The sequence below is a fragment of the Micromonospora sp. BL1 genome (assembly GCF_003667485.1).
GTDB lineage: Bacteria > Actinomycetota > Actinomycetes > Mycobacteriales > Micromonosporaceae > Micromonospora > Micromonospora tulbaghiae.
Genome location: NZ_RCVK01000336.1, coordinates 1 through 45,367, shown reverse-complemented (window position 1 = coordinate 45,367; position 45,367 = coordinate 1). Strand labels below are relative to the sequence as shown.

The window sequence follows — 45,367 nt, the reverse complement described above, 5'->3', positions numbered from 1 at the left end:
GGCCCGCCTCGCGGAGCGAGACGGGCCGTTCGTGGATGTAGCCCCGACCGGATTCGAACCGGCGCTACCGCCTTGAGAGGGCGGCGTCCTGGGCCGCTAGACGACGGGGCCAGGCACTTTTTCGTGCTTCACCACCCTGCCGGGCGGTGTGGCAGTAGTCTAGCGGCATCCCGTGCGGCGCCGCCGAGGGGGGTCATCCCCTGCGCATGGGGCCGGACAGCAGAAAGCCCGCCCCGGAGAACGGGACGGGCTGTCGGTGCTGTAGCCCCGACCGGATTCGAACCGGCGCTACCGCCTTGAGAGGGCGGCGTCCTGGGCCGCTAGACGACGGGGCCAGAACCTTCATTGCACTCCGCCAGCGTGAGCTGCCGGATTCCAGCGTCCGAGGGTTCTCGCGAACCCGCGGCTGCGCTGGGGTACCAGGACTCGAACCTAGACTAACTGAACCAGAATCAGTCGGGCTGCCAATTACCCCATACCCCATTGGCCCCTTGCGGCGCCGGGAATGAACTTTACCCTCCCGGTGCCGACAGGCCAAATCCAACCCCTCGAAACCCACCTGACCAGCGGAAACGAGGCATCGGAGCGATCAGGCGACAGGGACCACCGGGTTGCTCAGCTCCCCGATCCCCTGGATCCGCACGGTGACCGTATCCCCCTCGGTGAGCGGGCTAACCCCCGCCGGCGTGCCGGTGAGGACCACGTCGCCGGGCAGCAGCGTCATCACGTGCGAGATGTACGACACCAGGCCGGCAACGTCGAACACCATGTCCTTCGTCCGGCCGAGCTGGCGTACCTCCATCTCCTCCGGGTTGCGACCCACCTCACACCGGATCTCCAGGTCGCTGACGTCGAGCCCGGTGGTGATCCACGGCCCGATCGGGCAGAACGAGTCGAAGCCCTTGGCGCGGGTCCACTGCCCGTCGGAGCGCTGGAGGTCCCGCGCGGTGACGTCGTTGGCGCAGGTGTAGCCGAAGATGGCCCGCTCGGCGGCGGCCCGGTCGGCCCGGCGGGCGCCCGGGGCGCCGATCACCACGGCGAGTTCCGCCTCGTGCTCGACCTGCTTGGAGAAGATCGGCAGCCGGATGGCGTCACGCGGGCCGATCACCGAGGTGGACGGCTTGAGGAAGAGCAGCGGCTCCTTCGGCACCTCGCTGCCGTGCTCGGCGGCGTGCTCGGCGTAGTTACGGCCGACACACACCACCTTGCTGGGCAGGATCGGCGACAGCAGCCGCACGTCGGAGAGCGCCCAGCGGGCGCCGGAGAACTGGATCTGCCCGAACGGGTGGCCTTCGATCTCGGCGATGGTCAGGCCCTGCGGCCCGGCCTCCGGCTCGCCCTCGACGACCCCGAACGACATTCCCTTGGCATGAGCGAAACGAGCGATACGCACCCGGCCAATCTATCCCCGCCCGCGGGCCGCCCGGCGGACACCGGCAGGCGGCACGCCCCGGCGGTCGCGCACCACACCCTCGCGGGCCGCCGGCGGCCCCGGACCGGCGGGAGCCGCACAGGGTACGCGCGATCGCGCCGGACGGGGCGGGAATGGCGGCTTCGTACCCGCCCGGCGGGCCCCGGACCATAGCTTCGGGTCCGGAGGTTCGTTGGTATGCCTGCATCGAGACGACACCACAGGGCCCTGGCAGTGTTCGTGAACTGCCTCGGCGTCATCGCCGCCGTACCGGCGCTGTCCCCGGCGACGCCAGGCGCGGCCGCCGCCCCCGCCCATCCGGCTCCGGCACCGGCGGTCTTCCCCGGTGCCGCGGCCACCCCGATCCCGACCGGCGTGCCGGCGGTGCCCCCGGCGGTGCCGACCACCGGCCCGGCCCCGGTCCGGCCGTCGATGCCCCCGGTGAGCGTGGCGGTGGGCGCGTCGGGCACCCCGGCGCCGGGCTACCGGATCGAGGTCCGCAACGCCGGCTCGGCACCCGTCGACACGATGGTCCGGCAGGAGTTGCCGAACGGGTCACGGGCCACCACGGTGACCGGCGGCGGCCGGGCCAGCCGGCCCGCCGGGATGAGCGCCGGTGAGGTGACCTGGCGGCTGCGGCTGCCGGCGAAGAGCACCACCACGCTGCACACCGCGCTGTCGGTCCCCGGTCCGGGCCGCTCGGTGACCGCTCCCACCTGCGTGTACGGCACGGACGGCACCCGCCCGTTCGACTGCGCCACGGCGACCTGGGTGGGTGCCGCGACGGCCCCGGCGGCGCAGGTCACCGCCGCCCCGGCCTGGCGGCGCCCGCCGGTGCTGCTCGCCGCGTTCACCGCGCTGCTGGTGGTCACCGCCGGTGTGGTGTGGTGGGCGGTGTGGCGCCGCCGCCGGCGCACGGCCGCGCGGAGCGCCGCGACGCCCACCGGTACGCCCGGAGGCGGCGCCATGCACACCGGCGCCCCCGAAGGCGGCGTGCCCGGCCTGGACATGCCGGGCGGAGCCGGACCCGGCCAGGGCGGACCGGGCAACGGCATGCCGGGCCACAGCGGGCCGGCCGAGCGGGGCACCGTCTATCCGCGTACGGCAGTGCCGTCGCCCGCGAGCCGTCGTCGCCGGCCGCCGGTCTGGCTCGTGGTCGGCGTGGCGGCGGCGGTGCTCGCCGGTGTGGTCGGCGCGGCGGCCTGGTCGGCCACACAGCGGGTGGCCGCGATGGACACCACCAAGCAGCCGACGAGCGGCGCGTGGGTGGGCAGCAGCGTCACCGGCGCGCTGGGCCAGCCGCTGCGCGAGACCGCGTTCGAGTTCACCGTCTACCGGGTGAGCTGCGGCGCCGACGTCCTGCCACCGGCGCCCGGCGGGGGCCGGCCGTGCCTGGCCACGGTCGGGGTGCGCAACCTCACCAACGAGGACCAGACCTGGCACGGGCAGTTGCAGCGGGCGTACCTGCCGAGCGGCAACTGGGTGGCGGCGGACGAGGACGCGACCCGGGTGGCGAACCTGGGCCGGGACGTCTTCTCCCAGCCGGTGGCCGCCGGGCGGCGGGTGCTGCTGCCGCTGGTGTTCACCATGCGCGGCGACGAGCCGCCGAAGCGGCTGGAGCTGCGCAGCGGCGTCTTCTCCGCGGGCGTGCGGGTGGACGTGGCGTGATCGGGGCACGGGCGGCGGTCGTACCCTGGGGTGTGTGACCGCCGCCCTCGCCCCCGCGCTCGACCTGGCCGACTGGCAGGCGCGCCGGCACGCCCACGAGGCTCGGGTGGACGCCTGGCTGACGCCGCACCTGGCCCGCCGCCGCACCGGGGTGAAGCACCCGGTCGAGGACTTCCTGTTCACCTACTACTCGCACCGCCCGGCGCAGTTGCGCCGCTGGCACCCGGGTGCCGGCGTGGTGCTGCGCGACGCCGACCCGGCCGGTTTCGGCCCGGACTACACAGCGGCCTCCGCCGGGCTCACTCTCGACACCGATCGGGTACGCGCGCGGCGCGCCGAGTCGATCGCCTGGATCCGTACGCTGCTCGCGGCGACCGCCGGGCGCCCGGCGCAGTTCGGCTGTTTCGGCATGCACGAGTGGGCGATGGTCTACCGGCAGACGCAGGAGCAGGTACGGCACAACGCCTGGCCGTTGCGGCTGAGCCCGGCGGAGACGGCGGCTGTGGTCGAGGAGCGCGGCGTGCGGTGCAGCCACTTCGACGCGTTCCGCTTCTTCACCGCGCCGGCCCGGCCGCTCAACGTGCTCCAGCCGACCCGGGAGGGTCAGCACGCGCTGGAGCAGCCGGGCTGCCTGCACGCCAACATGGATCTGTACAAGTGGGCGTACAAGCTGTCGCCACTGGTGCCGTCGGAGCTGGTGGCGGACTGTTTCGCGCTGGCCCGGGAGATCCGGGCGCTGGACATGCGGGCCAGCCCGTACGACCTGGCCGACCTGGGCTACCCGCCGGTGCGGGTGGAGACGCCGGAGGGCCGGGCCGAGTACGCCGCCGCCCAGCGCGGGTTCGCCGAGCGGGCCGCCGGGTTGCGGACCCGGCTGCTGGCCGCGCTGGACCGGGCCACACCGGCCGACCGCCGCTGAGCGCGGGGCCGGCCGGCGCGGGGATCAGTTCGCGGCGCAGGTCACTGCCGGCGGCGGGCTCGGGACCGCACCGTCGGCCAGGAACCCGAACGTGGTCTGGGCAGCCGGGGCCAGCGCGCCGTTCCAGCTCGCGTTCCGGGCGGTCACCGTGGTTCCGCTCTGTGTCACGTCCGCGCTCCACGCCTGGCTGATCCGCTGTCCGGTGGCGAGCGGGAAGCGTACGGTCCAGCCGCCGATCGGGGCGGTGCCGTCGTTGCGGACGGTCACCTCGCCCTGGAAGCCGCCCGGCCACTGACCGGCGAGGCGCCAGGTGGCGGTGCAACCGCCGGGCGCCGCCGTCGGGCCGCCGGTGGGCGACGGACTGGTCGTCGGTGACGGGCTGGTCGTCGGTGAGGGGCTGACGGTGGGCGACGAGGTGGGGCCGCCGGTCGGGGACGTGGTCGGGCCGGGCGTGGTGCGGTCGAGCGCGGCGACCAGCGCCGGGTACCACCGGTCGGACATCTTCTGGTCCCCGGCGGCGTTCGGGTGCACGCCGTCGTACGTGTCGGTGGCGGTGCTGAACCCGGTCCACTGGTCGACCACCACGATCGGGGAGGCGGCTGTGGTCTTCCCGGCCGCCCAGCCGTCGACGAGCGCATTGAGCGCCACCGTCCGCGAGCCGCACTCGGGGCAGCTCGCCGGGTTCATCGGGATGATCTTCGCGACCAGCACTGTGGTGGCCGGGTTGGCGGCCCGCATCTGGTCCACCAGCTTCGAGTACGCGGCCAGGATGGTGGCGGGCGCGATGTTGCTCCACACGTCGTTGGTGCCGAAGTGCATGAGCACGACGTCCGGCCGTGCGGCGGCGAGCCAGCCGGGCAGCAGGTTCTGGTTCGCCACGTTCGTCGCGAGGTAGCCGCCGTGCCCCTCGTTGTCGCCGTCGTACGGCACACCGCAGCCCTGCGGCCCGAGCGTGCCGACGAAGTCGACGTCGGTGTGGCCGGTGGACTGGAGGCGGTTCCAGAGCAGTGCCCGCCAGCAGCCGGGCGAGCCGGTGATGGAGTCGCCGAGCGGCATGACGCGGACCGGGGTGGCCGCCGCGGCGGCCGGGGGCGTGGTGGTGGTGAGGGTGAGGCCGAGGGCGAGGACCGGTAGCAGCGCGGCGAGCGCGGTCAGCGCGGCGCGCAGCGGGTTTCGGGACATGCGGAAGGGACTCCTGTCACTGTGACGTGGTGGTCGGTGACGGCCCTGAAGCTCCCGTACGCATTGAAGCGCTTCGACGCCTCCGGCTCAAGCCTCCGGGTGCCCCCGATGCCGGTTCCACTCCGGGGCGAGGATCGACATGACTGTGGCGTCCACCCAGTCGTCGCCGTCGCGCAGCACCTGCCGCAGCGTCCCCTCGGCGACGAAGCCCACCTTCTCGTAGGCGCGCCGGGCACGCGGGTTGAACGCGAACACCTCCAGGCCGATGCGGTGCAGGCCGAGCTGCTCGAAGCCGTACCCGACGATGAGCCGGACCGCCTCGGTGCCGAGGCCGCGGTCGCGCCCGCCGGGGCCGATGAGCGTGCGGAAGTTGCAGCTCGCGTTGGTCCGGTCCCATTCGTTGAGGACCACCTCACCGACGCAGACACCACCGGCCCGGTCCACCACCGCGAGGTCGAGCCGGTCGTCCTGGCTGTTGCGGGTGCCGTACCAGGCGCGCAGGCGGGACGGCTCGAACGTCTCGCCGGCCGGGCTGCCGGTCAGCCGGGCCACCTCCGGGTCGGCCAGGATCTCGGCGAGCGCCGGCAGGTCGTCGTCGTGGAACGGGCGCAGCACGACGAGCTCGCCGGTGAGCGTGGGCTTGACGGAGAAGTCGATCACGTGGCGGAATTCTCCGCGCGGCGCGTGTGGCGGCTCAACGGATTTTCGGTCAGTCGCCGTCCACCCGGCGGTCGCGTTTGCGCTGGGACTGGCGCTTCTTCTCGGCCAGACGGCGCTCCTTCGCGCCACGGGAGGGGCGGGTCGGACGGCGTGCCTTCGGCGGCGGGGCGACGGCCTCGCGCAGCAGCGCGGCCATCCGCTCGCGGGCCGCCTCCCGGTTGGCCAGCTGGGCGCGGTGCTCGCTGGCGGTGACGGTGAGCACGCCGCCGACCAGGCGGCCGGCGAGCCGGGCCAGCGCGCGTTCCCGCAGCGCCTCCGGCACGCTCGGCGAACCGCCCAGGTCGAAGCTCAGCTCGACCCGGGAGTCGGTGGTGTTCACTCCTTGCCCACCCGGGCCGGAGGAGCGGGAGAACCGCTCGCGCAGCTCGGCGGCGGGCACCACGAGCCGATCGGTGACCCGCAGTCCGTCGTCCACTCCCCGAGGCTAGCGCCCGGCGCGGTGACTCGGGGTGGGGGTGGCGCTCGGCGTGGGACCGGCCCGTTCCTCGCCGCCGCCGGACGCCGCGTACGCGGCCGCGCCGACGAGCAGCAGGGCGATCACCGCGAGCTTGACGACCACGCCCCGGATCGCGAGCCAGGCGTTGCGCCGGGCGCCGGGGACGCTGGTCCGGATCGTCTGGTAGTCCGTCCAGCCGCGTTTCGCACGCGCGTAGGAGGCGCCGACACCGGCGCCGATGATCAGGCCCACCACGAGGAGGGCCGCAATGACAGCTTGCTCCACCTCCGCCAGTATCCATACTCAGCGTAATATTTCTATGCCCCAATGATCCCACGCCGGATATCCGACACTTCGCACCGATCTTGCGGCGCCTGTGCAGGTCAGCGCCGCGCGGGGCGCCGGAGCAACCCCGCGCGGGTGGCCGCGCCGGCGGCTCAGCCGCCCCGGCCGATGATGGTGTCGGCGGTCTGCTGGACCTGGTCGATCGGGATGGCGAAGCCGATGCCGATCGACCCGTTGCCGTCGATGGTGGCGATCGCGGTGTTCACGCCGACGACCTCACCGCGCGCGTTCACCAGTGGCCCACCGGAGTTGCCCGGGTTGATGGAGGCGTCGGTCTGCACCGCCGTGTGCCGGCCGTTGCCGATGCGTACCTGCCGGTTGAGCGCGCTGACGATGCCCGCGGTGACCGTCCCGGCGAGCCCGAGCGGCGACCCGACCGCGAGCACCGGCTCCCCCACCCTGGTCGAGTTCGCCTTGGCCAGCGGCAACGGCGGCAACCCGGCCGACGCGGGCACCTTCAGCACGGCCAGGTCGCTGGCCGGTTCCCGGCCCACCACCTCGGCCGGGAAACGCCGCCCGTCCGAGGTCTCCACGGTGACCGCGCCGGCACCGCCCCGGGCCAGGATGTGGTCGTTGGTGACGATGTGCTGCTCGTTGTCGATGGCGAACCCGGAGCCGGACGCGGACGCGCCGGAACGGCCCCCGACCATCACCGACACCACCCCGGGCACCGTCTTGCCGGCGGCGGTGACCAGCTCGGCCGGCACCGGCGCGGCGGAGGCCGCCGTCGGTCCCGGCGCGCCCCGGTCGGCCGCCCAGGTGCCGGCCGCCGCGCCGGAGACGGTGGACAGCGCCACCACCGCCGCCACACTCAGCAGCCGGTGCCGCAGGCTGCGCCGCCCGGCCTCCGGCCCACCCCCGGGTACGTCCCGGTGGCCGCGCCCGTCCGGGTCCAGCTCCGGCGAGACGAACCACGGTCCGCGTGGCTCGCCGAGTCCGGTCTGCACTGCCATGCCTGGCTCCTCACATGTCGTGCGGTAGTGGTGTGCGGGTCAGGGCAGCCGGGAGAACCACCGCAGCGAGCCGGCCGCGGCGCCCATCGCCAGGACCAGCCCGAGGCCGATGAAGCGGGCCGAGATGTCCTGCCGCTCGGTGCGGTAGCCGACCGAGGTGCCGATGTCCTCGTAGACGTCCTTCAGCTCGGCGGTGGTGGACGCCTCGTGGAAGCCGCCGCCGGTCTGCTCGGCGACCGCCCGCAGCGTCTGGCCGTCCACCGGCACCTGGATCGCCCGGCCGCCCCTGTCGACCGAGCCGCCGGGCGTGCCGAAGGAGATGGTGTGCACCGGCACCTTCGCCGCGACCGCCTGGTCGGCGGCCTCCATCGGGTCCATGCCGGAGGTGTTCGCGCCGTCGGAGAGGATGATGATCCGGGCCGGCGGCGGGTCCTTGGCGGCGGTGGCGTCCAGGCTCTTGACCGCGCCGAGCGAGGTGCTGATCGCCTCGCCGATGGCGGTGCCCTGCACGCCGGTGATGCCCTCGGCCAGCCGCCCGATGCCGTCGTGCAGCGCCTCCCGGTCGGTGCTCGGCGGCACCAGCACCGCCGCGCTGCCGGCGAACGCGACGAGGCCGACGTTGAACTCGTCCGGCAGCCCGTCGGCGAACCGCCGGCCCGCCTCCTTGGCCGCGGTCAACCGGTCCGGGTCCACGTCACCGGCGAGCATCGAGGTGGAGACGTCCACCGCGACCATCACCGTGGCCCGTTCCCGGGGCACCCGCACCTCCGCCTCGGGCCGGGCGAACCCGACCACCAGCAGCGCGAGCATGGCGAGGAACAGGCCCGCCGGGACGTGCCGCCGCCAGGCCGGGCGGCGCGGGGCGACCCGGTCGAGCAGGCGCAGGTTGGTGAAGCGCACCGCGTACCTGCTCTGCCGCCGTTGCAGCACCAGATAGCCGGCGACCAGCGCGACGACGGCGAGCAGCAGCCAGAGGCGGGCGGGTGACTGCCAGGTCATGCGACACCTCCGCGGGCGGCGGCCGGCACCATGGCCAGCCGGCGCTGCTCGTGCACGTACCGGACGACGTCCGCGCACCAGTCCCGGTCGGTGCGCAGCGCCAGGTGGGTGGCGCCGGCCCGGCGCAGCGTGCGGCGTACCTGGTCGCGCTGCTCGGCGGCGGCGCGCGCGTACCGCTCGCGCAGGCCCGGGTCGCCGGTCCACACCTCGCGGTGCCGGCCGCTCTCCGGGTCGACGAGCGTGATCAGGCCGACGTCGGGCAGTTCCAGCTCGCGCGGGTCGGTCACCTCGACCGCGAGCACCTGGTGGCGGACCGCCAGGCGGCGCAGCGCCGCGGCCCACGGCGGCGGCGCGGTGTCCGGGTCGTCGGGCAGTTCGTCGAGGAAGTCGGAGACGATCACCACGAGCCCGCGCCGGGTGGCGACGCGCTGGAGGCCGTCCAGCCCGTCGACCAGGCCCGGCACCGCGTCCCGAGGGCCCGCGCCGGCCGCGCCCGCGCCGCCGGAGTCCGGCAGGCCGCCGGTACGCGGGGCGCCGAGCAGCGCGCGGAGCAGCCCGAGCAGATGGGTACGCCCGCTGCGGGCCGGGAACCGGCGCAGCCCGTCCGGCGTGAGCACCTGGGCGCCGAGCCGGTTGCCGACTCCGGCGGTGAGGAAGCCGACCGCCGCCACAGCCGCCACCGCCAGCTCCCGTTTGTCCAGCGTGGACGTGCCGTACTCCATGCTGGGGCTGGCGTCGACGAGCAGCCAGGTGGTCAGTTCCCGGTCCGCGTCGACCTCGCGGACGTGCGGAACGGTGGTCCGGGCGGTGACCGCCCAGTCCATCCGGCGTACCTCGTCCTCGCCGGGGCGGTACTCCCGGCTGCCGGCCGCCTCGCTGCCGGGTCCGGGGAGCAGGCCGCGGTACCGGCCGTGCAGCAGGCCGTCGAGCCGCCGGGTCACCGTCAGCTCCAGCCGGCGCAGCCGCTGGTCCGGGGCGAGATCGGCGAGCCCGGGTTCGGCTGCGCCGGTCATGCCGCCGCCAGGTCGTTCACCGTCTCCGTGGGCCCGTTGACCAGCCGGGGCGGCGGCACCGCCTCGATCACGCGGCGCACCACGTCCTCGCCGGAGATCCCGTCGGCGATCGCGTCGAAGGAGAGCACGAGCCGGTGCGCCAGCACGTCCACCGCCAGTTCCCGGATGTCCTCGGGGAGCACGTAGTCCCGGCCGTGGATGAGCGCCTGGGCGCGGGCGGCGGCCACCAGGCCGAGCGTGGCCCGGGGGCTGGCCCCGTACGCCAGCAGGGGCGCGACGTCGGGCAGGCCGAAGCGCTCCGGGTCGCGGGTGGCGAGGATGAGGCGGACCACGTACTCGGCGAGCGCGTGGTGGACGAAGACGTCGGTGGCGCGGCGCTGGAGATCGCGCAGCCGGTTCGGGTCGAGCACGGTACGCGCGGTGGGCCGCTCGGTGCTCATCCGGTAGAGGATGGCCAGCTCGTCGGCGTCGCTCGGGTAGTCGACCACGACCTTCATCAGGAAGCGGTCGCGTTGCGCCTCGGGGAGCTGGTAGACGCCCTCGGACTCGATCGGGTTCTGGGTGGCCAGGACCAGGAACGGGTCCGGCACCGGCCAGCTCCGGCCGGCGATGGAGACCTGCCGCTCGGCCATCGCCTCGAGCAGCGCCGACTGCACCTTGGCCGGGGCCCGGTTGATCTCGTCGGCGAGCACCAGGTTCGCCATGATCGGCCCCAGCTCCACGTCGAACTGTTCGGTGGAGGCGCGGTAGATGCGGGTGCCGACGATGTCGGAGGGGACCAGGTCGGGGGTGAACTGGATCCGGGAGAACGTGCCACCGACCACTGTGGCGAGCGTCTGCGCCGCCAGCGTCTTGGCCACCCCCGGTACGCCCTCCAGCAGGCAGTGCCCGTCCGCGATCAGGGCGGTGAGCAGGCGGTCGACGAGCCGATCCTGCCCGACGATCACGCGTTTGACCTCGACGAGGGTCTGTTCCAGCTCGACGCCGCTCGCGTCGGCGTCGACCGGGCTGAGCACGCTGGCCGGGGTGTCCGAGATGTCCGTCACGGTGCTTGCTTCCCGTGCCGGACCGGCGACAAACGTCGGATTATCGGCCCCTGGACGGTGGTCTGCGGGCCGGACCGGCAGGATCTCCCCAGTCGGGCGGGAACGGCACGAAGCGGCGCGGCACCGGCCGGACCGGCACGGAACACGACACCGGCCCCCGCCGGAGCGGGGGCCGGTGCGGGGCCGGACGGGTCAGTTGGCGATGACCAGGTGGAACGGCCGGTCGGCGGCGCCGCCGGTGGAGTTGCGGGTCTGCACGAAGACCGCGTTCGGGGTCAGCGTGCGGGGCGCGACCGACACCTCACCGGCGGGCGGCACGTTCGCCGGGTCGTTCGTGCCGATGGTCGCCACGTACGCCTTGGCCGAGACGTTGTAGTCCAGCAGCACCTGGTACTGCCCGGCGGTGACGCCGGTGCCCGGGGTGAACCGGAACGAGGACACCACGTTGCCGGAGTGCTGCAACAGCGTCCCGTTGGCCGCCACGACGGCCCAGGCGACCTGGCCGGCGGCCGGCGGGGCCAGGGTGGCCCGCATCGCGGTCCGGGCGGCCTGCCGCTCGACGGCGGTCACCGGCGGCTGCGCCGTGGAGTGCCGGGCGCCGGGCTGCGGCTTCGCCTCCGGCTGGGCGGCCGCGGCGATCCCGCCACCGGCCAGGCTGAGGGACAGCGCGGCGAGCGCCACCACCGTCGCCTTTCGCTTGAAGAATGTGGCCATGAGTTCTCCCTTGGTAGACCGTGGTGATACGGCGACTGCGCGCGTCAAAATTGCGGATCATCGGGTATCCGCTCGGGAGCGCACCGCTCGTGAGCTGGCCTTACTACAGAGAGTCGCGACGTCTCAACCAGGTGGAACCTAGCACCGTAAAATGCGGGCGGTCAATAGTGTTATTGCGTGTCCGACCGATCCGCAAAGATGCCCCAAAATTGCGAGGAACAATTCACGAAATTGTTTCGGAGGGCGTCGCGCCGGCCCGGATCGGGGTAGCCTCACCGTCATGATCACCCTGCCGCGCCTGCCCCGGGCCGGTACCCGGGGCGGCCGCCCGGCCACCGTCGCGTGCTGGCTCGCGGTCGCGCCGGTCGCCGCGTGGGCGCTGGTGCGCCTGACCGGACTGGAACGCGGTCCGATGGTGCTGGCGATCGCGTTCACGCCGTACGCCGCCGCCGTGGCCCCGGTCGTGGCGGTGGCGGCGCTCGCCCTGCGGCGCCGCGCCCCGGCGGTGGTCGCGGCCCTCGCCGCGCTGGCGCTGGCCGGCGCGGTGGCGCCCCGCGCGGTCCCCGGCGACCGGCCCGCCGCCGACGGGCCGGCGCTGCGGCTGCTCACCGCCAACCTGCGTCTCGGCTCGGCCGATCCGGCGGCGCTGGTGGACCTGGTCCGGACGCGCCGGGTGGACGTGCTCACGGTGCAGGAGCTCACCCCGCCGCTGGCCGCCGAGCTGGACCGGTTCGGCCTGGCCGCGCTGCTGCCGTACCGGTCGCTGACCCCCGAGGTCGGCTCGACCGGCTCCGGCGTGTACGCCCGGCACCCGCTGCGCGACACCGGCCACCGGCGCAACCAGGGCTTCTTCTTCACCCAGGCGTACGCGACGGTGACGGTGCCCGGGGCGCCGCCGCTGCGGGTGGAGTCGGCGCACCCGGCCGCGCCGTACGCCCCGGACGTGGTGCCGGACTGGTGGACCGACCAGCGCGCCCAGCCGCCGGCCACCCCGGACGGCGGGCTGAGCGTGCTGGCCGGCGACTTCAACGCCACGCTCGACCACGCGGCGCTGCGGGACCTGATCGCCACCGGCTACACCGACGCGGCGGACGCGGCCGGAGCCGGGTTCGGCGGCACCTGGGGCCCGTACGACGGCGACCCGATCCCGCCGGTCGCCATCGACCACGTGCTGGTGGACCGGCGCATCGCGGTCCGCGCCGCCGGCACCCGTCCGGTGCCTGGGAGCGACCACCGCGCGCTGCTGGTCGAGCTGCGCCTGCCGGCCGGGTGAGTCAGGCCGCCGTCGCGCCCGGCACCCGGGCCCGGTCCAGGCCGTAGGTGAGCGCGTCGACCAGGGCGTGCCAGCTCGCCTCGACCACGTTCGGGTGTACGCCCACAGTGGTCCAGTCGCGGCCGGCGCCGGCGGTCTCCACGAGCACGCGCGTCACCGCGCCGGTGCCGTGGCTGCCCTCCAGGATGCGGACCTTGTAGTCGGCCAGCTCGAACTCGCGCAGCTCCGGGTAGTGCCGGGCCAGACCCACCCGCAGCGCCTCGTCCAGCGCGTTGACCGGGCCGTTGCCCTCGGCGGTGGCGATCACCCGCTCGCCGCGTACCCGGATCTTCACCGTCGCCTCGGAGACCACGGCGCCGTCCTCGCGGTGCTCGACGATCACCCGGTACGACTCCAGCGCGAACGGCCGGGCCGGCGCGGCGTCCGGCAGCTCGGAGCGGACCAGCAGCTCGAACGAGGCGTCGGCGGCCTCGAACGACCAGCCGTCGGCCTCCAGCTCCTTGACCCGCCCGGTGACCCGGGACAGGGCGTCCGGATGGCCGGCCAGGTCCAGACCGAGCTCGCGGCTCTTGAGCTCGATGCTGGCCCGGCCGGCCATCTCGGTCACCAGGATCCGCATGTCGTTGCCCACCACAGTGGGTTCCACGTGGTTGTAGAGCAACGGGTCGACCTTGATCGCGCTCGCGTGCAGCCCCGCCTTGTGAGCGAAGGCGGCGGCCCCGACGTAGGCCTGGTGGGTGTCGGGGGCGATGTTGGCGATCTCGGCGATGGCGTGCGAGACCCGCACCATCTGTTCCAGGCAGCCCTCCGGTAGGACGGGCATGCCCAGCTTGAGCTGGAGGTTGGCGACGATCGCGAAGATGTCGGCGTTGCCGGGGCGCTCGCCGTACCCGTTGGCGGTGCCCTGCACGTGCCGGACGCCCGCCTCGACCGCGGCGATCGTGTTCGCCACCGCGCAGGCGGTGTCGTTCTGGGCGTGCATGCCGAGTCGTTCCGGCGCGATCCCGGTCCGCGCCACCAGTCCCTCGATCACGGCGGTGACCTGGGAGGGCAGCATGCCGCCGTTGGTGTCGCAGAGCACGAAGCGCTCGGCGCCCGCGGCCAGCGCGGTCTCCGCGACGGCGGCGGTGTAGCCCGGGTCGAACCGGAACCCGTCGTAGCAGTGCTCCCCGTCGACGAAGACGCGCCGCCCCTGCGCCACCAGGTAGGAGACGGTGTCCCGGACCATGGCGAGGTTCTCCTCGGCGGTGGTGCGCAGTGCCCGCTCCACGTGCCGCAGGTCCGCCTTGGCGACCAGGGCCACGGCCGGGGTCTGCGCGTCGAGCAGGCCGCGCACCTGCGGGTCGTCCTCGACGGCGAGGCCGGCCTTGCGGGTGGCGCCGAAGGCGACCAGGATCGCGTGCCGCAGCTCCAGCTCGGTGCGGGCGCGGCGGAAGAACTCGGTGTCCTTGGGCACCGCGCCCGGCCAGCCGCCCTCGATGAAGCCGACTCCGAGGTCGTCCAGCAGGCGGGCCACCGCCAGCTTGTCGACCACCGAGTACGTGAGCCCTTCGCGCTGCGCGCCGTCGCGCAGCGTCGTGTCGTACACCTGGAACGTCATCGGAGTCCTCTTCTCGTGCCCTGGGGGAGCAAACAAAAAGACCCCCCGCGGATGCGGGAGGTCTGCGCGCTCGGCGAGGGAAGGGCCGGCGCGCTAGCTGCTAATGATCAGGACGAAGCTGGTCACGACCCGTACTCTGCCACCCCGCCCCCGGTTTTGGGAGGCGAAACCCATATTCCGGGACGGGGATCGGCCCGGTGATCGTCTTCACACGCGGGCACGCCCGCCACGAGCGCAAACGGGGCTACGGAAGAATCTTGAACAGATCCAGTTACTGACCCGGCGGTGCTGCCGGGTCACGCTCAAGGAGGACCCGTGCTCACTGTCGGTGACCACTTCCCCGAGTACGAACTCACCGCCTGCGTGTCGCTCGACGCCGACAAGGCGTTCGAGACGATCAACCACAAGTCCCACGAGGGCCAGTGGCGCGTCGTGTTCTTCTGGCCGAAGGACTTCACCTTCATCTGCCCGACCGAGATCGCCGAGTTCGGTCGCCTCAACGGCGAGTTCGCCGACCGGGACGCCCAGGTGCTCGGCGTCTCCGTCGACAACGAGTTCGTCCACTACGCCTGGCGCAAGGACCACCCGGACCTGCGCGAGCTGCCCTTCCCGATGCTCAGCGACATCAAGCGTGAGCTGACCTCCGCCTGCGGCGTGCTCGGCGAGGACGGTGTCGCGCAGCGGGCCACCTTCATCGTGGACCCGAACAACGAGATCCAGTTCGCCATGGTGACCGCCGGTTCGGTCGGCCGCAACGTCTCCGAGGTGCTGCGGGTGCTCGACGCGCTCCAGACCGACGAGCTGTGCCCGTGCAACTGGAACAAGGGCGGGGCGACGCTCGACGCCAACGCGCTCCTCGCCGGCGCCGGGGCCTGACCATGGGCCTGGACGTGATCAAGGCGGGTCTGCCCGAGTACGCCAAGGACATCCGACTCAACCTCGGCTCCACCATCACCACCTCGACGCTGAAGCCGGAGCAGGCGTGGGGCACCGCCCTGGCCTGCGCGGTGGCGGCCCGCAACCCGGTGGTGCTGCGGGAGATCGCCGCCGAGGCGGCCGGTCACCTCACGCCCGAGGCGGTCGAGGCGGCCAAGGGCGCGGCGGCGGTCATGGCGATGAACAACGTCTACTACCGGGCCAAGCACCTGATCGGCGACGAGCAGTACGCGTCGCTGCCGGCCCGGCTGCGGATGCAGATCATCGCCCGCCCCGGCGTGGAGAAGACCGACTTCGAGCTGTGGTGCCTCGCCGTCTCGGCGATCACCGGCTGCGGCGTCTGCCTGGAGTCGCACGAGAAGACGCTGCGCGCCGCCGGGTTCAGCCGTGAGCAGGTGCACGAGGGACTGCGGATCGCCGCCGTCGTACACGCCGCCGCGGTGACCCTGGACGCGGAGGCCGCACTGGCCTGACCCACCGGCCCGTGCGCGCCCGACCGGCACCGCGCGGGCCGACGACCCGAGGGGCCGGCGTCACCACCGTGGCGCCGGCCCCTCGGCGTCGGCGGGCCGGCCGCCGGCGGGTTGGTGCCCGGACAGGGTGGGTAACCCTTCCGACTGACGACGGCGCCGCGACGGCCGCGGCCCTGGGGACGGGAGGCGGCACATGGACGGACTGGACCCGCGCGCCACGCACGGCGGCACCGAGCCGATCCTCGACGACGGCCGGGGCACGGTCGCCGGGGGCGCTCCGGCGGGCGCCTTCGACCCGTGGCGCTACCGCGACGAGGCGGGCGTGGCGAGCGCCGACCTGACCGGCTACAAGGTCGAGGCCACCGACGGCGCCATCGGCAAGATCGACCGGGCGAGCCACGAGGTGGACGACAGCTACCTGGTCGTGGACACCGGGCCGTGGATCTTCGGCAAGAAGGTGATGCTCCCGGCCGGCACCGTGAACCACGTCGACCACGACGCCCGCACCGTGCACGTCGACCGGGAGAAGGACCAGATCAAGGCCGCCCCGGAGTACGACGAGTCCAGCCACGCCGACCCGGGTTACCGGGACCGGCTGGGCGGCTACTACGGCGAGAACCACTCGGCGTTGCCGCCGGACGTGCCGCCGCGCATCTGACACCTCGGCGACGGCCGGCGGGGACGCGCGAGCGCCCCGCCGGCCGTTACCGTGTCGGATGTGGACGCCCCGGAGAGCCCCTTCCCCGCCCTGTTCAACTTCCGCGACGTCGGCGGATACGCCGCTCGCGACGGGCGCACCGTCCGCCGCGGCCGGCTCTACCGCTCCGACTCGCTGCACCGCATCGACGACACCGACCGGAGCGCGTTCACCGCGCTCGGCATCCGTACCGTGATCGACCTGCGCCGCCCCACCGAGGTGGAACGCGACGGGCGGGTGCCCGACTACGACGGCCTGACCTACCGGCACATCCACCCCGAGCATGCCGACTGGGGCGCGAACCGGTTCGACTCCTCCGGCGTCAGCCTGGCCCGCTACCTGGCCGACCGCTACGCCGACCTGGCGCGCACCGGCACGGCCGGCCTCGCCGAGGCGGTCGGGCTGATCGCGGACAGCGCCAACGCCCCGGTGGTGGTGCACTGCGTCGCCGGCAAGGACCGCACCGGCATCGTCTGCGCGCTGACGCTCGCGGTGCTCGGGGTGCCCGACGAGGACGTGGTCGCCGACTACGCGCTCAGCAGCGCCGCGTCGCAGCGCTTCGCCGAGTGGGTCCGCGCCACGCTGCCGGACGCGGAGGAACCGCCGCCGCCGTTCCTGGCCTCCCCGGCCGAGGCGATGGAGCTGTTCCTCGCCGAGCTGCGCGGCGGCTACGGCTCGATCGAGGGCTACCTGACCCACGCCGGCGTCACCGAGGCGCAGCTGGAGTCCCTCCGCACCCACCTCCTGGACTGACCGCCGCCCCGCCCCGGCCCTGCCCAGCGGTGATCAAGGAGTTGGTGTCCTCGTCCGCGCCGGAACCGGACGCAAACTCCTTGATCACCGCGGGAGGACCGTCAGAGGACCCGGGTGACCCAGCCGTGGGGGTCTTCGGCGCGGCCGCGCTGGATGTCCACCAGCTTCTGGCGCAGGGCCATGGTGACCCGGCCCGGCTCACCGCCGCCGATCAGGAACTCGCCGTCCGGGAAGCGCACACCGCCGATCGGGGTGATCACGGCGGCCGTGCCGCACGCGAACACCTCGCGCAGCCGCCCGCTCGCCGCGTCCGCCTGCCAGTCGTCGAAGGCGACCGGCGCCTCCCGCACCTCGTGCCCGGCCTCGGCGGCCAGCGCGAGGATCGCGTCGCGGGTGATGCCCGGCAGGATCGTGCCTCCCAGCGGCGGGGTGACGATGCTGCCGTCGTCGTAGACGAAGAAGACGTTCATGCCGCCCAGCTCGTCGACGTACCGCCGCTGCACCGCGTCCAGGAACACCACCTGGTCGCATCCGGCCTCGATCGCCTCCGCCTGGGCCGCCAGCGAGGCGGCGTAGTTGCCGCCGCACTTGGCCGCGCCGGTGCCGCCGGGAGCGGCCCGGGTGTAGTCCGGCGAGACCCACACCGTCACCGGCTTCACGCCACCGGCGAAGTACGCGCCGGCCGGCGAGGCGATCACGCAGTAGAGGTATTCGTTGGCCGGGCGGACACCGAGGAAGACCTCGCTGGCGAACATGAACGGCCGCAGGTAGAGGCTGGCGTCCTCGTGCTCGGGAATCCACGCCTGGTCGATCTCGACCAGCCGGCGCAGCGACTCCACGAACGTCTCCTCCGGCAGCTCCGGCATGGCCAGCCGGCGGGCGGACGCGTTGAACCGGGCCGCGTTGGCCTCCGGGCGGAACATCGTCACCGCGTCACCGGTGCGGTACGCCTTCAGCCCCTCGAAGATCTCCTGCGCGTAGTGCAGCACCGCAGCGGCCGGATCCATCGGGATCGGCGCGCGCGCCTCCAGGCGGGCGTCGTACCAGCCCTTGCCCTCGGCGTACCGGATGGTGACCATGTGATCGGTGAAGACCCGGCCGAAGCCCGGGTTCGCCAGCAGGGCGGCCCGGTCGGCGGCGGATACCGGCGCGGGATTCGGACGGATCTCGAAATCGAGCATGTCACCACCGCTCATCGCGCTGACCTCCCTGCGGGTTGACGGCATGCGGGATCGCACGCCGACGTCACTGGTGCCAGAAAACTTACCCCGAACGGTCGTTCAGCGGATAGCTCCGCCCCGGCGGAGACGACGCGCCGGACGGTCGGGGTGGGCCCGGTGACGGGTCTGGCGGCCCGGTACCGGGCCGCCAGCAGGGTCGGCCCGGTCAGGCTACGGAGAGCGCGGCGAGCCGGTCGCCGACCTCCTCGGTGCGCAGCGGCGTCCCGGGCGTACGGGCGGCCAGCTCGGTGCCGACCGCGGCGGTGACCCGGGCGGCGGCGTCGGCGTGGCCGAGCTGGTCCAGCAGCAGCGCGGCGGACAGCACCGCGGCGACCGGGTCGGCGACGCCCTGGCCGGCGATGTCCGGCGCCGAGCCGTGCACCGGCTCGAACATCGACGGGTAGCGCCCCTCGGGGTTGATGCAGCCGCTGGCCGCCAGCCCGATGCCACCGGTCACGGCCGCGGCGATGTCGGTGAGGATGTCGCCGAAGAGGTTGTCGGTGACCACCACGTCGTACCGCGACGGGTTCGTCACCAGGAACATCGCGGCGGCGTCGATGTGCTGGTATTCGGTGGTCACGTCCGGGTGCTCGGCGGCCACCGCGGCGAAGGCGCGCGCCCAGAGCGACCCGGCGTGGGTGAGCACGTTGGTCTTGTGCACGAGCGTGACCTTGCGCCGCTCCCGGCGGGCGGCGCGGGCGAACGCGTCGCGGATCACCCGCTCGACACCGTGCCGGGTGTTCAGGCTCTCCTCGGTGGCCACCTCGGCCGGGGTGTCCCGGTGCAGCGCGCCGCCGGCACCCGCGTACAGCCCCTCGGTGCCCTCGCGGACCACCACGAGGTCGACCTCGCCGGGCTTGACCGCGGCGAGCGGACCGGCGACGCCGGGCCAGAGCCGGGACGGGCGGAGGTTGACGTACTGGTCGAAGGCGAACCGGAGCTTGAGCAGCAGACCGCGCTCCAGCACACCCGGCGGCACGGTCGGGTCGCCCACCGCGCCGAGCAGGATGGCGTCGTGACCGGCCAGCTCGTCGAGGACGGAGTCGGGCAGCACCTCACCGGTGCGGTGATAGCGCGCCGCGCCCAGGTCGTACTCGGTGGCCTCGATACCGGGCACCACCGCGTCGAGGACCTTGCGGGCCTGCGCGACCACCTCGGGTCCGATGCCGTCGCCGGCCACCACCGCGATGTGTGCCACCTGACGCTCCTCGTCTTGTCGTTAGGCGCAACCGTACGTCGCCGTCCCGCCCCCCGGTACGAATCTTCCATCATCCGGGACGGCGAATCACAGGAGGCTCCCAGCCGGCACTCATGGTGCGGTCATCTCCACTGCTTAGGGTCGGGGTCACGGGCCGACGGGGGCCCGGAATCCGGCACCGCCGCGACGCGGCGGCGACCACCGAGGGGGCAGGTGTCATGCGGATCGAGCACCGGCGGGCCCGCTGGGCGGACGAACAGCCACGCACCCGCTGGGTCGACCAGTCCGCGTTCCGCCCGGCCCGCCCGGACCTGCACCTGGGCGCCACGAACCACCGCGCCGAGCGGTCCGGCGCCGCCGCGTCCGGCCGGATCAGCGTCCGCCACACCGTCGCCACCTCGACCGCCGACTACACCATGCTGCTCAATGCGCCGGAGTGGTTCGGCCACCGGGCGGTCAGCGAGGCGCTGCGCGACGCCGTCGCCGAACTGCGCGCCGTCGACCTCACCTACGGCCCGAACCGGCCGGACAGCCTCGTCTCCCGGCTGCGCCGCGACGAGATCAGCCCCGACTCGTACCCGCCGCTGGCCGACCTGATCGACCTCTGCGCCGCGATGCGGGCGGCCACCGACGGCTGGTTCGACGCCTGGGCGGTGCCCGGCGGCTTCGACCCGGGCGGCCTGCTCGGCGGCTGGGCGGTGGAGCGGGCCGCGGCCCGGTTGCGCGCCGCCGGCATCCACGACTACGCCGTGCTCAGCGGCGCCGACCTGACGGTACGCGGACACGCGGCGCACGGCGGGCCGTGGCGCGTCGCGGTGCACCACCCCACCGACACCCGCCGGACACCTGTCGTACTGGAGATGACGACGGGCGCGGTCGGCACGTCCGGCGTCACCGGCAGGCGCGGCCACGTCGTCGACCCGCACAACGGCGAGCCGACCGACCGGCTGGTGGCCGCCACCGTGCTCGGCCCGAACCTCGCCGTCGCCGACGCCTACGCCACCGCCCTGTACGCCGCCGGACCGGCCGGGCTGGCCTGGTTCCGTCACGACTCGGACTACCGGCCGCTGTTCGCGCACCACCGGCGCTGATCCGCTGCCCGGCGCGGAGCGCGATCGGCCCCCACGGTCTCGGCAACGACCGTGAGGGCCGGTCAGCGACGAGTGCGCGTGGCTCGCGCAATCGAGGGGTGCGGGCCGAGGGGCCGGGCGCCCGACCACGCCACCCGAAGACGGGCCGGGGATCGACTCAGCGGAAACCGCATCGGTACGCTAGCGAATCGACGCAACTCGACGCAAGAGTCTCCACAGCGGACGCCGGGTGAACGGTGTCGGCAATCAGCGGTGAACGCACGGTGGGGCAGAGGTGACGGGCCGGGCCCGGGATGGCACGCTGTCCGCCGTGAGTTTCGATCTGAGCGTGTGGGCCCTGCCGAACGGGGCGACACCGGAGCAGGTGCGCGCGGCGGTGCAGCAGTGCCGCGACGGCTGGCACGGCAAGCAGCACCCCGACCCGCGACTCGTCGCCTTCTACCGGGCGATCACGGCGAGCTACCCGGACCGCCCGGCCCGGCCCGGTACGCCGTGGGAGGTGGCGCCACTGCACACGGCCGCCGACCACATCGAGATGAACCTGCATCCGACCTGCCCGGACCAGGTCCTGCTGGACATCGAGCGGCTGGCCGGCGAGCACGACCTGATGCTCTTCGACGCGCAGGACGGCTCGGTCTACCCGCCACCGGCCCGCGTCCGTTCCTGACCCACCGGGACGACGAAGGGCCCGGCCGATCCGGCCGGGCCCCGCTGTGTCCTGTTCGGACTACACGTCGCGCAGGTCGGCCGCGCTGGCCGCGACCGCGCCGATCGAGTCGGCGGCGGAGGTCAGCAGGTCGGCGCCGAGCGCCTGGTCGACGGTGAGCGTCATCAGCGTCTCACCACCGGCCTCGCGGCGGGCCACCTGCATGGCGGCGATGTTCACGCCGGCCTCGCCGAGCAGCGTGCCGACGGTGCCGACCACGCCGGGCCGGTCGGCGTAGCGCAGGAAGACCAGGATGCCCTCCGCGCCGATCTCCACGTCGAAGCCGTCCACCTCGGTCAGCTTGAACACGTCGCGGGTGCCGGTGTGCGCCACGGTGCCGGAGACGCGGACGGTGCGCCCGTCCGGCAGCGCGCCGCGCACGGTCACCAGGTTCGGGTGGTCGACGGTCTCGCCCGGCGTGGCGAGCGTGACCTCGACGCCCCGCTCGGCGGCCAGGTGCGGCGCGTTGACGTAGGTGACCTGCTCCTCCACCACGGAGCTGAACAGGCCCTTGGTGGCGGCGAGCTTGAGCACCGACACGTCGTGGGCGGCGATCTCGCCGCGCACCTCGACGGTGACGCTGGCGGCCACCCCGCCGGCCAGGGCGGTGAACGCCCGGCCCAGCCGCTCGGCCAGCGGCAGCAGCGGGCGGACGTCCTCGGCGACCACGCCGCCGGCCTGCACGTTGACCGCGTCCGGGACGAACTCGCCCTGGAGCGCGAGCTTGACGCTCTTGGCCACCGCGAGGCCGGCCTTGTCCTGCGCCTCGTTGGTGGAGGCGCCCAGGTGCGGGGTGGCCACCACGTTGTCGAAGGCGAACAGCGGCGAGGAGGTGCACGGCTCCTTGGCGTACACGTCGACGCCGGCGCCGGCGACCCGGCCCTCCGCGATCGCGTCGGCGAGCGCCTGCTCGTCGACCAGACCGCCGCGGGCGGCGTTGACGATCCGGACACCCGGCTTGACGATCGCCAGCTCCTTCTCGCCGATCAGGCCGACCGTCTCCGGCGTCTTCGGCAGGTGGATCGAGATGAAGTCGCTCTCCCGCAGCAGCTCCTCCAGCCCGACCAGGCGGACGCCGAGCTGCGCGGCACGGGCCGGCTGGATGTACGGGTCGTACGCGATCAGCCGGGTGCCGAACGCGGCGATCCGCTGCGCGAAGAGCACCCCGATGCGGCCGAGGCCGACCACGCCCACGGTCTTGCCCTGGATCTCGACGCCGGTGTACTTGGACCGCTTCCACTCCCCCGCCTTGAGCGCGGCGCTGGCGCTGGCGGTGTTGCGGGCCACCGCGAGCAGCAGCGCGACGGCCTGCTCGGCGGCGGAGACGATGTTCGAGGTGGGCGCGTTGACGACCATGACGCCCCGCGCGGTGGCGGCCGGCACCTCGACGTTGTCCAGGCCGACACCGGCCCGGGCGACCACCTTCAGCCGCGGCGCGGCGGCGATGGCCTCGGCGTCGATCTGGGTGGCGCTGCGTACGATCACCGCGTCGGCCTCGGAGAGGGCGGAGAGCAGAGCGGGGCGGTCGGTGCCGTCCACGTGGCGCACGTCGAAGTCGTGCGCGAGCACCTCGATGGCGGCGGGGGCGAGTTCTTCGGCGATCAGTACGACAGGATTCATCGGTCCTCGTAGACGCTCGGTAATGGTTCGGCCTGGGGCGCCGGGACGCCGCGCTGCGCCCTGCGCCGATCCGTGCCACGGCCGTCGGGTGCGCTCGGGCACCACACCAAGGATGGTAGGGGGCCGCCCGCCCGGCGTGTCCCGGACTGCGGGGTGAGGGCCCTCACACAGGCCCGTCGCACGCCTGTCATCCCCCGTTCACCGGGGGCGGTACGGGACGAGGCGTTACTCACCGTGTCCCAGGACGTGAACGGACGGCGGCCCGCGGCCCGACGCCGGGGAGAGCGTCGGGTCGCGGGCCGCATGTGGGGAGGGTTCAGGCGGTCTCGGTGATCGGCCGGTCGACCCAGCTCATCATGGCCCGCAGCTTCTGCCCGGTCTCCTCGATCGGGTGCGCCGCGCCCTCGGCCCGCCACTTGGCGAAGTTCGGCCGGCCGGCCTCGTCCTCGGCCACCCACTCGCGGGCGAACTCGCCGGACTGGATCTCGCCGAGGATCTTGCGCATCTCGTCCTTGACCCGGGAGTCGATGACGCGCGGGCCGCGGGACAGGTCGCCGTACTCGGCGGTGTCGGAGATGCTGTAGCGCATCCGGGCGATGCCGCCCTCGTACATCAGGTCGACGATGAGCTTCAGCTCGTGCAGGCACTCGAAGTAGGCCACCTCGGGCGCGTAGCCGGCCTCGGTGAGCACCTCGAAACCGGTCTGCACCAGCGCCGCCGCGCCACCGCACAGCACCGCCTGCTCGCCGAACAGGTCGGTCTCGGTCTCCTCGGTGAAGGTGGTCCGGATCGCGCCGGCCCGGGTGCCGCCGATCGCCTTGGCGTACGCCAGGGCCAGGCCGAACGCGTTGCCGCTGGCGTCCTGCTCGACGGCGACCAGGCAGGGCACGCCCTTGCCGTCGACGTACTGGCGGCGGACCAGGTGACCGGGGCCCTTCGGGGCGACCATCGCCACGTCCACGTCGGCCGGCGGCTTGATCAGGCCGTACCGGATGTTGAAGCCGTGCCCGAAGAACAGCGCCTTGCCCGCGGCCAGGTTCGGCGCGATGGACTCGGCGTAGATGTGCCGCTGGGCGGTGTCCGGCGCCAGGATCATGATCACGTCGGCCTCGGCCGCCGCCTCGGCGGGCGTGAGCACCCGCAGGCCCTGCTCCTCGGCCTTCGGCCGGCTCTTCGACCCGGCGGGCAGGCCGATCACCACGTCGACGCCGGAGTCGCGCAGCGACAGCGCGTGCGCGTGGCCCTGGCTGCCGTACCCGATCACGGCGACCTTGCGGCCCTGGATCAGGCCCAGGTCGGCGTCGTCGTCGTAGAACACCTCAACGCTCATTGACTTCCCTTTCGTACGGCGGTGCCCGTCGGCCCGTCGAAAAACTTGTGGGTACGGATCAGGCGGCGCGCAGGGCCGGGCCGGCGGTGATGGCCCGCGAACCCCGCCCGATGGCCACGGTGCCGGACTGGACCATCTCCTTGATGCCGAACGGCTCCAGGTCGCGCAGCAGCGCGTCGAGCTTGTCCGGCGTGCCGGTGGCCTCGACGGTCAGCGTGTCCGGCGCGACGTCGACCACCCGGGCGCGGAACAGGCCGACCGTCTCCAGCACCTGGGCGCGGGCCGCGCGGTCCGCGCGGACCTTGACCAGCAGCAGCTCCCGCGCCACCGACACCTGCGGGTCCAGTTCCACGATCTTGAGTACGTTGACCAGCTTGTTGAGCTGCTTGGTCACCTGCTCCAGCGGCGAGGACTCGGCGTTGACCACGATGGTGATGCGGGAGACGTCCGGGTTCTCGGTCTCGCCCACGGCGAGGCTGTCGATGTTGAACCCGCGCCGGGAGAACAGCCCGGAGACCCGGGCGAGGACACCCGGCTTGTTCTCCACCAGCACGGACAGCGTGTGCATAGTCATTAGAGTTCGTCCTCGTCGAACGCGGGGCGCACACCCCTGGCGAACATGATCTCGTCGTTGCTGGTGCCGGCGGCGACCATCGGCCAGACCATCGCGTCCTTGCCGACCACGAAGTCGATGACCACAGGCGCGTCGTTGATCGCCATGGCCGCCTCGATGGTCTTGTCCACGTCGGCGGCGTTCTCGCAGCGCAGCCCGACGCAGCCGAGCGCCTCGGCGAGCTTGACGAAGTCCGGGATGCGGTGCTTGTGCGTGCCCAGCTCGGTGTTGGAGTAGCGCTCCCCGTAGAACAGGGTCTGCCACTGCCGCACCATGCCGAGGTTGCCGTTGTTGATCACGGCGACCTTGATCGGGATGCCCTCCAGCGCGCAGGTGGCCAGCTCCTGGTTGGTCATCTGGAAGCAGCCGTCGCCGTCGACCGCCCAAACAGTGGTGTCCGGCTTGCCGACCTTGGCGCCCATCGCGGCCGGGACGGCGTAGCCCATCGTGCCCAGGCCACCGGAGTTGAGCCAGGTGTGCGGCTTCTCGTACGAGATGAACTGGCTGGCCCACATCTGGTGCTGGCCGACGCCCGCCACGTAGACCGCGTCCGGGCCGGCGATCTCGCCCAGCCGCTTGATCACGTACTGCGGGGAGAGCGTGCCGTCGGCCGGCTCCTCGAAGCCGAGCGGGTAGCGCTCGCGCAGGTCGTCGAGCTGGGCCCACCAGTCGGTCAGGTCCACCGACGGGTGCGCGGCCTGCTCGGCGGTGACCGCCGCGATCAGCTCGTCGATCACGTGCCGCGCGTCGCCCACGATCGGGACGTCGGCGTGCCGGTTCTTGCCGATCTCGGCCGGGTCGATGTCGGCGTGCACCACTGCCGCGTCCGGCGCGAACGAGTCGAGCTTGCCGGTCACCCGGTCGTCGAAGCGGGCGCCCAGCGCCACGATCAGGTCGGCCTTCTGCAGGCCGTAGACCGCGGCGACGGTGCCGTGCATGCCGGGCATGCCCAGGTGCTGGCGGTGCGAGTCGGGGAACGCGCCCAGCGCCATCAGCGTGGTGACCACCGGGATGCCGGTCTGCTCGGCCAGCTTGCGCAGCCCTTCGGTGGCGCCGGCCTTGAGCACGCCGCCGCCGACGTAGAGGACCGGACGGCGGGCCGAGGTCATCAGCCGGGCCGCCTCCCGGATCTGCTTGCCGTGCGGGTGCAGCGTGGGCCGGTAGCCGGGCAGGTCGAGCGTCGGCGGCCAGGAGAACGTCGCCGGCGCCTGGAGCACGTCCTTGGGGATGTCGACGAGCACCGGGCCCGGGCGGCCGGTCGCGGCCAGGTGGAACGCCTCGGCCAGCACGCGGGGGATCTCGTCGGCGGTCTGCACCAGGAAGTTGTGCTTCGTGATGGGCAGCGTGATGCCCTGGATGTCCGCCTCCTGGAAGGCGTCGGTGCCGATCGACGGCCGGGCCACCTGGCCGGTGATCGCCACCATCGGGACCGAGTCCATGTACGCGTCCGCGATCGGGGTCACCAGGTTCGTCGCGCCCGGGCCGGAGGTGGCGATGCACACGCCGACCCGGCCGGTGGCCTGCGCGTAACCGGTGGCCGCGTGCCCGGCGCCCTGCTCGTGGCGGACCAGGATGTGCCGGACCGTGGAGTCGTAGAGCGGGTCGTAGGCGGGCAGGATCGCGCCGCCCGGAATGCCGAAGACCACGTCGACGCCGAGCGCCTCGAGCGACCGCACGAGCGAACCGGCACCCGAGACCTGCGCGGTGGCGGGCTCCCGTACGGGCGTCTCGGTGGTGGGGGCCGCCGGGACGGTACGGCCGGAGCGGGCGGCGGGGTCGGAGTCACCGGCCGCGCCGGTGCCGGAACGGGCACGGCGGGCGGAGTGGGCGAGGGTCTCTGGCGTGGGTCTCGTCATGGCGGTTCAAGCCTTCGGAAGTGAGTGGGTGACGCGCTTCTCAGGATGGGACGGGGAGGTCCCGGCGATGGTCCGACGGCAACAAAAAAGCCCACGTGCAGGATGCACGGGGCCAGCGCACTCTCGGTGGGAGAGTGCGCTCAGGTAAGTACTCGCGGCGACCGGTTCGACGACATGCGGCTAAGCCTGACGCATCTCACGCGATGAGTCAACTGATCCCACATTTTGGTTCACGGACGTGGGAGTGTCGGCCGCCGGCACCCCCTCCGCGCCCGCCGCCACCTGCGAAGATCCCCCCATCGGGGGACGCTGGGCGGGCACCGCGGCGGGCGGGTTGTTGCGCAGCCGCGGCAGCAGCGGCGACGGGGCGCGCGCCGGCGCGGGCGGCGGCACCGGCGGCATCGCGCTGTGCCGGTTGCCGGGGGCGGTGGCCGCCTCCAGCATCGCCTCCAGGTGCTCGGCCGGTACGCCCCAGCCGAACAGCGCGCCCTGGCCGAACCGGCAGCCGGCGGCCACCACGGCGGCCAGCTCGGTCGGGTTGGTGACGCCCTCGGCGATCACCTCCAGCCCGAGCTGGTGGCCCAGGCGCATGACGATGTCGACCATCGGGGCGAACGCCGGGCCGTCCCGCCCGACCGGCCGTACCGGCTCGTGCTCGGCGACCAGACTGTGGTCGATCTTGAGGATGTCGATCGGCAGCCGCCGGAGCTGGCCGAGCGACGAGTAACCGGCGCCGAAGTCGTCGAGCGCGATCCGGACTCCGGTCAGCCGCAGCGCGGTGAGCCGCCGGATCAGCTCGTCCAGGTCGGTGGCGACCGCGTGCTCGGTCACCTCCAGCACCAGCCGCTGCGGCGGCACGTGGTGCGCGCGCAACGCGTCGGCCACCTGGACCACGTACTCCGGGGCGTGCAGCTCACGCGGCGACACGTTCACCGACACCCAGACGTCGTGCCCGTCGGCCAGCCAGCGGGAGAGCTGGTAGCAGGCCTGGTGCAGCACCCACGCGCCGAGCTTGGCGATCATCCCGCACTCCTCGGCGAGCGGGATGAACTCGTCCGGCCGGACGTTGCCCAGCTCGGGGTGCCGCCAGCGCAGCAGCGCCTCCGCGCCGACCGGCCGCACCGAGGGCAGCGAGGCCACCGGCTGGAAGACCAGCCGCAGCTCGTCGCGCTCGATCGCGCCGCGCAGCTCGTGCTCCATCCGGGTCCGCCGGCTCAGCAACTGGTCGTACGTGGCGTCGTAGCGCTCGATCCGGTTCTTGCCCCGCTGCTTGGCGTAGCGCAGCGCCAGGTCGGCGTTGCGCAGCAGCAGCTCGACGTCCTGCTCACCGTGCCCGGCGGCCACTCCGATGCTCACCGACAGGAAGACCGGCCCGTCCCCCTGCTCGTACGGGCGGCCGAGCACCCCGAGCAGGCGGTCGGCGACCGGGCCGGGGTCGGCCGGCCCGTGCATCAGCACCGCGAACTCGTCGCCGCCGAGCCGGGCGGCCAGGTCACCCGGGCGCAGGTTGCCCCGCAGCCGCCGCCCCACCTCGATCAGCACCGCGTCGCCGACGTCGTGCCCGCGCATGTCGTTGACGTTCTTGAAGCCGTCGAGGTCGAGCCCGAGCAGCACGCACGGCACGCCGGCCTCGGCACTGCGGTGCAGGGCGCGCAGCAGCCCGCGCCGGTTCGCCAGCCCGGTCAGCGGGTCGGTGTGCGCCAGCTCGCGGAAGTGCGCCTCCCGCTCGGCGAGCCGGATCGCGTAGCCGCGCACGTCGTTGAGGGCGAGGTACTGCCGGGTCACCAGCGCGAACCCCTCGACGGTGCCGGCCACGATGGCGTACCCGTCGAATCCGCCGCCCTGCACCAGGTGGTACATCGCGGAGGCCGCCATGGCGAACATCGGCACGAAGGCGTACTCGCCGTCGCGGCGGATGAAGTCGACGTCGAGCTGCGTGAGGTCGGCCCGGCGCCCGGCCACGGCGGTGGCCAGCAGACCGGCGGCGGTCAGCACCGCGCCGGTGAGCACCATGCCCGGGCCGGCCTGGCAGAGCCCGGCGGACACGGCCAGCCCGCCGGCCGTCACCGCTATCGCGCCGGCGGCGAGCAGCGTCAGCCACCCGCGTGGCGGCGCGACCCGCAGCACGACGATCATCGTGAGCCCGGTGGTGAGCGCCGCGCTGACGGTGGCCAGCACGATCGGCAGGCAGGCGACCGGGGTGGCGTCGCCGAGCAGCCGGGTCGGCTCGCTGAACGCCACCCAGCCGACGAACCAGAGCGCGCTGCCCATGATCAGGCCGTCGAGCAGCAGCCGGGCGGTGGCGGCCCGGGTCGCGGCGGCGCCGGGCAGCCGCAGGACGGCGGCGCCGAGGCCGAGCGCCGCGAGCGTCGTACCGACGGAGACGAGGACCGCCCACCCGGTCCGCTGGCCCTGCCGGTGCGCCCAGTGGTCACCGGCGGCCAGCAGGCCGCCGAGACCGACCAGGAGGCTGAACAGGGCGGCCCCGGCGGCGACCGCGAGCAGCAGGTGGGCCGGCCGGCGGGAGCCGGTGCGGCGCCGCACCGACGCGGCGAGCAGCCCGGCGGCACCGGCCGCGACGATGCCGCTCAACACCGCGACGGTGACCATCCCCGGGGACGACTGCACGCGTCAACTCTGCCGGATGAGCGCCTCCCGTGGGGCACCGGGTGTGCAACTGTTGGGACACAGGGTGCGCGCCGCGGGATCGCCGAGCGGATGGTGTCAGACTGGTTGTCATGCCTGAGCTGCGGTCGAGGACCTCCACCCACGGTCGGACGATGGCCGGCGCCCGGGCCCTCTGGCGGGCCACCGGGATGACCGACGACGACTTCGGCAAGCCGATCGTCGCCATCGCGAACAGTTTCACCCAGTTCGTACCCGGTCACGTCCACCTCAAGGACCTCGGCGGCCTGGTCGCCGACGCGGTGGCCGAGGCCGGCGGCGTCGGCCGGGAGTTCAACACGATCGCCGTGGACGACGGCATCGCCATGGGCCACGGCGGCATGCTCTACTCCCTGCCCAGCCGGGAGCTGATCGCCGACGCGGTGGAGTACATGGTCAACGCGCACTGCGCGGACGCCCTGGTCTGCATCTCCAACTGCGACAAGATCACCCCGGGCATGCTGCTGGCCGCGCTGCGGCTCAACATCCCGACGGTCTTCGTCTCCGGCGGCCCGATGGAGGCCGGCAAGACGGTGGCGATCGAGGGCGTCGTGCACTCCAAGATCGACCTGATCGACGCCATGATCGCCTCCTCGAACGAGGCGGTCACCGACGACCAACTCGGCGAGATCGAGCGCTCCGCGTGCCCGACCTGCGGCTCCTGCTCCGGCATGTTCACCGCCAACTCGATGAACTGCCTCACCGAGGCCATCGGCCTGGCGCTGCCCGGCAACGGTTCGACGCTCGCCACCCACGCCGCGCGGCGGTCGCTGTTCGTCGAGGCCGGGCGCACCGTCGTGGAGATCGCCAAGCAGTGGTACGAGAACGACGACGCCTCGGTGCTGCCGCGCTCGATCGCCGGCCGGGAGGCGTTCGAGAACGCGATCGCCCTCGACGTGGCGATGGGCGGCTCCACGAACACCGTGCTGCACCTGCTCGCCGCCGCCCGCGAGGCGGAACTGGACTTCGGCGTCGCCGACATCGACGCCATCTCCCGCCGGGTGCCGTGCCTGGCCAAGGTCGCCCCGAACTCGCCGAACTACCACATGGAGGACGTGCACCGGGCCGGCGGCATCCCCGCCATCCTCGGCGAACTGGACCGCGCCGGGCTGCTGCACCGCGACGTGCGCGCGGTGCACTCCCCCAGCCTCGGCGAGTGGCTCGCCGACTGGGACGTCCGGGGCGGCTCGGCCACGCGAGAGGCGGTCGAGCTGTTCCACGCCGCGCCGGGCGGGGTGCGCACCACCGAGCCGTTCTCCACCACCAACCGCTGGTCGTCGCTGGACACCGACGCGGCCGGCGGCTGCATCCGCGACCGGGAGCACGCGTACAGCGCGGACGGCGGCCTGGCCATCCTGCACGGCAACCTCGCGCCGGCCGGCTGCGTGGTGAAGACCGCCGGTGTGCCCGAGGAGTGCCTGACGTTCCGCGGCCCGGCCAAGGTCTACGAGTCGCAGGACGACGCGGTGACCGCGATCCTCGCCAAGGAGATCGTCGCCGGGGACGTGGTGGTGATCCGGTACGAGGGCCCGAAGGGCGGCCCCGGCATGCAGGAGATGCTCTACCCCACCTCGTTCCTCAAGGGCCGTGGGCTGGGCCGTTCCTGCGCGCTGCTGACCGACGGCCGGTTCTCCGGCGGCACCTCCGGCCTGTCCATCGGGCACGTCTCCCCGGAGGCGGCCTCCGGCGGGCTGATCGCGCTGGTCCGTGACGGCGACGAGATCGTCATCGACATCCCGGGCCGGTCGATCGAACTGAACGTGCCCGCCGACGAGCTGGAGGCGCGCCGGGTGGCCGAGGAGAAGCGGGACCGCCCGTACACCCCGGTCGACCGGCAGCGTCCGGTGTCGGCGGCGCTTCGCGCGTACGCGTCGATGGCGACCTCGGCCAGCGACGGCGCCTACCGCCGCGTCCCCGAGTGAGCAGCGCGGGGCTCTGCGACAGGGCCCCGCGCGACGCCCGCCGCCGGTAGGGTCCGGCGGCGTGGAGACGACGGTGAGCTACGCGCGACTGGTCCGGCCGGCGATCGACCGGGTCTACGTGGGCGCCCGCTGGGGAGCCCGCGCCCGGATGGAGGCGTTCTACGCCGAGCGGGGCTGCACCCTCGGCGCGGAGAACAGCTTCTTCTCCGGTGTGCTGGCCCGGCCGATGCCCGCCGAGGCGCTGGCCGACGGCCTGGTCTACACCTCCGGGAGCATGGACGAGGAACTGGAGCAGGGCATCGTCGTCCGGGACGCCGAGGGCGCGTGGCACCTCACCGACCTCGGCCGCGAGCTGACGCTGTTCGCCCAGCGGGCCACCGGCGAGGCCGCCGAGGAACTGTGGACCATGCTGCCCGGGGTGCTGCCCGGTCTGAGCATCGTGCCCCGCCTCGCCGACCTGGTCGGCCGGGTGCTGACGCACGCGCAGGCCACCGGCGGGCCGGTGTTCCGGGCGATGTCCCCGCCGTACGAGCCGGAGGGCGCCTCCCCGGCGCTGCTGCTCGTCACCCGGCTGGGCTCGCTGCGCCACCACCGCGCGGACGCGCACCGGGCCGCGTGGCGGGCCGCCGGGCTGACCGCCGACGAGATCCGCGCGCTGCCGGACGGCCCGGAACGCGCGGCGATCGAGGCGGACACCGACCGCCGCGACGAACCGGCGTACGCGGTGCTCACCGAGGCCGAGCGGTGGGAACTGCTGGCCGGCCTCGCCGCCCTGCCCAACTAGCGCCCCGCGGCCTCCGCCGCCATCGGGTGGAACACCATGGGTGTCTCCGGGCCCGTTTGACACCCATGGCGTTCCCCTCACCGCTGGGTGGGATCCTCCTCGGCCGCTGCGGTGCCGTCGATCGGCAGGCCGAACTCCGCCGGTGAGTTCTCGTCGGTCCCGTCCAGGTCCGCGTGCGGATCCTCCGGGGCGACGTCGTCGGGGTCGGCGCCTCCGGCGTGCAGTTCGGACAGCTCAACCGGATCAGTCATGCCATCCTGGTACCCGCCGGGCGCCGCCCGAACCCGCCGGGGACGTCAGCGCGGCAGGTGTCGTTCCAGGCCGTCGAAGAGCAGGTCGAGGGTGAACTCGAACTCGGTCTGGCTGTCGCACCACCCGAGCGTCGGATCCGCCACGTCGTGCGTCTCGGCGGCGACCATCGCGGCCAGGTGCGGCAGCCGTTCGGCCAGCGCCACCATCTCGGCCTCCGCCGCGTCCGCCTCCCCGCCCGCGTCCGGGCGGAACACCTCCTGGGCGAAGCCGAGCGCCAGGCTGCCGAAGGCGTGCAGCGCCCGGTGGGCGATCCGGTACGAGAAGCCGCCGTCGACGAGTGTGGCGAGGATGCCGTCGTAGTAGGCGTACACCCCGGTGGGGACGGTCGGACGAGAGCTGAGCAGCGCGGGCGCCCATGGGTGCCGCAGCATGACGGCACGCGCGGCGAGGAAGCGCAGCCGCAGCCGGGTTCGCCAGTCGGCGCCGGGCGCGTCCGCCTCGGCCTGCTCGGCGGCTGAGGTGATCTCCGCGGCGACGGCGTCCACGAGGCCGTCGAGCAGTCGGGCCTTGCCGGGCAGGTGGTGGTAGAGCGACATGGCCTCGACGCCGAGTTCGGCGGCGAGCCGGCGCATCGTGAGCGCGGCCATCCCCTCGGCGTCGACCAGGGCGATCGCGCTGGCCAGGGCTCGCTCGCGGCTCAGCGGCTCCCGAGGCTTCCGCGCTCCCATCCGGCTTCCCATCTCCCCTTGACCTTACAACGTACGGTTGGCCTTACGACGTAAGGCAACCCGCCACGGCACGTCGACACCCCCGAGGAGCCGCCATGCACCAGCTGATCCGTACCGCCCGCGTGACCGGGCTGTTCTACCTCGGGCTCGCCGTCACCGGCGCGCTGGGGTTCCTCACCGTACGGCCGATGATCTTCGACGCCGACGACGCGGGCACGACGCTCGCCAACCTGGTGGCCCACGAGCCGCTGGCTCGCGCCGGCATCGCGCTCGAACTGCTGGTCGTCCTCACCCAGACGCTCACCGCCGTCTGGTTCTACCGGCTGTTCCGTACCGTCGACGGCACCGCCGCGGGCAGCATCGCCGCCTTCGGGCTGGTCAACGCCGTCGCGATCCTCGGCAGCGCCGCCGTCCTCGCGACGGCTCTGCAGGTCGCGACCGGCGGGCCGGGTGACGCCGGCACCGTCCAGTTGCTCTACCTCGTCAGCGGGAACCTGTGGGAGGTGGGCGGCCTCTTCTTCGGCCTCTGGCTGGTGCCGATGGGCTGGTGCGTACTCCGGTCGGGCTGGCTGCCCCGGCCGCTGGGCTGGGTCCTCGTCGCGGGCGGCGCCGGCTACGTGCTCATGACGTTCGTCGCGTACCTCGCCCCCGGCGCCGGCATCGTCGGGGACCTGCTGGTGGTCCCGGCCACCGTGGGCGAGGTGTGGATCCTCGGCTACCTGATCATCTTCGGCGTGCGGAAGCAGGAGGAGGTGGACGCCGAGGTGACGAAAGCCTAGGCCGGACTCGCGGCGAGGGCGACACCCCGGGCGTACCGGATGGCGGCCGGGGTGTCCGCGAACACCAGGCCCTCGCGGCGCAGCTCGTCGGCGACGCCGAGCGTGCTGAGCACCTGGTCGTGGCCCGGGGTGATGCCGGAGATCAGCACCGTGATCCCCCGGCCGCGCAGCCGGGCGACGGCGTCGCCGAGCACCTGGGCGCCCGTCGCGTCGATGGTGGAGACGCGGGACATCCGCAGGATCACCACCCGCACGTCGGCCACCTCGGCCAGCTCCAGCAGGAAGGTGTGCGCGGCGGCGAAGAACAGCGGACCGTCCAGCCGGTACGCGACGATGTGCTCGGCGAGCAGCGCGTGCTCCTCGTCGCTGTGCTCGCCGGTGTCCAGCGGCACCTGTTCCAGCTTGGCGCTGCGGGCCACCGCGCGCAGCGCCAGGACCACGGCGACGGCGAGCCCGACGACCACGGCGGTGACCAGGTCCCAGATCACCGTGACGGCGAACGTCAGCACCAGCACCACCGCGTCGGCCCGGGTGGCCCGCATCAGCGCCAGCAGGGAGGCCGCCTCCACCATCCGGACCGTGGTGGCGAGCAGCACCCCGGCCAGGGCGGCCAGCGGGATGCGGCCGACGAGCGGGGCGGCGGCGAGCACGATCGCGGCGAGGGCGACCGCGTGGGTGAGCGCGGCGAGTTTCGAGGACGCCCCGGCGCGGACGTTCACGGCGGTACGGGCGATGGCGGCGGTCGCCGGGATGCCGCCGAACACCGGGGAGGCGAGGTTGGCCAGGCCCTGGCCGAACAGTTCCCGGTCCGGGTCGTGCCGCTCGCCGACTGTCATGCCGTCCGCCACCGTCGCGGAGAGCAGGCTCTCCAGGGCGGCGAGCGCGGCCACCGCCAGGGCGCTCGGCAGCAGTACGCCCAACGCCCCGAGGTCCACGAAGTCGAGCGACGGCGCGGGCAGCCCTTGCGGCAGCTCACCGATCCGGGCCAGGTCGATCGGGGCCAGCTCGGCGAGGAGCGTCGCGGCGGCCACCCCGACCAGGGAGAACGGCACGGCGGGCCGCCACCGGCCGCCGAGCAGCATCAGCGCCGCCACACCGAGCGCCACGGCGATCGCCGCGGGCCGGGGCTGGGCGGCGAACCGGGCGACCGCGTCGGCGGCCACCGCCCACACCTTCTCGCCGTGCGCTCCGGCGACGCCGAGCGCGGCCGGTACCTGTTGCAGCGCGATGACCACGGCGATGCCGGCGGTGAAGCCCTCGATCACCGGGGCCGGCAGGTAGCGGACGTACCGGCCGAGGCGGGCCAGCGCGAGCGCGATCAGGATCAGCCCGGCCAGCGCGCCGACCATCAGCACGCCGCCGGCGCCGAACTGCTGCACCACCGGCACCAGCACGACTGTCATGGCCCCGGTGGGACCGGAGACCTGGAGGTTGGAGCCGCCGAAGACCGCCGCGACCGCTCCGGCGACGACGGCGGTGACCAGACCGGCCTGCGCGCCGAGCCCGGAGGTGACGCCGAAGGCCAGCGCCAGCGGCAGCGCCACCACGGCGACGGTGAGCCCGGCGAGCAGGTCGCGCCGGGGCGAGCGGCGCACTGCCGCCCAGTCGGCCCGGCCGGGCAGCAGCCCGCCGAACAGCCGGCCCGCCTGCCGTACGAGGTCACCGGCGCGAAGGGCCGCCCCGCTCACCGGTCCGTCCCGGAGGCCCGCAGCTCGTCCAGCAGGGCATCCCGGTCGGTGAGGACCGCGCCGAGGATGCGCCGCCCGGCGGCGAGCAGGTCGGCCACGTCGGGGGTGCTGAGCGCGTACATCACCAGCGGGCCGTCCCGGTAGGAGGTGACCATGCCGGCGCGACGCAGCACGGCGAGCTGCTGGGAGAGGTTCGACGCCTCCACGTCGATGGCGGCGAGCAGGTCGCGGACCGGCAACGGCCCGTCCTGGAGCAGTTCGAGCACCCGGATGCGGACCGGGTGCCCGAGGGTGCGGAACAGCTCCGCCTTGGCCTGGTACAGCGGCACCGACACGACTCACCCCTCCGACGACTCTGAAGACTTTAGCACTTGCAGAAATCTTCAAATCGACGGAGATGGGGCTGACCGCCTCAGGGCAGGTCGTTGACGCAGCGCAGCACCGGGCGGCGGGTGAGCGCGTCGGCGTCGAGCGGACCGGGCGCGCGCACGGTGAACGTCGCGCTCTCCCCCGGCAGCAGCGTCACCAGCGCCCGGTCCACCTGCGCGGCCGGATCGAGGCGGTCCGGGAACAGCGTCAGGTCGCGCAGCACCGTCCGGGCGGTCACCCGGACGCGCCGGCCGCCGTCGGCCGGCTCGACGGTCGCGTCCCACTGCGCCGCCGGCCACCGCACGTCGCGGTCCTCGGCGAAGAACCACAGCGCGCGCTCCGCGGCGTCCCCGACGTCCGCGACCAGCAGTTCGACGCGGCCGTCGTCCGGCCGCGCCAGCTCCGCCGGCAGCACCACCACGACCGAGGAGTACGCCGGGACGTCGAGGTCGACCGAGGTCTTCGCCCTCGGCTCCCCGGTGACTGTCAGCCGGGTGACGGTGGCCGGCCCGCTCCACGCCTGGGCGGTGTCGTTCACCGCCACCAGCGCCAGCCCGCCGTCACGCGGCTGCACGGTGAGCAGCCGGTCGGCGTAGGCGCGGCGCAGCGCGTACCACAGCGGTTTGCGGCGCCCGTCGCCGTCGATCGCCGACCAGGACGTGACCGGCCAGCAGTCGTTGAGTTGCCACACGACGGTGCCCGCGCAGACCGGACGGTACGAGCGGAAGTGCTCCACGCCGAACTGGATGGCGCGGGCCTGGTTGAGCTGGGTGAGGTAGTGCCAGTCGTCGAAGTCGGCGGGCGGCGGCAGGTGCGCGTCGAGCCCGCGCCGGAGCTTGCGGTCCCCGTCGGCCGCCTTCTGGTGGTGCGCCATGCCCGGCGAGTCGTGCGCCAGCGGTTCGTCGGAGAGGGCCCGGCGCAGCGTCGCGTACGCCGGCGGCGCCTGGTAGCCGAACTCGGCCACGAAGCGTGGCACGTAGTCCCGGTAGCGGGTGTAGTCGTCGGTGTTCCACACGTCCCAGATGTGCGTGGTGCCGTGCGCCGGGTCGTTGGGGTGGACGTCCTCGCTGCCGGACCAGGGGCTACCCGGCCAGTACGGGACCGTCGGGTCCAGTTCGCCGACGATCTCCGGCAGCAGCTCCAGGTAGTAGCCGCGTCCCCAGGTGCGCCCGGCCAGCGGTTCCTGCCAGTCCCAGTCGTGCCAGCCCCAGATGTTCTCGTTGTTGCCGGTCCAGAGCACCAGCGAGGGGTGCCCGGCGAGGCGCGTCACCTGCTCGCGCGCCTCCGCCTCGACCTCGGTGCGGAACGGCTCCTCCTCGGGGTACGCCGCGCAGGCGAACAGGAAGTCCTGCTGCACCAGCAGTCCCATCTCGTCGGCCAGGTCGTAGAAGTCGTCCGACTCGTACCGGCCGCCGCCCCAGACGCGCAGCAGGTTGACGTTCGCCCCGGCCGCCTGGGCGAACCGCTGCGCCAGGCGCTCCCGCGTGACCCGGTCGGGGAACGCGTCGTCGGGGATCCAGTTGACGCCTTTGACGAACACCAGCACGTCGTTGACGTGCAGCGCGAACGGGGTGCCGTGCGCGTCGGGCGTGGTGTCCAGCCGGACCGAACGGAACCCGATCCGGCGGGACGCGGCGTCCAGCTCCCGGCCACCGGCGCCGTGCAGGCTCACGTCGAGGTCGTACCGCGGCTGGTCGCCGTACCCGATCGGCCACCACAGCGCGGGGTCCGCGACGGTGAGCGTCACGACGGCGGTCCGCTCCCCCGCCGGTACGGCGACCTCGGCGGTGACCCCGGCGACGGCGGCGCGGACGGTCAGCGGCTCGTCGCCGGCCCGCTCGACCTCGGCGCGCAGCTCCACCCGGCCGGTGCCGTCGACCACCATGACCAGCGGCCGGACCGACGCGAGCCGGGCGGTCGACCAGGCGTGCAGCCCGATGTCCTGCCAGATGCCGGCGGTGACGAGCGTCGGTCCCCAGTCCCAGCCGAAGTTGCAGGCGGTCTTGCGGATGAAGTGGAACGGCTCCGGGTACGCGTTCGGCCGGTCACCGAGCCGGTCCCGGTGCGCCTCCGCGTACCGGTACGGGGAGTCGAAGCGTACGGCGAGGGTGTTGCCGTCCGGGCGCAGCAGCGCGCGGACGTCGAAGCGGTACGAGCGGTGCTGGTTCTCGGTGCGTCCGACCTCGACGCCGTTGAGCCTGACGGTGGCGACCGTGTCGAGTCCGGCGCAGACCAGGTCGATCCGGTCCTCGTCACCGGGTTGCCAGGCGAACGTGGTCTCGTAGACCCAGTCGGTGCGGCCGATCCAGGTGAGGCGGTTCTCGTTGTCGTCCAGGTACGGGTCGGGGATGAGGCCGGCCGCGAGCAGGTCGGTGTGCACGCAACCGGGGACCGTGGCCGGCACCGCCGCCCCGGCGATCTCCGGCGGCACCGCCGGGCCGGGCTCGGCCCGCAGCGTCCATCCCTCGTGCAGCAGCGTTCGACGGCTCACGACTTCACCGCGCCTTCCATGATTCCGCGGACGATCTGACGTCCACCGATGAACAGCATGACCAGCAGGGGGACGGTGGCGATGAACGCACCCGCGAGCACCCGCCGGTAGATCACGTAGTTGCCGCTGGCCAGGTCCGAGATCGCCACCATCGACGTCGGGTAGTCGGTGCCGCTGAGCGTGATCAGCGGCCACTGGAAGTCGTTCCAGGTGGCCACGAACGTGAGCAGGCCGAGCACCGCCAGGGCCGGACGGATCGCGGGGAGCACGATCGTCGCGTACACCCGCATGGTCGTGGCGCCGTCGACCCGGGCCGACTCGATCAGCTCGTCCGGGACGGTGTTCACGATGAACTGCCGCATGTAGAACACGCCGAACGCGGTGACCAGGCCGGGCGCGATGACCGCGAGCAGCGTGCCGTTCCAGCCGAGCTTGCCCATCACGATGTAGAGCGCCACGATGCCGAGCTGGTTGGGGACGGTGAGCGTGAGCACCACGAACAGCATCAGCACGCGGCTGCCGGTGAAGCGCAGCTTGGCGAAGGCGAACCCGGCCAGCGAGCAGAAGAACAGCACCGAGGCGGTCACCACGGCGGAGACGATGACGCTGTTGACCAGCGACGCGGCGAAGTAGACGTCCTGGAGGGAGAAGACCTCGTCGACGTTGGTGAGGAAGCGGTCGCCGGGGATCACCGCCGGGGGCAGCTTCGCCAGCGCCTCGTCGTCGCTGGTGGCGATGACGAACATCCAGTAGAGCGGGAACGCGGCGAACAGCATGCTCACCGCGAGGAGCAGGTAGGTCCAGAGCCCGGCCGGGGTGTCCTGTGGCGCCCGGGCCACCACGCGTCGCGTCGTCACCGGCGGCCTCCGGAGAGTCGGTTGGTCAGCAGGTAGTTGACGCCGGCCACGATCAGGATGATCAGGAACAGCGCCCAGGACATGGCGGCGGCGTACCCGAGGTTGAGGTCCTTCCAGCCGACCTTGTAGATGAGCTGGGCGATGGTCTGCCACTCGCCGTCCGGCCCGCCGGTCGCGGCCTGCGCGTTCGGGTCGAACAGCATCGGCTCGGTGAACAGCTGCAACCCGCCGATGGTGGACAGGATGACTGTGAACAGGACCACCGGCTGGATCATCGGCACGGTGATCCGCCAGAGCTGCTTCCACTGCCCGGCGCCGTCGATCGCCGCGGCCTCGTAGACGTCGCGCGGGATGGACTGCATGGCGGCCAGGTAGAGCAGCGCGTTGTAGCCGATCCACTTCCAGTTGACCATCGTGGCGATGGCGATCCAGGCGTGCAGCTTGTCCGCCCGCCAGTCGATCGGGTCGTCCGCGCCGCCGATGCCGAGCAGGCCCAGCGCCCAGTTCGCCATGCCGAAGTCGCGGGAGAAGAAGACGCTGAACACCATCGTCGAGGCCACGATCGGTGTCACGTACGGCAGCAGCACACCCACCCGCCACCACGTCTGCGCCCGCAGCCTGCGGTTGAGCAGCGACGCGACGAGCAGCGCGAGCAGCAGTTGCGGAACCGTGGAGAGCAGGAAGATGCCGAACGTGTTGGCCAGGGCGTTCCAGAAGTCCTCGTCGGCGACCAGGCGGCTGAAGTTCTCCACGCCCGCCCAGTACGGCAGCGTCGGGTCGTCGAGGCGGTAGTTGCGCAGCGACACGACCGCGTTGAACAGCAGCGGGAACAGCCCGAACACCACGAAGAGCAGGAAGAACGGCGCGATCATCAGGTACGGCATGTACCGCATGTCGAAGCGGTACAGCCGGTCGCGCCAGGTCATCCGCCGGTCACCGGCACTGCCCCGCTGCGGCGCGGGTGGGCGGCGGGGCGGTGCGGCACGGGTGCTGGACATCGGTTCACTCCAGGGCCGGGAGATCGGGACGGCGACGGGGCGGACCGGGCGCCCCGCCACCGTTGACACGTCAGGACTTGGCGGCCTTCTCGGCCTCCTTGACCGCCTCGGACCAGGCGGCGTCGGACTTGAGCGACTTGTTCTCCACCCGCCGGATCACGTTCTCCACCGCCACCCGGGTCGGGCCGTTCTTGCGGCCCAGGTACTGCGGGGTGAGGCCCTGCGCCATCTTCGGGAAGATCTGGCCGACCGGGGCGTCGTTGAAGAACGGGTTCTTGAAGTCGGCGATGGCCGGGTCGGCGTAGAGCGCCGGCTGTGACGGCAGGTTGCCGACCTTCTTGAAGATCTCGATCTGCTGCTCCGGCGCGACCAGCCAGGTCAGCAGCTTGTACGCCTCGTCGACGTTCTTGCCCTGCTTGGGCAGCGTCAGGAACGAGCCGCCCCAGTTGCCGCCGCCACCCGGTACCGCGGCGATGTCCCACTTGCCCTCGGTGCCGGGCGCGGTGTCCTTGATGTGGCCGAGCATCCAGGCCGGGCAGGCGAGCACCGCGAACGCGCCGCTGGTGAAGCCCTTGTCCCAGTCGGCCTGGAAGCTGACCAGGTTGGCCGACAGCCCGGCGCCGACGGCCTTGACCGTGTAGTCGAACGCGACCTTCGGGCCCTGCTCCATCCGTAGCTGGTCCTGTTCGTCGTAGAAGCCGACCGGCTGCTGGCCGAGGATCGGGTTGAACAGGTTGGTGCCGGCGTCGATGAACTTCTTCTTCGTCGTGGCGGTGTACTGCTGGCCGACCTCGATGAACCGGTCCCAGGTGGGCCAGAGCGCTGACACCTGGTCGCGTTCGGTGGGCAGGCCGGCGGCCTTGAACAGGTCGGTGCGGTAGCACATGGCCAGGCCGCCGACGTCGGTGCCGAGGCCGATCTGTGTCTTGCCGTCGGCCGACAGCGACTGCTTCCACTTCCAGGGCAGGTACTTGCTCTCGTACGAGCCGGCGCCCTTGTCGAGCAGGTTGACGAACTTGTCGGACTGGCTGCGGAACTGGACCATGAAGCCCTCGTCGATCGCCGCGATGTCCGGTGCCCCGTTGCCCGCGACCAGCTTCTTCTGCAGGTCCTCGTGCTGGGCGTTGTACTCACCGGAGTTGAGCTGGATCTTGACGTTCGGGTGCTCGGCCTCGTACTTGGCCTTGAGGTCCTGGAGCCCGAAGTCGCCCCAGAAGTTGATTTTCAGCGTGACCTGACCACCGGCCGAGTCCGAGCCGCCGGTGGTGCTCCTGCCGCTGCAGGCGGCGACCATGACCAGGCTGACGGCACCGACGGCGGCCACGCGCGCCAGGTGCGTCCAGGACCGTCTCATCTCATCCTCCGCGCCTAATGGGAACGCTCCCGAATATCGAGAGACGTTGACTGAACCGGATAAGTGACGCCACCGTACGATCCCCATTCATGACTGTCAACGGTCGGTTACCGATGCACCCGCCCGGTAACCTCCCCGCCGCTCACGACCGAGATCCGGGGCGCTGGTGACGCTCGTCGGCGAGCCGGGGATCTAAGCTGAACCGCACAAGCGCCTTCGGCCGACCGCGGTCGATCGGCACAGCCGGCTGCACCCGGGACCGGCGACGCGTGCAGTAGCGTCACCAGACGCCGGTGATCCGGCGACCGGAAGCGCCCGCGAGGGCCGGACACAGTGGAGGAACGCTCCGGTGAAGCGGCCGACCATCGCCGACGTCGCCCGGCGCGCCGGGGTCTCCAAGGGCGCGGTGTCGTACGCGCTCAACGGGCAGCCCGGCGTCTCCGAGGCGACCCGCCGGCGCATCCTCGCCATCGCGGCCGAGATCGGGTTCCGTCCGAGCAGCGCCGCCCGCGCGCTGTCCGGCGCCACCGCCAAGGCGGTCGGGCTGGCGCTGTGCCGCCCCGCCCGGATACTCGGCATCGAGCCGTTCTTCATGGAGCTGATCAGCGGCGTCGAGGCCGAGCTGTCGGCCCGCTCGTACGCGCTGACGCTCCAGGTGGTCAGCGACCAGGAGGCCGAGATCGCGGTCTACCGCCGGTGGTGGGCCGAACGCCGGGTCGACGGCGTGCTCGTGTGCGACCTGCGCACCGACGACCGGCGCGTGCCGGCGCTGGAGGAACTGCAACTGCCGGCCGTGGTGATCGGCGGCCCCGGGCACACCGGCGGCCTGGCGAGCGTCTGGTCCGACGACGCGGCGGCCCTGGTCGAGACGGTGGAGTACCTGGTCGCGCTCGGCCACCGGCGCATCGCCCGGGTCGGCGGGCTGCCCTCGCTGCTGCACACCGAGATCCGCACCGAGGCGTTCACCGGCGTGTGCGCGCGGCTCGGGCTGGACGAGGCGGCGACCGTCTGGTCCGACTACACCGGCGAGGAGGGCGCGCGGGCCACCCGCCGGCTGCTCAGCTCCGCCGGGCGCCCGACCGCGGTGATCTACGACAACGACGTGATGGCGATCGCCGGGCTCTCGGTGGCCCAGGAGATGGGCCTGACCGTGCCCGGCGACCTGTCCATCGTGGCCTGGGACGACTCACCGCTCTGCCGGCTGGTACACCCGCCGCTGACCGCGCTGGGCCGGGACATCCCGGCGTACGGCGCGCACGCCGCCCGGCAGCTCCTGGCCGTGATCGCCGGCGAACCGGCCGCCGTCGTGCAGGACGAGACGGCGCACCTGACGCCGCGCGGCAGCACCGCCCCACCTCGTACGACGGCTCGCTGAACCGGTTCAGCTCACCGGGCGGTGGACGGGTACTCCTCGAACCACGCCTCGACCCGCTCGGCGGTCGCCGGGCGGGCCAGCGCGAAGCCCTGGCCGTACCGGCATCCGGCCCGCCGCGCGCCCGCCACCTGTCCCTCCGACTCCAGCTCCTCGACCACCAGCTCCACGCCGAGGCGGTCGGCCAGGTTCGCCACCACGTCGATCAGCGGACGCTGACCGTCCCCGCCCGGGCCGACCAGGTGCGGCCCCACCTTGAGCAGGTCGATCGGCAGCCGGCGGAGCTGCGCGAGCGAGGCGTGCTCGGCCCGGAAGTCGTCGAGCGCGATCCGCACGCCGATCGACCGCAGCCCGGCCAGCCGCGCCACCACTGTGGACAGCTCCCCGCCCACCACCGGCTCGGCCACCTCCACCACCAGCCGTTCCGGCACCACGTCGTACGCGGCCAGCGCGGTGGCGGTACGCGCCACGAAGTCCGGCGCGGCCAGCTCGCGCGGCGTCACGTTGACCGCCATCCACAGCTCACGGCCGCCCTCCGACCACGCGGCGAGCTGCCGGCAGGCCCGGTCCAGCACCCACCGCCCGATCTCACCGGTCAGGTCGAGGTCGGCCGCCACCGGCAGCAGCTCGGCCGGGAGCACGGTGCCCAGCGCCGGGCTGCGCCAGCGCAGCAGCGCCTCCGTACCCACCGGCATCCGGTCGGCGAGCGCCACCACCGGCTGGTAGACCAGGTCCAGCTCACCGCGCGCCACCGCGCCGGGCAGCTCCCGTTCCAGATCCAGCCGGCGGACCAGCTGCTCCTCCAGGTAGGCGTCGTACCACTCGACCCGGTCCCGGCCGAGCTGCACCGCCCGGCGGCGGGCCAGGTCCGCCTGCCGCAGCACGTCCTCCGGATCGCCGCCGCCGGTCTCGGCCAGCCCGACGCTCACCCCCAGCCGGGCGACGCCGCCGGGCCGGGGGTACGGCGCGGCCAGCGCCGCCAGCAGCCGCAGGCCGAGCGCGTACGCGAGCACCGGCCCCGCGTCGGTGAGGACGGCGTACTCCGTGTCGCCGAGCCGGGCCACCAGATCGTGCGTCCCGGAGCCCGCCCGCAGCCGGCGCGCGGCCTCGGTGAGCACCGGTCCCTCCGGCACCGCGCCACCCACCCCGTGCAGGTCGACGACGAGCAGCGCGCCGCCACTGCGTTCCGCCATCGCCCGGACCAGCTCCGCGCGCGTCAGCGGCACGGGCTCGGCGGCCCGGGCGTCCGGTCCGAGGCGGCGCCGCAGCCACGCCTCGCGGGCCGCGAGCCGCTGCACCCGGCGGCGCTGGTCGGCGGCGGCGAGCAGCTCACCCATCATGATCGGCGGAATGACGGCCAGGCCCAGCGCCATCGCGGCGGTGCTGAACTCCCCCGCCGTACCCAGGTGGATCCCGGCGGCCAGCGCGGCGATCCCGGCCGGCGCGGTGAGGCGGGGCCAGGCGGCCGGCGCCACGTCCCGGCCCGGTCGTTCACCGCCCGAGGTACGCCGGGCCCCGGCGGCGGTGAGCAGCGCCCCGGCCACCAGCGGCGCCGCGACGAGCGGCAGCGCCCGGTCCGGCGCGCCGTAGGCCAGCAGCACCACGAGCAGCGTCAGCCCGCCGAGCGTCAGCGCCGCCCCGGCGTGGCAGCGAGCGGCGCCCGGCCGGCGGCGACGTTCGGCGACGGCCGCCACCGCGAGCACGGCGAGCACCACCGCACCACCAGCCGCGACGACCCCGGCGACGGCCGGGACCGGGCCGCCCGGCAGCAGCATCCAGCCCGCGAAGACCAGGCTGACGCCGAGCGCGAGCACGTCGACAGTCCGGCGCACCAGCTCCGGGCCGGACAGCCGCGAGCGGCCGGGCAGGCGCAGCAGGGCCGTCACGTGCAGCGCCCCGGTGAGGCACAGCCCGGCCAGCGCGACCGGCAGCCGGTGGGCGGCGTCGCTCAGCGGCAGCACCGCGACGGTGAGCCCGGCGACCAGGACGGCGCTGTCGAGGATGGCGGCGACCCGGCGGGACAGGGCAGCGCGTCGCGCCCGCCGCCCGGTCGTCGTTGCGCCGTGCGCCAGGGCGGTGTCAGTCGTCTCGCCGGCGTGGCACCGGAACGTGACCGCCTGCTGCGGTCCGGACTGCTGCGGTCCGGGTCCGGCCAGCCAGGCGAGCCGGACGCAGGCCAGGGCGAAGCCGCCGGCGACGGCGAGTGCGGCCGCGGCGGGGCCGGGCAGGACACCGGCGACACCGGCGAGGAGGAAGGCCGCGCCGGCGAGCGACACGACGACATCGGGCAGGACTGATCGCCGGCGGGGAGCGGCGGGAGGGGGGACGGGCACGGCG

40 protein-coding genes and 3 tRNA genes are annotated in these 45,367 nt (G+C 73.4%); 13 read left to right on the top strand and 30 right to left on the bottom strand.

Features of this window, described 5'->3' with window-relative positions:
- Window positions 1-38 precede the first annotated feature (38 nt).
- The 4 genes from EAD96_RS25620 to EAD96_RS25605 form a co-directional block, all read right to left on the bottom strand.
- Window positions 39-111: transfer RNA gene (locus tag EAD96_RS25620), tRNA-Glu, on the bottom strand.
- 151 nt (window positions 112-262) lie between these two features.
- A tRNA-Glu gene (locus tag EAD96_RS25615) sits at window positions 263-335 on the bottom strand.
- Window positions 336-411: 76 nt separating this feature from the next.
- Window positions 412-483 (bottom strand) — tRNA-Gln (locus EAD96_RS25610).
- Window positions 484-589: 106 nt separating this feature from the next.
- Window positions 590-1,393 (bottom strand): fumarylacetoacetate hydrolase family protein, encoded by an 804-nt coding sequence (locus EAD96_RS25605; RefSeq protein ID WP_120571218.1) that lies wholly within the window; start codon window positions 1,391-1,393, stop codon window positions 590-592.
- Between the two features lie 216 nt (window positions 1,394-1,609).
- Here EAD96_RS25605 and EAD96_RS25600 point away from each other — a divergent pair, with 216 nt between their 5' ends.
- Window positions 1,610-3,079, top strand: coding sequence for a hypothetical protein (locus EAD96_RS25600; RefSeq protein ID WP_121686060.1), 1,470 nt, complete (start codon window positions 1,610-1,612; stop codon window positions 3,077-3,079).
- Between the two features lie 34 nt (window positions 3,080-3,113).
- On the top strand, window positions 3,114-3,998 hold the full coding sequence (locus tag EAD96_RS25595; RefSeq protein WP_121686059.1) for a 3-methyladenine DNA glycosylase: 885 nt from the start codon (window positions 3,114-3,116) through the stop codon (window positions 3,996-3,998).
- Between the two features lie 24 nt (window positions 3,999-4,022).
- On the opposite strand, the gene EAD96_RS25590 is transcribed toward EAD96_RS25595, so the two are convergent.
- The 9 genes from EAD96_RS25590 to EAD96_RS25550 all read right to left on the bottom strand — a co-directional run bounded on the left by EAD96_RS25590 (window position 4,023) and on the right by EAD96_RS25550 (window position 11,406).
- Window positions 4,023-5,180 carry a cellulose binding domain-containing protein gene (locus EAD96_RS25590; RefSeq protein ID WP_121686058.1) on the bottom strand — a complete coding sequence of 386 codons (1,158 nt, stop codon included), beginning with the start codon at window positions 5,178-5,180 and terminating at the stop codon, window positions 4,023-4,025.
- An 87-nt stretch (window positions 5,181-5,267) separates the two neighbouring features.
- Window positions 5,268-5,840, bottom strand: coding sequence for a GNAT family N-acetyltransferase (locus tag EAD96_RS25585; protein ID WP_120571222.1), 573 nt, complete (start codon window positions 5,838-5,840; stop codon window positions 5,268-5,270).
- Window positions 5,841-5,889: 49 nt separating this feature from the next.
- On the bottom strand, window positions 5,890-6,315 hold the full coding sequence (gene arfB / locus EAD96_RS25580; RefSeq protein WP_120571223.1) for an alternative ribosome rescue aminoacyl-tRNA hydrolase ArfB: 426 nt from the start codon (window positions 6,313-6,315) through the stop codon (window positions 5,890-5,892).
- Between the two features lie 9 nt (window positions 6,316-6,324).
- Window positions 6,325-6,621 carry a hypothetical protein gene (locus EAD96_RS25575; RefSeq protein ID WP_013284522.1) on the bottom strand — a complete coding sequence of 99 codons (297 nt, stop codon included), beginning with the start codon at window positions 6,619-6,621 and terminating at the stop codon, window positions 6,325-6,327.
- A 152-nt stretch (window positions 6,622-6,773) separates the two neighbouring features.
- The gene (locus EAD96_RS25570; protein WP_121686057.1) at window positions 6,774-7,634 is read right to left on the bottom strand and encodes a S1C family serine protease; all 861 of its coding nucleotides are present in this window, start codon (window positions 7,632-7,634) and stop codon (window positions 6,774-6,776) included.
- 39 nt (window positions 7,635-7,673) lie between these two features.
- Window positions 7,674-8,633, bottom strand: coding sequence for a VWA domain-containing protein (locus tag EAD96_RS25565; protein ID WP_121686056.1), 960 nt, complete (start codon window positions 8,631-8,633; stop codon window positions 7,674-7,676).
- On the bottom strand, window positions 8,630-9,646 hold the full coding sequence (locus tag EAD96_RS25560) for a DUF58 domain-containing protein (RefSeq protein ID WP_121686055.1): 1,017 nt from the start codon (window positions 9,644-9,646) through the stop codon (window positions 8,630-8,632). Before EAD96_RS25560 ends, EAD96_RS25565 begins: the two co-directional genes overlap by 4 nt.
- Window positions 9,643-10,692 (bottom strand): MoxR family ATPase, encoded by a 1,050-nt coding sequence (locus EAD96_RS25555; protein WP_121686054.1) that lies wholly within the window; start codon window positions 10,690-10,692, stop codon window positions 9,643-9,645. The genes EAD96_RS25560 and EAD96_RS25555 overlap by 4 nt, the downstream gene beginning before the upstream one ends.
- Window positions 10,693-10,884: 192 nt before the next feature.
- Complete coding sequence (locus EAD96_RS25550; RefSeq protein WP_120571227.1) at window positions 10,885-11,406, bottom strand: hypothetical protein; 522 nt, start codon at window positions 11,404-11,406, stop codon at window positions 10,885-10,887.
- A 280-nt stretch (window positions 11,407-11,686) separates the two neighbouring features.
- On the opposite strand from EAD96_RS25550, the gene EAD96_RS25545 reads away from it, so the two are divergent.
- Window positions 11,687-12,679 (top strand): endonuclease/exonuclease/phosphatase family protein, encoded by a 993-nt coding sequence (locus EAD96_RS25545; RefSeq protein ID WP_199733300.1) that lies wholly within the window; start codon window positions 11,687-11,689, stop codon window positions 12,677-12,679.
- 1 nt (window position 12,680) lies between these two features.
- On the opposite strand, the gene cimA is transcribed toward EAD96_RS25545, so the two are convergent.
- Complete coding sequence (gene cimA, locus EAD96_RS25540; protein WP_120571228.1) at window positions 12,681-14,279, bottom strand: citramalate synthase; 1,599 nt, start codon at window positions 14,277-14,279, stop codon at window positions 12,681-12,683.
- Window positions 14,280-14,594: 315 nt separating this feature from the next.
- Between cimA and EAD96_RS25535 the strand changes: the two genes are divergently transcribed.
- The 4 genes from EAD96_RS25535 to EAD96_RS25520 all read left to right on the top strand — a co-directional run bounded on the left by EAD96_RS25535 (window position 14,595) and on the right by EAD96_RS25520 (window position 17,138).
- On the top strand, window positions 14,595-15,155 hold the full coding sequence (locus tag EAD96_RS25535) for a peroxiredoxin (protein WP_121686053.1): 561 nt from the start codon (window positions 14,595-14,597) through the stop codon (window positions 15,153-15,155).
- Window positions 15,156-15,157: 2 nt separating this feature from the next.
- Window positions 15,158-15,688 carry a carboxymuconolactone decarboxylase family protein gene (locus tag EAD96_RS25530; RefSeq protein WP_120571230.1) on the top strand — a complete coding sequence of 177 codons (531 nt, stop codon included), beginning with the start codon at window positions 15,158-15,160 and terminating at the stop codon, window positions 15,686-15,688.
- Between the two features lie 193 nt (window positions 15,689-15,881).
- Complete coding sequence (locus EAD96_RS25525; protein ID WP_120571231.1) at window positions 15,882-16,346, top strand: PRC-barrel domain containing protein; 465 nt, start codon at window positions 15,882-15,884, stop codon at window positions 16,344-16,346.
- 51 nt (window positions 16,347-16,397) lie between these two features.
- Window positions 16,398-17,138 carry a tyrosine-protein phosphatase gene (locus EAD96_RS25520; RefSeq protein ID WP_120571232.1) on the top strand — a complete coding sequence of 247 codons (741 nt, stop codon included), beginning with the start codon at window positions 16,398-16,400 and terminating at the stop codon, window positions 17,136-17,138.
- A 101-nt stretch (window positions 17,139-17,239) separates the two neighbouring features.
- Here the strand turns inward: EAD96_RS25520 and EAD96_RS25515 are convergent, their stop codons facing one another.
- A complete protein-coding gene (locus tag EAD96_RS25515) occupies window positions 17,240-18,334 on the bottom strand; it encodes a branched-chain amino acid aminotransferase (RefSeq protein ID WP_121686052.1) in 1,095 nt (364 codons plus the stop codon).
- Between the two features lie 190 nt (window positions 18,335-18,524).
- Window positions 18,525-19,556 (bottom strand): 3-isopropylmalate dehydrogenase, encoded by a 1,032-nt coding sequence (locus tag EAD96_RS25510; protein ID WP_121686051.1) that lies wholly within the window; start codon window positions 19,554-19,556, stop codon window positions 18,525-18,527.
- Between the two features lie 218 nt (window positions 19,557-19,774).
- Between EAD96_RS25510 and EAD96_RS25505 the strand changes: the two genes are divergently transcribed.
- Together EAD96_RS25505 and EAD96_RS25500 are read left to right on the top strand one after the other, a co-directional pair.
- Entirely contained in the window at window positions 19,775-20,647 is an 873-nt protein-coding gene (locus EAD96_RS25505; RefSeq protein ID WP_121686050.1) for an FAD:protein FMN transferase, read from the top strand.
- 310 nt (window positions 20,648-20,957) lie between these two features.
- The gene (locus tag EAD96_RS25500) at window positions 20,958-21,314 is read left to right on the top strand and encodes a hypothetical protein (RefSeq protein WP_199733299.1); all 357 of its coding nucleotides are present in this window, start codon (window positions 20,958-20,960) and stop codon (window positions 21,312-21,314) included.
- Between the two features lie 60 nt (window positions 21,315-21,374).
- Here EAD96_RS25500 and serA read toward each other — a convergent pair whose 3' ends face one another.
- The 5 genes from serA to EAD96_RS25475 form a co-directional block, all read right to left on the bottom strand.
- Window positions 21,375-22,973, bottom strand: a complete 1,599-nt coding sequence (gene serA, locus EAD96_RS25495) for a phosphoglycerate dehydrogenase (RefSeq protein ID WP_120571297.1) — start codon at window positions 22,971-22,973, stop codon at window positions 21,375-21,377.
- 316 nt (window positions 22,974-23,289) lie between these two features.
- Window positions 23,290-24,303 carry a ketol-acid reductoisomerase gene (gene ilvC, locus EAD96_RS25490; RefSeq protein WP_120571299.1) on the bottom strand — a complete coding sequence of 338 codons (1,014 nt, stop codon included), beginning with the start codon at window positions 24,301-24,303 and terminating at the stop codon, window positions 23,290-23,292.
- A gap of 58 nt (window positions 24,304-24,361) precedes the next feature.
- The gene (gene ilvN / locus EAD96_RS25485) at window positions 24,362-24,877 is read right to left on the bottom strand and encodes an acetolactate synthase small subunit (RefSeq protein ID WP_073830439.1); all 516 of its coding nucleotides are present in this window, start codon (window positions 24,875-24,877) and stop codon (window positions 24,362-24,364) included.
- A complete protein-coding gene (locus EAD96_RS25480) occupies window positions 24,877-26,772 on the bottom strand; it encodes an acetolactate synthase large subunit (RefSeq protein WP_120571300.1) in 1,896 nt (631 codons plus the stop codon). Before EAD96_RS25480 ends, ilvN begins: the two co-directional genes overlap by 1 nt.
- A gap of 180 nt (window positions 26,773-26,952) precedes the next feature.
- Window positions 26,953-29,400 carry a bifunctional diguanylate cyclase/phosphodiesterase gene (locus tag EAD96_RS25475; protein WP_121686048.1) on the bottom strand — a complete coding sequence of 816 codons (2,448 nt, stop codon included), beginning with the start codon at window positions 29,398-29,400 and terminating at the stop codon, window positions 26,953-26,955.
- Window positions 29,401-29,510: 110 nt separating this feature from the next.
- On the opposite strand from EAD96_RS25475, the gene ilvD reads away from it, so the two are divergent.
- Window positions 29,511-31,358: a dihydroxy-acid dehydratase gene (ilvD, locus tag EAD96_RS25470; RefSeq protein WP_121686047.1), complete on the top strand. Its 1,848-nt coding sequence runs from the start codon at window positions 29,511-29,513 to the stop codon at window positions 31,356-31,358.
- 61 nt (window positions 31,359-31,419) lie between these two features.
- Window positions 31,420-32,142: a hypothetical protein gene (locus tag EAD96_RS25465; protein ID WP_233586173.1), complete on the top strand. Its 723-nt coding sequence runs from the start codon at window positions 31,420-31,422 to the stop codon at window positions 32,140-32,142.
- A 77-nt stretch (window positions 32,143-32,219) separates the two neighbouring features.
- Here EAD96_RS25465 and EAD96_RS31260 read toward each other — a convergent pair whose 3' ends face one another.
- Window positions 32,220-32,393 carry a hypothetical protein gene (locus tag EAD96_RS31260; RefSeq protein WP_199733298.1) on the bottom strand — a complete coding sequence of 58 codons (174 nt, stop codon included), beginning with the start codon at window positions 32,391-32,393 and terminating at the stop codon, window positions 32,220-32,222.
- Between the two features lie 45 nt (window positions 32,394-32,438).
- Complete coding sequence (locus EAD96_RS25460) at window positions 32,439-33,134, bottom strand: TetR/AcrR family transcriptional regulator C-terminal domain-containing protein (RefSeq protein ID WP_121686046.1); 696 nt, start codon at window positions 33,132-33,134, stop codon at window positions 32,439-32,441.
- An 83-nt stretch (window positions 33,135-33,217) separates the two neighbouring features.
- Here EAD96_RS25460 and EAD96_RS25455 point away from each other — a divergent pair, with 83 nt between their 5' ends.
- Window positions 33,218-33,901 (top strand): DUF4386 domain-containing protein, encoded by a 684-nt coding sequence (locus EAD96_RS25455; protein WP_121686045.1) that lies wholly within the window; start codon window positions 33,218-33,220, stop codon window positions 33,899-33,901.
- Here EAD96_RS25455 and EAD96_RS25450 read toward each other — a convergent pair.
- The 6 genes from EAD96_RS25450 to EAD96_RS25425 all read right to left on the bottom strand — a co-directional run bounded on the left by EAD96_RS25450 (window position 33,898) and on the right by EAD96_RS25425 (window position 41,658).
- Complete coding sequence (locus EAD96_RS25450; RefSeq protein WP_121686044.1) at window positions 33,898-35,589, bottom strand: SulP family inorganic anion transporter; 1,692 nt, start codon at window positions 35,587-35,589, stop codon at window positions 33,898-33,900. The genes EAD96_RS25455 and EAD96_RS25450 overlap by 4 nt on opposite strands.
- Window positions 35,586-35,924 (bottom strand): helix-turn-helix transcriptional regulator, encoded by a 339-nt coding sequence (locus EAD96_RS25445; protein WP_091419334.1) that lies wholly within the window; start codon window positions 35,922-35,924, stop codon window positions 35,586-35,588. The genes EAD96_RS25450 and EAD96_RS25445 overlap by 4 nt, the downstream gene beginning before the upstream one ends.
- A 77-nt stretch (window positions 35,925-36,001) precedes the next feature.
- Window positions 36,002-38,449, bottom strand: a complete 2,448-nt coding sequence (locus EAD96_RS25440) for a glycoside hydrolase family 2 protein (RefSeq protein WP_121686043.1) — start codon at window positions 38,447-38,449, stop codon at window positions 36,002-36,004.
- Complete coding sequence (locus EAD96_RS25435) at window positions 38,446-39,306, bottom strand: carbohydrate ABC transporter permease (protein ID WP_120571307.1); 861 nt, start codon at window positions 39,304-39,306, stop codon at window positions 38,446-38,448. The genes EAD96_RS25440 and EAD96_RS25435 overlap by 4 nt, the downstream gene beginning before the upstream one ends.
- Window positions 39,303-40,304, bottom strand: a complete 1,002-nt coding sequence (locus EAD96_RS25430; protein ID WP_121686042.1) for a carbohydrate ABC transporter permease — start codon at window positions 40,302-40,304, stop codon at window positions 39,303-39,305. The genes EAD96_RS25435 and EAD96_RS25430 overlap by 4 nt, the downstream gene beginning before the upstream one ends.
- Before the next feature lie 70 nt (window positions 40,305-40,374).
- Window positions 40,375-41,658, bottom strand: a complete 1,284-nt coding sequence (locus EAD96_RS25425; RefSeq protein ID WP_120571309.1) for an ABC transporter substrate-binding protein — start codon at window positions 41,656-41,658, stop codon at window positions 40,375-40,377.
- A gap of 349 nt (window positions 41,659-42,007) precedes the next feature.
- On the opposite strand from EAD96_RS25425, the gene EAD96_RS25420 reads away from it, so the two are divergent.
- A complete protein-coding gene (locus EAD96_RS25420; protein WP_120571310.1) occupies window positions 42,008-43,033 on the top strand; it encodes a LacI family DNA-binding transcriptional regulator in 1,026 nt (341 codons plus the stop codon).
- Between the two features lie 11 nt (window positions 43,034-43,044).
- Here EAD96_RS25420 and EAD96_RS25415 read toward each other — a convergent pair whose 3' ends face one another.
- Entirely contained in the window at window positions 43,045-45,306 is a 2,262-nt protein-coding gene (locus tag EAD96_RS25415) for a GGDEF domain-containing protein (RefSeq protein ID WP_121686041.1), read from the bottom strand.
- Window positions 45,307-45,367 lie beyond the last annotated feature (61 nt).

What these genes read in the sequence shown, in the direction of transcription:
- EAD96_RS25570 (WP_121686057.1), bottom strand. Translation starts at nt 7,634, where the DNA reads ATGGCAGTGCAGACCGGACTCGGCGAGCCACGCGGACCGTGGTTCGTC.
- EAD96_RS25505 (WP_121686050.1), top strand. Translation starts at nt 19,775, where the DNA reads ATGCGGATCGAGCACCGGCGGGCCCGCTGGGCGGACGAACAGCCACGC.
- EAD96_RS25525 (WP_120571231.1), top strand. Translation starts at nt 15,882, where the DNA reads ATGGACGGACTGGACCCGCGCGCCACGCACGGCGGCACCGAGCCGATC.
- cimA (WP_120571228.1), bottom strand. Translation starts at nt 14,279, where the DNA reads ATGACGTTCCAGGTGTACGACACGACGCTGCGCGACGGCGCGCAGCGC.
- EAD96_RS25425 (WP_120571309.1), bottom strand. Translation starts at nt 41,658, where the DNA reads ATGAGACGGTCCTGGACGCACCTGGCGCGCGTGGCCGCCGTCGGTGCC.
- ilvC (WP_120571299.1), bottom strand. Translation starts at nt 24,303, where the DNA reads ATGAGCGTTGAGGTGTTCTACGACGACGACGCCGACCTGGGCCTGATC.
- EAD96_RS25550 (WP_120571227.1), bottom strand. Translation starts at nt 11,406, where the DNA reads ATGGCCACATTCTTCAAGCGAAAGGCGACGGTGGTGGCGCTCGCCGCG.
- ilvN (WP_073830439.1), bottom strand. Translation starts at nt 24,877, where the DNA reads ATGACTATGCACACGCTGTCCGTGCTGGTGGAGAACAAGCCGGGTGTC.
- serA (WP_120571297.1), bottom strand. Translation starts at nt 22,973, where the DNA reads ATGAATCCTGTCGTACTGATCGCCGAAGAACTCGCCCCCGCCGCCATC.
- EAD96_RS25600 (WP_121686060.1), top strand. Translation starts at nt 1,610, where the DNA reads ATGCCTGCATCGAGACGACACCACAGGGCCCTGGCAGTGTTCGTGAAC.
- EAD96_RS25430 (WP_121686042.1), bottom strand. Translation starts at nt 40,304, where the DNA reads ATGTCCAGCACCCGTGCCGCACCGCCCCGCCGCCCACCCGCGCCGCAG.
- EAD96_RS31260 (WP_199733298.1), bottom strand. Translation starts at nt 32,393, where the DNA reads ATGACTGATCCGGTTGAGCTGTCCGAACTGCACGCCGGAGGCGCCGAC.
- EAD96_RS25530 (WP_120571230.1), top strand. Translation starts at nt 15,158, where the DNA reads ATGGGCCTGGACGTGATCAAGGCGGGTCTGCCCGAGTACGCCAAGGAC.
- EAD96_RS25480 (WP_120571300.1), bottom strand. Translation starts at nt 26,772, where the DNA reads ATGACGAGACCCACGCCAGAGACCCTCGCCCACTCCGCCCGCCGTGCC.
- EAD96_RS25545 (WP_199733300.1), top strand. Translation starts at nt 11,687, where the DNA reads ATGATCACCCTGCCGCGCCTGCCCCGGGCCGGTACCCGGGGCGGCCGC.
- EAD96_RS25455 (WP_121686045.1), top strand. Translation starts at nt 33,218, where the DNA reads ATGCACCAGCTGATCCGTACCGCCCGCGTGACCGGGCTGTTCTACCTC.
- EAD96_RS25515 (WP_121686052.1), bottom strand. Translation starts at nt 18,334, where the DNA reads ATGAGCGGTGGTGACATGCTCGATTTCGAGATCCGTCCGAATCCCGCG.
- ilvD (WP_121686047.1), top strand. Translation starts at nt 29,511, where the DNA reads ATGCCTGAGCTGCGGTCGAGGACCTCCACCCACGGTCGGACGATGGCC.
- EAD96_RS25590 (WP_121686058.1), bottom strand. Translation starts at nt 5,180, where the DNA reads ATGTCCCGAAACCCGCTGCGCGCCGCGCTGACCGCGCTCGCCGCGCTG.
- EAD96_RS25565 (WP_121686056.1), bottom strand. Translation starts at nt 8,633, where the DNA reads ATGACCTGGCAGTCACCCGCCCGCCTCTGGCTGCTGCTCGCCGTCGTC.
- EAD96_RS25560 (WP_121686055.1), bottom strand. Translation starts at nt 9,646, where the DNA reads ATGACCGGCGCAGCCGAACCCGGGCTCGCCGATCTCGCCCCGGACCAG.
- EAD96_RS25460 (WP_121686046.1), bottom strand. Translation starts at nt 33,134, where the DNA reads ATGGGAAGCCGGATGGGAGCGCGGAAGCCTCGGGAGCCGCTGAGCCGC.